Consider the following 57,671-nt stretch of genomic DNA (forward strand, 5'->3'; position numbering starts at 1 on the left):
AACATCGAGGAGACGCTGAGCTTCTATCGGCTGCCGCTAGCTCACCACAAGCACATGAAGTCGACGAACATGCTGGAGCGGCTGAACCAGGAGATCAAGCGGCGCACCCTGGTCGTTCGCATCTTCCCCAACCCGCGGAGCTGTCTGCGGCTGGTTCGGGCATTGGCGGTGGAGATCCACGAGAACTGGCTCGAGGCGACCCGCTACCTCAACATGGATCATCTGCGCGAGCACAAGAAGGAGAGCCTGAGGGCCTTGGCCGCCTGAGCACCGTCATGTGTCCGCCGCTCCGCTAAACACGGGGGCTGCGCGGCGGACACGCCGACGTCACCGCAATGCCACGCCATTTTGCAGAACTTGACGCACACAACTCCGTTGAACCCGTTGGGCGGCTTGCTAGTCTGCCAAGCTCCTAACAGGGATAGCAACCTGGAATGAACACAGCACTGCTTTTGATGGCTCAGTATGGTGGCAAGGCCATCATCCCGATCGATGAGGTCTGCCGAGACTATTTCTCCCACCTGACGCCGCCGAAGTTGGTCCGAAAGATTTCCATGTGGGAAATTGCCCTTCCGCTCGTGCGGATCGAGGACAGTCAGAAGTGTGCCAAGGGCGTCCATCTCGCCGATTTGGCCAAATACCTTGAGTTCCGGACTGAGGCTGCGAGAAAGGAAATGAGGGGTCTCACGGAGTAGCGAGGGAGCGTGAATGAGGTTTCGTTCAGCCCTGCCGTACACAGCCGCCCGCGGCTTATGGCCTGATGAGCGACGAACTGGATCAACCGTTTCAAGGCCGGTACTGCATTTGGTACAGCACCACTTCAACAAAGACGCGTAATCGACTGTCTGAACTGCATGTTTGCTGGGACTGCGTCCCATCTGATGTTGGACACGATGGTACAACTTTGCAGTATCAAACGAGGCTTTTCGCGAAATGATCCTACAGAACACGCACGTGTCCCTGCGACGAGCCGAAGCAGCGCACCGGCTGCGTGGAACACGCTGACGGGAGGGGCCTGAAAAAGAAGATTATTAGTCGGCTGCCGAGGTCATTATGAATTCAAATGCCGTCAGCTATTTGTACAGTTCTGGCTTACTCATTGCGCCAATAACTGCCTTTCGCCCTTCTGATAGTGATTGCAGACCCGCCTCGGCAGCGATTGCAGCCCGGTATCCGTCCAGCAGCTTGCTCCGGCCGGAATTCCGCTGAGTATTGAATGGATCCAGGCCTGGGCCTGCAGGCGATAGGCATCGGTGAAGCGAGGACGCCAGTCCGCGGGATAGGCCGTTCCTCGCGACAGACCCGAATTGATCTCGGTGCGCAGGGGCGAAAGCAGCGAGACCGTTGCGGTGGAAGCGTAAGCGCCTCGCGGATCGCCTATGGATTTGGGCTTGACGTTTTCCGGAATCGCCAGGGCATGAGTTCCTCGATCTGGGTTTGCGGATGGCCGTTGATGATGGCGTCGAGGGTTTCGGCGAGGTAGGCGACCGGGTTGACGTCGTTGAGCCTGCAGGTGGCCACGATGGAGGCGAGCAGCGCCCAGTTGTCGAACGTAGTGCTGTGCTGCGATTGTCGACAGTGTCCCAGGAGCCTCTTAGGGACTATTGCCTCCAACGATCCGTTGCTTTCCCCACCCCAACTTTCAAAATTGTGGTAAAGTCTCGACGTTGTTATTGGCTTTGAGCGAGCGGTGTGAGGGCGCTGGAGGCTACCATGCACTTCATTAAGCTCCTGGTTGGCTCAGCAATATTGACAGCATCGGGGGCAGCGTTTGCGGCAGAGGAGGTGTCTGTCGAGAGAGGACGGCTGGTTTCCATCATCGGCAGCTGTCACGACTGCCATACTGACGGCTACAGGGAAGCCGAAGGCGCACTCGACCCCACCAAGGCATTGAGAGGGAAAGTAATAGGTTGGCGGGGGCCGTGGGGCACAACGTATGCAAGCAATCTGAGATGGAGCGCGCAAGACCTTAGCGAAGACGGGTATGTAACCTACATCAAGACACTTCGCACATTGCCGCCGATGCCTTGGTACAACGTTCGCGTCATGCCGGAGAGCGACATTCGGTCATTCTATCGATATGTGAAGTCGCTCGGTGATCCCGGCGCCTTCCTCCCGAGAACGGCGAGACCGGGGGAAGAGCCGAGGACGCCCTTCGTCACGCTGGAGCCACCGCAAATGCCGACACCTTGTTCACGCGACCTGGACTGCGGCGTGGGCGAAGTTTGCTCGGCCGCACCAGTCCGCCAATGCGTTAAGAAGTAGGCACCGTGGGCAGCGGCCCTCTTAAGACAGCCGACCCCAATTACGCGGTAGGGCGAAACCTTAAGTTTCGGAATAGTAGCGAACGCCGCCCTCGGGCCAGACGTCAAGTCAGACCGTCAATGATAAAACTTAGGGTGAGCGCCTCGCGGATCGCCTGTGGATTTGGGCTTGACGTTTTTCGGAATCGCCAGGGCATGAGTTCCTCGATCTGGGTCTGCGGATGGCCGTTGATGATGGCGTCGAGGGTTTCGGCGAGGTAGGCGACCGGGTTGACGTCGTTGAGCCTGCAGGTGGCGATGGAGGCGAGCAGCGCCCAATTTTCGGCCCCGACTTCGTGACCTGCAAACAGGGCATTTTTTTCTGGTCAGGCATACTGGCCTGATCGCGTTTTCAACCGGGTTGGTGTCGAGTTCCAGGCGGCCATCGTCCAGGAAGCGGGTCAGGCCTTGCCAGTGGCCGAGCCCATGCCGGATGTCTTCGGCCAGGCCAGAGCCGGAGGAGATCATCGATAGCTGCTTTTCGAACCATGGTTTCAGGGCAGCGATGATGGGCGCGGAATGCTCCCGTCGGGCGGCAAGCCGGGCTTGAGGTGATGCGAGCATCCGCGCGTGATCCGCACCCATTACCCTACGCCGATAATTCCAACGCGTATACTCAAGTTGACCTCCGTATTATTCCAATGCGTTCAGTCAAGCCAGCCGGTTGTCCGGGCTTTTCCGGCCTCGTGCGAGTCGGCGGCCGCCTGGATGAATTTCACCCAGCGCAGCCCGTCGAGCACGTTCGGAAACAAGATCGTGACTGCCTCCGCATGAACGGTTGCACGGTACAACGCGGTACGCGATGCCGTTTCGTGAGAGGCTTCTCGCAATGAATCCTGGCCGGCTCCGCGGGCGAAAGCGCGTCAGAGAAGCAGCCGCTGGTCCGTTGTAGGCAAGATGCGGATCATATCCGCAGTAGGATGAACCTGCCGTGCCGGCGTGTCTATCTTCTGAGGCTGACCGGTGCTGGCGGCGCGCTCAATGGCAAGCAGGGCGCGCACGTCGGCAAATCCTTCTCCACCGTCGGCTTCAGGCGGTTGTGCATTCAGGATGCAGTCGGAGAAATACGCGGTCTGTCCGGCGAAATGGTCTGTCTGCGGGAACGTCTTTTCGGTTCTGATGTCGCCATGCCGAAGCTTCATTTGCACGGCAGTCTCGAAACGGAAGCCAGGGTCGGCCGTTACGCTCCCCTTCGTTCCGGCCACGTGGTAAAAATCCGAATTGTCCGCGCCGAAGCTGGCAATGAACTGTGCAAGCCGGCCCTCGGGGAAGCGCAACGTCACGGCAATGCTTTCCTCTACCTCCCCGACTGAGGCGCTGCCGAAACTCCTTACCGCGACTGCCTCGATCGGCTCAGTGGCAAAGATATGGCGCGCGGCATTCAGGCAGTAGACGCCGATGTCCTGCAAGGGACCGCCCCAATAGGCGGCCTTGAGGCGGTGATTGTCGGACGACGCTACGAAGGAGAAGACCGCGGCAAAGATGCGGGGATCGCCGATCTCACCGCTGCGGATGCGCTCCAGCACCTCGACAGTGCCGGGCTCGTTGTGCAGCCGATACGCCGTCATCAGGTACGCTCCGCTCTCATTGGCGGCGGCGATCATCGCCTCGCATTCCGCCTCGGTCGTGGCCAGCGGCTTCTCAACGAGCGCGTGCTTGCCGGCTCTCAGGGCTCGGATCGCATAGTCGGCATGCATGGAGTTCGGCAATGCCACGTAAACTGCATCGGCGACGTCCGATGCGAGCATCTGGTCGTACTGCTCATAGCTGAAGACGTGTTCCACGCCGTAGAATTCGGCGAGCTTGGCGGCGTTTTTGGCCGAGCCGCTGACGATCGCCGTGATTGTCGAGTTTCCGGTCTGGGACACACCGGGCATAAAGGCTTCCTGTGTGATCCAGCCCGCGCCCACCACGGCATATCGTATCTTTCTCAATTGCTCCTCCCGAATGGGATCACTCCCGGCACTCGTCTAAAAATGGTCACGCCGTGGCCAGCGGAGCGTCTCTGAGGCCTGACGGCAGCGGTCGATTTGAGCCAGTCGCTCGATGGGTCTGTTGTCGCCTCTCAGGGGCAAAGGCGGGCAAGAGTCATCCCTCGCCCGCCGCAGAGTTGCGCCCCCCGCCTACTTTCCGATGCAGGTGTCGGCGGTTTCGGGGGTGCAGACGTCGAGACCGGTGTAGGTCGGGTCGGCCGGCGCGGGCTTGCCGTCCTTGATGTCCTTCAGCGCCAGCATGGTCTTGTAGCCCATTTCGAACGGCCGCTGTCCGACCTGGCCGAGCGACAGGCCTTCCTTCATCTGGTCCATCTGCACCGGCAGCGTGTCGGCGACGACCAGAGCCAGCTCCTTCTTGGCGATCTTATCCTTGTACGGCTCGACCGCAGCGCGATTCGCATCCGGTATGAATTGCGGAAAGCCGCCTGTCGGCACGAAGGCGTCGAGGTTTGGCGTCTTCGCCATGAAGTCCTGGAACTGCTGAACCGACAGAGGGAAGTCGTCGTTGGTATAGAGAGGGCAGCCCGGTGCTTCCGTCCAGCCGTTCTGGCCGGTCAGGGCATCACCTGGCGAGGCGGCCGACTCCTTGCCGGCCAGCGTATCGCGTATACCCTTCATGCGCTCATTGTGGTTGGCCGCGGCAGCTCCGCCCGACTGGATACAGATGGTGCCGCCTTTCGGCTTGATGGTCTGCACGATCTTGGCGAGGTTGACGCCAATTTCGTAATTGTGCGTGCCGATATAGGCGACACGCAGGTCCTTGTTCTCCGGTAGCACATCCGAGTCCCAGGTAAGCACGGGAATGCCCGCTTCCTTGGCGGCCTGAAGCGCGACGGCCATTGCCGCGGCGTTCGACGGGGCGACGGCGATGCCGTCGACCTTCTTGGCCACCAGGTCCTGCACGATCTGCACCTGCTCCTCGCCGCCGCCATGCTCGCCGGGGCCGATATACATGCATTCGATCGCGCCGCTGGATTCGGCTTCGGCCTTCTTGCAGCCGTCACGAGCCTGGTCGAAGAAAGGATTGTTCATGTTCTTCGGCACAAGGGCGAAGACGTATTTCTGCTGGGCATAGGCCTGCCCTGCCATCAGCGCGGAAAACGCCACGGCCGCCGTCAGAATGTATTTTTTCACCTGTTCCTCCACTTTGTTTTGACGTCCACTATCCCCGACGGCTTGCGGCCGCCGGATTCTATTTGCGCTTCCAGGTAAACATACCCTCCAGCGTCGCCCGCAGCGACTTGCCCGAGGTCTGCATGCCGAGAAGCACGGCAAGAATGATGAAGGCCCCGACAAAGGCGCCCTGCCAGTTCGAATCGATCCCGGCCATCAGCAGCGCGTTGCGGATGACCTCGAGGAAGGCCGAACCGATCACAGCGCCAAACGCGGTTCCGTAGCCGCCCATCAGGCTGGCCCCCCCGATGACGGTGCCGGCGATCACCCTCAACTCGTAGCCGGTTCCCATCGCGTTGATGGCCGAGCCGCTGTAGCCGAGCAGCAGCAGGGACGCGATCGATGCGGTAAATGCGCAGAAGACATAGGCCTGGAATTTGATCCAGTCGACGGGGACGCCGGTCATCCGCGAGGCGTTCTCGTTGCCGCCGATCGCGAAGAGGTGGCGCGCCCAGGCGGTGAAAATGAAGACGGAGCCGACGATGAGCGCGAGGATCACCATCACCCAGAACTGCGAGGACAGTTCCGGGATCCAATGAGGCACCCAGCCGTCAGGCGTGTGCCTCGGCCATTTGGCCTGGCCGATGGCCTTGACGATCGGCGCATCGGGTCCGAACTGGTAAAGCATCTGGTTGCCGGACAGCACGACCGCCAGCGAGCGCGCGATCGACAGCATGCCTAGCGTCACCACGAAGGACGGCATGCCGATATAGGCCACGAAGAAACCGTTAAAGGCTCCGCAGGCGATGCCTGCGAGCAGACCCGCGCCAAACGCCACATACCAAGGCTGGTGCCAAGTGAGCAGCAGGCCGGCGACGATCGCGACCAGCCCCATCACCGAGCCGACCGACAGATCGATGCCGCCGGTGATCAGCACCACCGTCATGCCCAGCCCCATGATGGCGATAGGTGCAAAATTGCGGGTGGTGTTGGTAACGTTGTCGACCGTGCCGAAGCTGGGCTCCAGCCACGTCATGAAGACCACCAACACGAAAAGCGCGATCGCGACCCAGAAGGCCTGGCTGGCGATCATCTTCTGGAAAACGCTCTGCTCTATTATGCCGACCACATCACCGATGGACGCATGGCCTTCCTTCAGCATGTCGCTCTGGCTATGCATCACGGATCGCTCCCGTAATTAGGCCGGTGATCTCCTCCGGCGATGTCTTCTCCGTCGCCTTGTCGGCCACTTTCGAGCCGCGTCTCAGCACGATGATGCGGTCGCAGACCGCGAACACATCGGGCATGCGGTGGCTGATCAGCATTACCGACACATTTTGCGATTTGAGCCGCCGGATCAGCTCCAGCACCTCGGCTACCTGGCGGACCGAAATCGCCGCGGTCGGCTCATCCATCAGCACGAGCTTGGAGTTGGATAGCCGGGTGCGGGCAATGGCGACCGCCTGCCGCTGGCCGCCTGACATTTTTTTGACCAGATCGCGCGGCCGCGTCTCCGACTTCAGCTCCGCGAACAGTTTTGCCGAGCGGTTGATCATCGCCTGCTTGTCGAGCACTCGGAGCGGCCAAAACCCCTTCTTCATCTCGCGGCCGAGAAAGACATTTTGGGCGGCCGTCAGATTGTCGGCCAAGGCCAGATCTTGATAGACGACCTCGATCCCTTCGCCCCGTGCCTCGATCGGCTTGTGGAAATGGCAGACCTTGCCGTCCACCGCGATTTCGCCGTCGGAGGGTGGGAAGTTCCCCGCAATCAGCTTCACCATGGTCGATTTCCCGGCACCGTTGTCGCCCATCAGGCCAACCACCTCGCCGGCAGCAACCGCGAAGCTAACATCTGACAAGGCACGGATAGCACCAAAGCTTTTCGAGACGCTTCGTACGTCCAGCACAGACACATTCTCCTCCCTGTGCGACGTCGACTTGAGCACTCAGCCGACGTACCTCTCTCCGGCTGCAATCTATATTGCAAAATGTACAAACATGCAACGTTTATTTCAGACGCATGCGGGGCGGCGACCAACTCTCCCTCGCATCAGTCTGTTCGCTGCCACTTGCTCTCCCGGGCCGAGCCCTGAATTGCCTCCACGAGTTCCTGGATGCGTTGGCCGGCCCGGAAGCCGAAAGACTCGTCTCGCTTCCCGGCGATCGCATCGACGAACCGCGCAATCTCGATAGCCTTCAGATCGTTGAAGCCGAGCTGATGGCCTGGTGCGACGCAGAAGAGTCCATAGGGATCGTGATCCGGACCGGCCTCGATGCGCCGAAAGCCACGCCGGCCGCCGGGATCGGCCGTGCTGTAGAAATGCAGCTCGTTGAAGCGCTCCTGGCTGAAGACGAGCGCCCCCTTGGTGCCATAAACCTCGAAATCGTGCTGCATCTTGCGGCCGGTGGCGACCCAGCTCGCTTCGATGCTGCCGGATGCACCATTGGCAAAACGCAGAAATGCGCGACCGATGTCGTCGACCTCGATGGTCCGGCGCCCGCCTCGGCCATCCGGACGGCTCGCTATGACGGTGACGGAATCGCCGAGGACCCGTTCCACCGAGCCAAGCAGAAACTCCGCCGTGGCCAGAGCATGGCTGCCCAGATCCGCCAATGCGCCACCGCCGACAGGATCGTGCCGGAAGGTAAATGGGCTTTCCGCATCCGCCATGTAGTCCTCGGCGTGAATGCCGCGATAGCTGCGGATCTCGCCCAACTCGCCCGCGCGGATCATCTGCCGCGCCAGCGCGAGCAGCGGGTTGCAGAGATAATTGAACCCGACCTGCGTCCTGACGCCGGCCGCTTCCGCCGCCTCGGCCATCCGTCGGGCATCCGCCGCAAGGGGCGCCAGCGGCTTCTCGCAATAGACGTGCTTGCCGGCGGCAATGGCGGCGAGCGCCATCTCCTTGTGGAAGCCGTTCGGCGCCGTGATATCGATCATATCGATCTCCGGGTCCTCGACCAGACGCCTCCAGTCCCCGCTCGCCCGCGCGAACCCCAAGGCCTGCGCCGCCTGCGCGGCGAGGTCCTCGGTTCTGTCCGCAACCGTGTGGAGCACCAGTTCGTAGGGAAGATCGAAGACACGTTGTGCGGCAGCAAAGCCGAACACATGGGTCTTGCCCATGAAGCCGGTGCCGATCAGGCCGATTCTGAGTTGAGGTTTTTCACCGGCCATTCAACTCGGCTCCGTTTACCACCAGCGCTGAGTCGATCCGCCCGGCGAAAAAATCGAGCACGTTCTGCACGGACGAGATTGCCATGCGCTCGCCGCACTCGGCGGTGAGCCCGGCAATGTGCGGCGTCAGAATCACCTGGTCGAAGCCGAAGAGCGGATGGTCCGCGGCGGGTGGTTCATCGTCGAAGACGTCGATACCGGCCGCTGCGATGCGCCCCGCTCGCAGCGCCGCAATCAGCGCCGCCTCGTCGACGATGCCGCCCCGCGCTGTGTTGATGAGAACAGCAGTCGGTTTTATCGCCGAGAGTTCCACGGGGCCGATCACCGGGCGCTCGGCCTTGGGTACGTTGACGGAGATCGCATCGGCCCAGGCGAGTCCCGTTTGCAAATCGCTCACCGGCGCGACCGGCCCCTCCGGCCAGCCTTGCCTCTCAAGGAATGGATCATAGGCACGCACGTCCATGCCGAATGCCGCCGCCATGTGCGCCAGGTGGCGGCCGATCCGGCCGAACCCGAGGATCAGAAGCCGCTTGCCCGAGAGTTCGCTTGGCTCCAGCCGGTTGCGCCAACCCCATTCGTTACCGCGCACCGAACGATCCGCTCGGATCAGCCGCTTGGTTGCCGCCAGCAACAGCATCATGGCGTGCTCGGCCACCGACACCGAGTTCACATCGCCGACGATCGCGAGAGCGATCCCGCGCCGATTGAGGGAGGATAGATCCACAGCGTCGTAGCCGACGCCATGGCGCGAGACGATCTTCAACCTCTCGGCGCGTGCGACGGTCGGAGCCGACAAGGGCTGGGTGCGAATGACGAGGCCATCGGCCTTGCCGATCAGAGGTGCGTAGCTTGGTTCGGAGACATCTTCGACATAGTCGTAGGTGACGCCGGGCGACGCATCGAGAAGTTCGATGCCGCTCGGATGAAGTTTTCCGGCGACCAGAACGTGCGGCATCAATAGCCTCCCTTGCCGGCTTCAAGAGAGGCGGGCTTCGCGCCGGTCAATTCGCGAAAGCGGGCAACACACGCCTGGGCCGCTGCTGCGAGCAGGCGGGAGTCGCCTGACACGGTGGTCATGTCGAAGCCCCATTGGATGGCGCGCGCGGCGTAGTCGGCCGTGCCGCAATGGAGCGCGGCGCGTTTGCCATGCCTCTTGCAGGCCGCGACTATGGTCCGCAGCGCCTCGATCATGTCAGGCTCCTCGCGGTCGAAAGCCGGTGCGAGACGTCCCTGGTGCAAGCTGAAGGTCAAGTCGGCGGGACCGACGTAGATGCCGTCAAGCCCGGGAGTCGCGGCGATCGCATCGAGATTGCGCATCGCCTCGGCGGTCTCGACCATGGCGAAGGCCAGGATTTCGTCATTGGCCTCGGCCGCATAATTGGCGCCCGCCGAAAAGTTGGCGCGTGTCGGCCCGAAACTGCGCTGGCCAGCCGGCGGATAGCGCAGGTAGCTGACGAACTCAGCCGCCTGCTCCGAGGTGTTGACCATGGGACAGATCACGCCATAAGCGCCGGCATCCAGCACCTTCATGATGATGCCCGGCTCCAGCCACGGCACGCGCGCCATGGGCACCACCCTGGATGCACGCATCGCCTGGAACATGGGAAGCAGCATCGAATAGTCGAGCGCGCCGTGCTGGACATCGATGCTCACGCTGTCATAGCCCTGCGCGGCCATGATCTCGGCGGTGAATGGACTGCCGATCGAAAGCCAGCCATTGATCGTGGGCCGCCCTTCGGCCCAGATCTGCTTGAGCTCGTTCTTGATCAAGGCGGCCTCCTCAGAACACGATCTGCGCAAGCTTGGTGTCGAGGTAGTCACCGATACCTTCGCTGCCGCCTTCGCGACCCATTCCGGAATATTTCGTGCCGCCGAACGGCGCTTCCGATGCGGCGAGAGCGAAGCTGTTGATGCCCACCATGCCTGCCTTCAGCTCGGCTACCGTGCGGCGCGCACGCTTCGGGCTCGACGTGAAGGCATAGGCCGACAATCCCATTGGCGAAGCATTCGCCCGCTCGAGCGCCTCCTCATCCGAGGAAAACCGGGTGATCGCCGCGATCGGCCCGAAATTCTCCTCGGCAAAGACCCTCATGTCGTCGGCAACATCGGTCAGGACCGTGGGCTCATGAAAATGGCCGGCATTGAACGCCGCAACCCGATGGCCACCCGCGACGAGCTTCGCACCGGCTTTCATAGCGTCGGACACGATGTCTTCGATCTCGGAAAGCCGGCCGGCATTGATGAGCGGGCCCATCTGCACGGATGGGTCGAGCCCGTCGCCCAGTTTCAACGCTTTGGCGCGTTGCACAAAGCCCTCGACGAAGGCGTCGTGCAGGCTTTCGTGGACGAAGAAACGATCCGGTGTGACGCAGACCTGGCCGGAATTGGCGTATTTGGTCGGCACGGAGACGTTGAGCGCGGCATCCAGATCGGCGTCGTCGAAGACGATCAGGGGCGCGTTGCCGCCAAGCTCCATAGACACCTTCTTCACCGTGTCGGCAGCATCGCGGATCATCTGCTGGCCGACGCGGGTCGAGCCGGTGAGGGACACCTTGCGCACCGCCGGCGAAGCCATGATCGGCGCATAGGTCGTGCTCGTGGGCCCAACGACCAGGCTGACGGTGCCGGCAGGAAGATTGCAGGCGCGGATGCAGTCGACCATCAGCATCGCCGTCCCGGGCGTCTGACTTGACGGCCGGACGATGGTCGAGCAGCCAGCGCCAAGCGCCGGCGCCACCTTGCGGGCGACCAGTGCCGCCGGAAAGTTCCAGGCGGTGAAGGCGGCTGCGATCCCGACAGGCTCGTGCAGAACTTCGAAACGACCGCCGGGCACGCGCGATTCGATGACGCGCCCATAGATCCGGCGGGCCTCCTCGGCGTACCAGCGGAACTGATCGACCGCCAGCCCCCATTCGCGCTCGGACTGGGCAATAGGTTTGCCGGTCTCGCTGGAGATCATCCGCGCGGCTTCGTCCTTGCGGCGGATCATCTCGTCCGCGATAGCATGCAGGGCGGACGCGCGCTCAAAACCACCCTTGGATTTCCATGCGGAAAACCCACGGGCGGCGCTAACCAGCGCCTCTTCCGTGTCCGCGCGGGTGGCGACCGGAGCCTCGCCCAGCGGCTTTTCCGTCACCGGGCTCGTCACCGGCGCCGTCCCGCCGTCGGATGCCTTGCGCCACTTCCCGTCGATGAACAGTCCGTAATTCGCGTACATGGCTTATCCGATCTCGCTGACCTTCACGAAGCGGCCTTCGACCGCCGATTTCATCGCCGCCTCAGCCAGGATCAGGGCGCGGCGCCCGTCCTCAAAACCGACCAGCGGCGGCTCGCCCTTCTCGACGCAGGTGACGAAGGCGTCGATCTCGGCATCGAACGCTTCGCGGTATCGCTCGATGAAGAAGTCGAGATAAGGCGCGGCGGCTTCGGTTTGCGCGACCGAGTAGCGGCGCAGTTCGTGAGGCTTCCTGTTGCCGCTGATCACCATGCCGGTGCTGCCCAGCAACTCGACGCGCTGGTCGTAGCCATAAGTGGAGGTTCGGGAGTTGTTGATGTGGCACTGCTTGCCGCTTTTGGTCCGCATCACGACCATGACGCTGTCGTAGTCGTTCAGCTCCGCCATCATGGCCGGGTCGATCAGCCGGCCACCGATGGCGAACACCTCCTCCGGCTCCTCTCCCAGCATGAAGCGGGCCAGGTCGAAATCGTGGATCGTCATGTCGCGAAAAAGCCCGCCCGCGACCTCGTAGTAGGAACGGGGCGGCATGCCCGGATCACGCGAGGTGATAATAACCTGGTGCAGGTCGCCGATCTCGCCGGATCGTACGGCGTTCCACGCCGCACGATGACCGGGGTCGAAACGTCGGTTGAAGCCGATCTGGACCGGCACGCCCTTGGACAAAATTGCTTCGGCGCAACGGTTCACCCTTTCCAGGCTAAGATCGATCGGCTTCTCGCAGAGCACGGGTTTGCCAGCGGCCACCGCCTTTTCGATGTAGTCGGCATGCGTGTCAGTCACCGTCGCGACAAGGACCGCATCTACATCTGCCGAGGCAAATACCTCGTCCGCGGATCCCGAAGCGCGAACGCCGTGCCGCGCCGCGACAGTCTCCGCGGACGATTCGTCGATGTCATAGACGGTGGCTAGTTCCGCACGAGGATGTGCGGCGATGTTTGCCGCATGCATCCTGCCAATCCGACCGCAGCCGAGCACAGCTATCCTGAGCAAGAAGTCCTCCCGGTTTGAATTTTTGCAATGATCGTTGCAAACATATTGATTTGTCAATGGGCATTCCGTATAGATTTGGAAAGACCGTCGTTAGGGAGGAGACAAAGATGACCAGGGCCACCGTCCGTCTGACCATGGCACAGGCGCTCGTGCGCTATCTGTGCAACCAGTTCACGGTCGTCGACGGCGAGAAAGTTCCGCTTTTTCCGGGAGTCTTCGCCATCTTCGGGCACGGCAACGTGACGTGCCTTTCTGAAGCACTCGAGGCGGTGAAGCACGTGCTGCCGACCTGGCGCGGCCAGAATGAGCAGTCGATGGCGCTTGCAGCGATCGGCTTTGCAAAGGCGAAGCGCCGGCGCCAGATCATGGTTGCGGCGACCTCGATCGGTCCGGGTGCGCTGAACATGGTGACGGCGGCGGGTGTCGCCCATTCGAACCGGCTGCCGGTGCTGATGCTCTCAGGCGACACCTTCGTCAGTCGCCGGCCCGATCCGGTCATGCAGCAGGTCGAGCACTTCGGCGACCCGACCATCAACGTCAATGACGCCTTTAAGGCGGTCACGCGCTACTGGGACCGCATCGTCCATCCCGAGCAGATCATCTCGTCGTTGCCGCAGGCGGTTGCGGTGCTGCTTGATCCGGCCGATTGCGGGCCTGCCTTCATCGCTTTGCCGCAGGATGTGCAGGAGATCGCCTGGGATTATCCCGAAGCCTTCTTCGAACAGACGGTGAATGAGGTGCCGCGCCCCCGGCCCGATCGCAGCCGGCTCGCCGAAGCGACGCGCCTCCTCAAAGGCGCAAAGCGGCCGCTGATCATCTCGGGTGGTGGCGTGCGTTATTCGGGTGCCGAGAAGGTTCTTGGCGATTTCGCCAAAAGGCATGGGATCCCGCTCGCGGAGACGATTGCCGGCAAAGGCACGGTTACGCACGACCACCCCGCGCATGTCGGACCGATCGGCATCGTCGGCTCAACCTCCGCCAACGCGCTGGCGGCGGAAGCCGACGTGATCATCGCCGTCGGCACACGGCTCATGGACTTCACCACCGGATCCTGGAGCGCCTTCTCGGCCGACGCAAAGTTCGTCTCGATCAATGCCGCACGCTGGGATGCCACCAAGCACCGGGCGCTCGCCGTCGTCGGCGACGCGCTGGAGACGGTGAGCGAACTCGAAGGTGCCCTCGGCGACTGGAAAGCGGAGAGGGCCTGGACAGACAAGGGTCGCATCGAGTTCGCCAAGTGGAACACGATGCTTGACGGCTTCCAGAAGCCGACCAACGAGCCGGTCCCGACCTATGCGCAGGTCGTAGGCGTGGTGAACGCCAAGGCGGGCGAGCGTGACCTGCTGATCACCGCGGCCGGCGGACTGCCCGGCGAGGTGATGAAGAACTGGCGGGTGAAGGAACCCAACACTTTCGACTGCGAGTTCGGCTTCTCCTGCATGGGTTATGAAATCTCTGCCGGCTGGGGCGCGGCCATGGCCGACCCTACCCGCACGCCGATCGTCATGATCGGCGACGGCACCTACATGATGATGAACTCCGACATCTATTCGTCGGTGCTCGCCGGCCACAAGATGATTCTCGTGGTATGCGACAATGGCGGCTATGCGGTGATCAATCGGCTGCAGAACGCCAAGGGCGGCGCCTCCTTCAATAACCTTATCAAGGACTGCCGGGTCAAGGAGCCGTTCTCGGTCGACTTCGCCAAGCACGCGGAAGCCATGGGCGCGCTGGCGCGGCGTGTCGAAAGCCTTGCCGATCTCGGCCAAGCGATCGAATGGGCGAAGACCACCGACCGAACCACCGTCATTGCCATCGTCTCCGACGCCTTCAGCTGGACGCCCGGGGATGCATGGTGGGACGTCGGCGTGCCCGAGATCAGCGGGCGCCAGCAGGTCCGCGACGCGCATGCCGCGCAAACCGAAGGTCGCAAGAAGCAGCGCGTGGGTGTCTGAACCGTTCGGGCGCGCGGGGGCGTCCCCTGCCGGAACGATGCAAAACTCCCTGAGCATTGTTCCGGCAGTTTTTTGTCGCTGCGCAGGCAGCCAGCAGCATTCGAAAATCATGATTGGAGATGACGATGAGAGCCAAGCTTGGCATCGCGCCGATCGCCTGGTGGAACGACGACCTTCCCGAACTGAGCGACGACGTCTCGCTGGAGGAGTGCCTGCGGCAGGCCCGTGAGGCCGGCTTCACCGGCATGGAGACTGGCCGCCGCTTCCCGATGGACGCGGCGGTGCTTGAGCCCATCCTGAGGCAGCATGCCATGAGCGTCTGTGGCGGCTGGTTCTCCGGCCGCTTGCTGGTCGGCAATATCGATGAAGAGAAGGACCGCATCGCCGCGCAGATGGAGTTGTTCAAGGCGACCAACGCACCCTGCATCGTCTATGGCGAGACGGGTCGCACCATTCAGGGCGACCGCGGAACGCCGCTGGCTATGCGCCCGCGTCTCGACGACGATCAGATCAAGGCCTACGGCCGTAAGCTCACCACTTTCGGCGAATGGTGCGCGGGTCAGGGGATGCCGATTTGCTACCACCACCACATGGCCGCGCCGATCGAAAGCGAACAGGACGTCGATCTGCTGATGAAGCATTCCGGCGAGGGTCTGCCCCTGCTCTACGATGCCGGCCATATGGCCTTTGCCGGCGGCGACGTGCTGCGGGTGGTGGACAAGCACCACGCCCGCATTTCGCATGTACACACCAAGGACATCCGCCAAGCGGTCGTGGACGGGCTCGACCGCAGCCGGGAAAGTTTTCTCGACGCAGTGGTAAAGGGGGCCTTCACCGTACCCGGTGACGGCTCGCTCGACTTCGAGGCGATCGTGAAGCGGCTGGCCTCCTACGGTTACGAAGGCTGGTTCGTCGTTGAAGCCGAGCAGGATCCCGTCAAAAGTCCGCCACTCGAAATGGCGAAGATCGGGCATAAGGAATTGCGGCGCGTCATGGCCGCGGCTGGCTACACTGTGGAGAGCTGAAGTATGAATCGCATGGATGGAAAGGTCTGCGTTGTCACGGGTTCAACGCAGGGGTTGGGAGCGGCCATTGCGCGCCGGCTGGCGGAAGCCGGCGCTGCCGGTCTTGTCACTCTCGGCCGCAACGAGGCGAAGGGCCGTGCCGCGGCCGAGGCGATCACGCACGACACCGGCGTGCCTGTCCACTTTGTCAAGGCCGATCTCGGCAAAGTCGAGGATTGCCGAAGCGTGATGGCGGAGGCCGAGCGCGTTTATGGCAAGATACATGTGCTGGTGAACGCCGGTGCCCGCACGGACCGTGGCACCATCCTCGATACCTCGCCCGAACTTTTCGACGCCCTGTTCGCCGTCAACGTGCGCGGACCCTACTTCCTGATGCAGGAGGCCATCCGCCGCATGATCCGCGACGGCATTGAAGGCGCCATCTGCAACATCGGCTCGATCTCGGAACATGCCGGCCAGCCTTTCATCAACGTTTACTGTGCCACTAAGGCGGCGCTGGCGACGCTGACCCGCAACACGGCGTTTTCCGTCATGAAGAACCGCATCCGCGTCAACCAGCTGGATGTCGGCTGGATGGCGTCTGATAACGAGCGAGAATTGCAGGCGAGTGAGACGGGCGATCCCAATTGGGAAGCGAAAGCCGTTGCGAACCTGCCTTTCGGCCGGCTGGTCGATCCGGCCGAGGCCGCCCGCACCGTCAACTTCCTCGTTTCGGACGATGCCGGGCTCATGACAGGTGCGGTGGTGGATTACGACCAGACAGTCCTCGGTGCCGCATCCGGCCCCATGGCCGTGCCTGAAAAGGCGATGGCGCTCTCGCCTTCCGACACTGATTGAGAATCGACGGCCGGCGGTCCGAAAATGCTGCAATGAGGCCAGGTTTCGCGGTTCGCAGTCCCTACCGCTCGGTAACCGTTGGAATGCGGGGATCGACTGCGTTGTTCTGAAGCCTGGCCGCCAAGGCCACGGTCAAAGCCTGCGCAAGACACATAGGAGCCGCCAGCGAGCGCGAGAAAGTGTATTCGTGCTCCGGTACGGCGAACAGAACGCGCGCGCTCTTGGCCAATGGAGACAGCGTGCTGTCCGAGATCGCCACGATGGGTACACCTCTCCCCACGGCTTCTTCCACAACATTGACGACCTCGTTCGCATAGAAGCGGAACGACACCGCAAACAGCAGGTCCGTCTTCCGCATCGCGCGGGCCATATGCGTGGCCAGTCCGCCGCCCGGATCCAGGAGCACGCAGCGCTTACCTAGCATGGTCAGTATATAGCGAAGGAGTTCGACGACCGGTGCCGAGCGAAGTTGTCCCATCAGATAGATGACGTCGGCCTTCTCGAGCAGGCTAACGGCTTCTGCCAGATCCTCGGGTTGAAGATCGGTGAGCATCTCTTTCAGGGACGCGATGTCACGGACGACCAGGTCGTGCATCAATCCCATCTCGCTGCGATCTGTCCGCTCCCCCAGTTCCTTCTCCAACGCCTTGACGCGGGCTTCGAAGCCGGGAGCCGCGGTGGACAATCGTTTCTGGAAGAGGCTCTGCAGGTCCTTGAACCCTTCATACCCCAATGCTTGGGCAAATCGGACGAAGCTGGACGCGTGAACGCCGCTGCCTTCCCCGATCGAGTTCACCGATCGCACCGCGACGTCATTCGGATTTTGGGTGAGGTACAACGCAATCTTCTGGTACGACTTGCTCATCCCATCATACCGGTCGTGTATCACGCGGATGAGATCCTCATAGTCCTTGGGAGCCTCGACCTTCTCGTCCACGATGCACATCCTTGCAATTTTTGTTGCATGATGGCGTCTTTGAAGGTTTTTGACCAGCAGAGAGTTGTCAACTCTGTTATCGGGTCTGTTATCGGGCCACAAGTTGTGTGCGCACCGCGCGTCCGCGCACCAAGAGGGCTGCGACAGCTCCGTGCGAAGGAGAAGCGTCAGAGGAGCAGCGGTTTCGGACCCTTGAGCAGCTTTACGGCGATGTTCTCGAAGTTTGGCGACCGTGGACGGCGGCGAGACAGCAGGGGAAGGCCCTGGACTGTGGTCACCACATGGCTGAGGAAGCACCGGATGCGCTCGCGGCCGAAATCCTGCGATTCTTGGGACCCTGCTAGGCTCTGCCTGCCGTGGCACGTATCGAAGCATTGACGCCCGGCAAGCCATGTTGTCCGCTTCGCCCGCAATGCGGACCCAATGTGAGGGCTTCGGAACTTCGACTTTGGGTCAAATGCCGAATTTGGTCCGCTGTAACATAGCTCCGACTTCCTTGCGCGCCGAGCACGAAATACCACCGATCCTGCCGACATCATGGCACACCTCGAGTAAAGCCTTCGTCTCGAGCCCCTCGCCCCGATTTTGTTCGCGCGATAGAAGCGGCGGTTGGCGATTAAGCAGCATGGAATCGCCGAATTCATGCGCGCGGTAGCGGTAGGCGGCAAAGGCTGTGGAGGCCTTGGCGAGCAGAGCATCGTCGGCAAAGGCGCGCAGGAGCTCGAAATGGCTTTCGCCGGGCTGGTGGACGCCTGTGAGAATCGCATCGACCACGCGAAGCCGCGTGCCCCGCGCGATGCGCCCTGTCGCAATGCCATTTCCGGCACGCACATTGCCGCCGGGATTGGCGGCTGCCTCAAGTGCGCGCACTACGCTCGTGCCGATCGCAATGATGCGGCTGCCGCGGAGCTTCGCCCGCGCGACCTGCGCCGCGGTGCGCCCAGGGATGCGGTATGGCTCGTCGAAGGGAAGGCGCGAGTCGAGCGCGGGATCGCCGGTGGAAGAGACGCCCGCAGCATGCGTGAGGGTTGCAAAGCCAACGTCGTGCCGACGCCAGGCTTGGAGCGTGCGCCAGTCGAGCGCGAAGCCTGCCGACGGCGCCTCGAACGCGACCGGCCCGGCGGCAATCTTCGTCCAAACATCCCACAGTGCCAACGGCTCGGGAACATGCGCGTATTGGATCGGCCGGCCGTAGTGCGCCAGTCCTGCAAGCACCGCTGCGCGGTTGCCTGGGAAGTGCAACTCGAGAAGGCGTGGATGGTCGAGAAGGCGCTCGACGACGGCGTCAAGCGAGCCGAGCCGGAGGCGATCGCCTGGTGACAGCGGAGGCGGAGGCAGCCGGTCTTCCGTGCGCGTGCGGTGATCGCCCGAGCCGAAGGCAATCGCCACGAAACGGGTTGGATCGGGAAGTGACAGCCAGCCCGCCAGGCGGATCTCGATCGCCTCACCGCTTGGGACATGCGTGCCGTGCAAGCTGGCAGGCAAGGTCGCGGCGTCATTGGCGACGACCAGATCGCCGGGGTTGAACAGCGTCGCGAGTCCAACTCGCGGCAGGTCGCGCATCGTGCCGTCCGCCTCGACGACGAACAGCCTGGCGGAGCGCCGATCGGGACGATCGGCGGCAATCATCCATGTGCTCCGGCGAGAAGCGTAGAGCGGACCGGCAACGCGTCGAGCATCTTTTCGATGATCTCGGCAGCTGCCTGCTCGGGGCGCTTCAAGGTCGCCGGATCAGCATCAGGGATCGCGAGCGCGTGCAGTGGGGTGTCCATATCGCCGGGGTCAGGCGCGAGGAGCCGGATGCCGTCTGCTTTCGCCTCCTCGTCCCAAATCGCCGTCACATGGGCAAGAGCGGCCTTGCTCGCGCCGTATGCTCCCCAGCCGGGATAGGCGTTCACCGCGGCGTCGCTGGAAATGTTGATGACCAGCGCGCCGCGGCCCTCGCGTGCGGACGCGGCAAGCGCACCGAACAGGGCTTTCGTCAGCCGGAACGCGCCGACGAGATTGACCGCGAGCGCCATTTCCAGCTCCTCGCACTCGGTATCGGCAAGGAGCGCCAGAGGGACAGGGCCGAGGCTCGACGCATTGTTGATCAGGACGTCGAGCCCGCCGAGGCTGGCAGTGACCTGCAACGCGATCGGGTAGATGTCCTCCTTCTTGCCGACGTCGCCGACAATACCGTGCGCGCCCGTCTCGTCGGCGATGCGTTCGACATTCGCGGCGGTGCGGGCGACGAAGGCGACGCACGCATTCATCGCGGCAAGCTGCCGCACAAGCGCCATTCCGAGCCCGGAGGTGCCGCCCGTAACCGCCACGCGAAGTCCCTGAAGATCAATATTCGACTGCATTGCCGGTGCTCCTTCAAGCTTTATGGCGCCTTCTACAAGTTCAAGTTAACTTGAAGTCAAGCGGGAATCGTGCTTTCGTTCATGCATGGATTCCATGCTGACCATCACCGACGTGGCGCGGCGCAGCGGCGTCGCATCATCGGCCCTGCGCTTCTACGAGGAGCGCGGGCTGATCGCGTCCGAGCGGGCCGGCTCGGGACACAGACGCTACCCGCGATCCGTGCTGCGCCGGATCGCCTTCATCGTCTTCGCGCAGCGAATTGGGCTGACGCTTGAGGAGATCGGCGGCGAGCTGGCCAAGTTGCCAGCCGATCGCGTGCCGTCGCGTCGGGATTGGTCGCGGTTATCGGGCCAGTGGACCAAGCGCATCGACCAGCGCATCGCCGAGTTGCAGCGCCTGAGGTCGGGGCTTACCGAGTGCATCGGTTGCGGCTGCCTGTCGATCGACCGGTGTAGCCTTGCGAACCCTGCCGATATGGCAGGACGCAAGGGGCCGGGGCCGAGGTATTGGCTGGGGTGAGTTGGCAGCCAAGTGCGAGACGCTGCGGACCGGTAACGTTCAGCGGCGGTATTGTTTGTCACTGACTTTCTCCATCCACTCGACGGCGTTGCCATCAATTGCTTGCGCCGTCCTGCCAGACGGTTCGTTCCTTCTAAAGATGCGGCTGCATTTCAGCGGGCCAAGCAAAATAAGGAATACGTCGAACTGCTCCGGGTGCGGCAGTCATCGACCTCTTCAGCCCCGCCCGAAACGCTGAGCGTTGGAGCCGTTGCGCGTTGCCACAGGCTGATCGGATTGATCCGGCAGTTGGCGATACCTTTCTTGCGGCAACGAAGGACGAAAACGGTGTCTAGGCCATCGGTAATGGTAGCCTGTTCAAAATTTCGCCAATCGTTGGCTGATCGCCCGCACAGTACTGCATTCGGACAGCATGACCCAAGACTTTACATTAAGTATTCGAATTTGTTCGCTTTCGGCGCAGTTGGTCCCGCCCATCATTGAACCGACACGAATCTCATAACCGATTTCCTGCCAAGCGATCGCCGTGTGAAGCTTGTCAAACTCACCCCAAAGGTGCCGCAATATCGAGGAATGCTAATGATAAGGTAATCATAAGCGACCTCCCGAGATACTCGCGCTCCCACGCACTGATCCGGATCAGCTGATTGCCTCTCCTCAGGTAATTATAGCCCACCAAATCCGGCATTGCCTGCGTCCTCCGATCGGTTTGGTCGGATCGGATGAGGCATTCCGGCCCGCCGACAGCCTGTGGATCGATTCGGTCTCGTGTCCGGTTCAAGGGCATCGACCCGTCTGAGTCCGCTCAGCAATTCATGTGGCCGGATGTGGCTAGCTGCATCTGACAGTGCAGAGTTGCCGCAAGCGTGTTTTCCGATTTCTACGTCGAAGTATCGCCGCTGCACGATGCGAGAGGCAAACCGCTTTTCTCACCTGCGCCTGCTGCCATTATCTCGTCTGTGTCATCGCCGAACAGGAAACAGACGGGACAGACAATGACCTGTGTTCTGCCACAGGTAAGCACTGTTCCTGAGCCCGTGACCTTAGACAGAATTGACCGCGCTCTGGATACGCTCGCCCTAGCTATCCACAAGGCTGGCAACAAAGGACGAGCGTATCTCCCGATTTACGAGCGTCTTGAACGGGAGAAGAAGAAATTGATTGCAGAGATGGGCGCAATGCTGCGCGTCCAGGAACGGCTCAAACGATCTCGGGATCGAAAGGCAAAGCAATTTTTTTGAGTTCGTCTCGTCGCCATTGCAACGATCCGCCCGTACCATACTCTACACGCTCTATCGTATGGCCCATCAAGATTTTGCGAAGCTCGCTATCGATACCTGCCTCCTTCATACGATCCTCGAAACTGTGCCGGAGGGAATAAATCTTGTGCTTCGGTGTCGGGAAAAGTTTGTGTGTTTTAAAGAATTTATTGAGGTTTGCAGAAAGCGCCTCTTCACGATTGCGGTAGCGCGGAAAGCCCTGCGGATTTTTCTTAAAAACTTCCAGCGCGACGCCTACCAGCGGTACATCTCGCACTGACCATTCGGTCTTCATCTCGCGCGGATCATCGGCGTCCTCTCGTGGGGTAATGCGAATATACGGAACCGGCGTGTCAAGGAAGATCACGGTCTCATCAAGATTGCATATCTCGCTTGGGCGTGTGCCTGTCTCGATCAGCGCCAGAACGCAGCGACGCGCTTGAGCATCCAGGGATGCTAAAGCGCCCGGCCTCATGATCTGATCGGTTATCCATTTGGGTTCGAATGACGGCCGTTTACGACGGCGCTTGCCACGCTCCGAAAAGCGGAGGTCATCGAATGGGGTGCCTTTTTGTTCCTCGCCCAAATGAGCGAAATAACGCCTGTAGAGATCCCGCATGTTGCCGAGGTCTCGATTGCCGGCAGACGCCGAATGTGTCGCGGCTCCGATGTCTGGCGGCGGCGCGATGCGCTTGAGCCAGAACCGGTAGAAGGTCAGTCCGTCTTCACGCGTGACGTCGCCGATCGGCTTGTCACCAACCAGGGCAACGAAATTGTTTACGGCTCTCTGCTTTACCTTCTTCCACATTCGGCGCTGCGACTGGCTCTTACCCGCGACTTCATGGGCCATGATCTCATCGGCGTAGAGATCAAAAGCTTTGGAGACTTTGACCGGCGGCACCTGCACCCCGCCGACGAGAGCGTCGGCGACCGCGGGGGCCGCTTGAACGCGCTCCAGCGCCTCGACACGCTTTAAAATTGAATCGACATTCTGAAAGCCTGCCACCTGTCCATTTGAAAGGTAGGAAACGCCCATGGCTTCAGCCCGGCGAACGGCGTCGCGATACTGATCGAGTGCTGACCTTGTCTCGCCGCCGCAAAGAAGCACCGCCCACAGGGTCTTGTCCGCGTCTTCGAGCTTGTCGCGCATGGCACGTGCGAGGCGGCGTTCGTCCGTTCCCAGGGACTTGCGAATGAACCTGCCGCGATCGTCGATGCCGACCATCTTGGCGGGCATTCGCCGATGATAATAGAAAATTCCGTCGCGCTGGACGAGGTAGCGATCCGGGTCTCTGGCGGGCTCTGCGACGGCCTCTTTTCGCATGGGCCAAACTCGCGATGTATCTCAGTTTGTATCCCAGATTGTATCGCATTTCGGCAAGAACGCCAAGCGCCCTCATCAACGGGTGCTCTGCCGGACTGGAGTTTCAATGGCTTAGAGGGCCAAGTTCACGAATTTGATGGTGCGGTCGAGAAGACTCGAACTTCCACGGGTTGCCCCACAGCGACCTCAACGCTGCGCGTCTACCAATTCCGCCACGACCGCACGTGGTAGGAGCCGGAACCAACCGGCCCGCGGCGTGTAGCAAATCGTTTCCGGTGAAACAAGTGCGCGGCCAGCAATAATCGGCCGGACATCGGCATAACTGTTCAAGGGCCGAACGTGCCGGAACTGGACGTTTGTACCGATTGCCGCCATATGAGTGGCGAGACGAGATATCATGACAGAACGCAGCCAGATCGCCACGTCGTTCCTGCCCTTGCCCGGCTCGGCGCCGGTCGAATGGCGCATCGAGCCCGGGCTCACCGCCTATCCCGATGCGCTCGCCGTGATGGAGGCGCGCGCCGAGGCAATCCGCAGCGGCGCCGCCGGCGAGATGGTCTGGCTGGTCGAGCACCCGCCGCTCTACACCGCCGGCACCAGCGCCCGCATCGAGGACCTGATCGAGCCGGACCGTTTCCCGGTCTTTGCCGCCGGGCGTGGCGGCGAATACACCTATCATGGGCCGGGCCAGCGAGTCGCCTACGTCATGCTCGACCTGAAGCGGCGGCGCGAGGATGTCCGCGCCTTCGTCGCCGCACTCGAACAATGGATCATCGGCTCGCTGGCCGCCTTCAACGTACGCGGCGAACGCCGCGAGGACCGCGTCGGCGTCTGGGTGGTTCGGCCGGACCGCCCCGCTTTGCCCGACGGCTCGGCGGCCGAGGACAAGATCGCCGCCATCGGCATCAGGCTGAGGCGCTGGGTGAGCTTTCACGGCATCGCCATCAATGTCGAGCCGGACCTTAGCCATTTCAGCGGCATCGTGCCGTGCGGCGTCCAGCATCACGGCGTCACCAGCCTTGTCGACCTCGGCCTTCCCGTGACCATGGCCGACCTCGACCTGGCGCTGAAATCCGCTTTCGAGGACGTGTTCGGGCCCGCCGCGGTGTCGCCTGTCGAAGTGTCCCGCAAGGCCGGCTGAAACACTCGCCCAATGCCTGCGCCAATATGCGAAGGCGGCCCTCGCTCATCAGCATCGAGCCCGCCCTTGAGCTCAATCCTCACATCGCGCCGATCCAGATTGCCATGGAAATGAGGAACGTGCTCATGCACACCAGCGAGACGACATCCTGAACAAGATCGGTCATAACTCTCTCCTGTTGTTAGTATGTTCGTATTTTGTTCTAATTTTGTTCGAATGTCAACGATCGCAGTCCGGGCGTCACCCGAATTGCGCTCGGTCATTTCGACAGGGTTAAGAAAGGGTTGAGAAGGAGATGCCGAGCGTTTCGGGGCCGACAGGCGCGCGAAAGCGGCGGGACGGCGCACGGCAGCTCGCGGGCCGTCATCGCCTCAATTGCAGCGCACCCTAAAGCGGCACAACCTTGCCGTCGGACAGCGTCACGCGGCGGTCCATGCGCGAGGCGAGCTCGTGATTGTGGGTGGCGATGAGCGCCGCCAGGCCCGATTGCCGGACCAGTGCTGCCAGCGCCTCGAACACATAGGAAGCGGTCACCGGGTCGAGATTGCCGGTCGGCTCGTCGGCCAAAAGCACCAGCGGCGCATTGGCGACGGCACGCGCAATGGCGACCCGCTGCTGCTCGCCGCCGGAGAGCTCGGAGGGGCGATGCTGTGCCCGCTTGCCGATCTGCATATAGTCGAGCAATTGCGCCGCCCGCTCGGCCGCCTCCTTGCGCGGCAGCCCTTTTATCAGCTGCGGCATCATGATGTTTTCCAGCGCAGAAAACTCAGGCAACAAATGATGGAACTGGTAGACGAAGCCGACATCGTTGCGGCGGATCGCCGTGCGCTCGTCGTCGGAAAGCCGGCCGCAGGCGCGCCCCGCCAGGATCACGTCGCCGGCGTCCGGTCGCTCCAGCAGCCCGGCCGTGTGGAGCAGCGTCGACTTGCCGGTGCCCGACGGCGCCACAAGCGCCACCATCTCGCCACGCTTCAGCGAAAAATCGGCGCCGTTCAGGATGGTCAGCTTGCGCGGCCCCTGTACATAATGGCGTTCGACGCTCTTCAGCTCGATAATGGCCTCGGCCATCATTCGTACCTCAGCGCTTCGACCGGATCGAGCCTGGCAGCGCGCCACGCCGGAAACAGTGTCGCCAGGAACGACAGCGCCAAAGCCATGAGAACGACCGAGATCGTCTCGCTGGCATCCATGCGCGCCGGCAGCTGGCTCAGGAAATAAAGCTCGGGATTGAACAGCCGCTCGTTGGCCAGCCAGGAGAAGAACTGGCGGATGCGCTCGACGTTGAGGCAGATCACGATGCCGAGCAGCACGCCGGCGATGGTGCCGACAACGCCGATCGCAGCCCCGGTCATCAGGAAGATGCGCAGGATCGCGCCGCGCGTGGCGCCCATGGTGCGCAGGATGGCGATGTCGTGGCCCTTGTCCTTCACCAGCATGATCAGGCCCGAAATGATGTTGAGCGCCGCCACCAGCACGATCAGCGTCAGGATCATGAACATGACGTTGCGCTCGACCTGCAGCGCGTCGAAAAACGTCTTGTTACGCTCCCGCCAATCGACGAGGGTGATCGGCCGTTGCGCCGCCTCTTCGACCTTCGGCTTCAGCGCGTCGATATTGTCGGGATTGTCGGCGTAGATCTCGATCGTCTGCGCCCTGCCGTCCATGTTGAAATAAAGCTGCGCTTCCGAAAACGGCATGTAGACGATGGAGCTGTCATATTCCGACATGCCGACCTCGAAGATCGCGGTTATCGGATAGCCTTTCATGCGCGGCGTCGTGCCGAGCGGCGTGACGTCGCCCTCGGGCGAGATCAGCGTGATGGTATCGCCGAGCACAAGGCCGAGATTCTCGGCCATGCGGCTGCCGATGGCGACTCCCTCGCCGGTGTCGAAGCCGACGATCGAGCCCGCCTTGATGTTGTTGGCGACGATCGTGATCTTGCCGAGATCCTCGCCGCGTATACCGCGCACCAGCGCGCCGGTGCCGCCGCCGACATTGCCTTGCGCCAGCACCTGCCCGTCGATCAGCGGAATGGCATATTTGACGCCGGGCACGCCGTTGATGCGGCCGGCGACCTGGTCATAGTCCTCCAGCGGCATGTCGAGCGGCTGCACGATCAGGTGCCCGTTGACGCCAAGGATGCGCGTCAGCAGTTCGGCGCGAAAGCCGTTCATGACCGCCATGACGACGATCAGCGTGGCAACGCCCAGCATGATGCCGAGGAAGGAGATCGAGGCGATCACCGAGATCACCGTCTCCTTGCGGCGCGAGCGCAGATAGCGCCACGCCACCATGCGCTCGAAGCCGGAAAAGGGTCCTGCCGCCGAAGGTTTGGCTGCTGCCGCTTCACTCATACGGCGGCACCGAAACGCTTTTTCACGTCGCCGATCGGCAGCGTCTCGCGCTCGCCGGTCCTGCGGTTCTTGATTTCGACCTCGCCGGCGGCGACACCACGCGGCCCGACGATCACCTGCCACGGGAGCCCGATCAGGTCGGCGGTGGCGAACTTGCCGCCCGGCCGCTGGTCGGTGTCGTCGTAGAGCACCTCCTTGCCGGCGGCGGCAAAGGCGGCATTCAGCTCGCGGCAGACGCGGTCGCATTCGGCATCGCCAGCCTTCATGTTGATCAGGCCGACATCGAACGGTGCCACCGCCTCCGGCCAGATGATGCCGTTATCGTCATGGCTGGCCTCGATGATCGCCGCGACCAGCCTGGACGGGCCGATGCCGTAGGAACCGCCAGAAACGAAATGATCCTTGCCGTCCGGCCCGGTCACCTTGGCGCCCATCGGCTTGGAATATTTGTCGCCGAAATGGAAGATATGCCCAACCTCGATGCCGCGCGCCGAGACCCTGTCGCCTTCGGAGAGCTTTTCCCATGCCGCCTCGTCATGCATTTCGTCGGTGGCGGCATAGGGCGTCGTCCACGTCTTGACGATGCCGCCGATCTCGGCGTCGTTCGAAAAATCGGTATCCGCCCCCGGCACCTCAAGCGAGAGATAGTCGCGATGGCAAAACACCTGGCTCTCGCCGGTGTCGGCCAGGATGATGAACTCATGGCTGAGGTCGCCGCCGATCGGCCCGGTGTCGGCGCGCATCGGAATGGCCTGCAGCCCCAGGCGCGTAAACGTCCTGAGATAGGACACGAACATGCGGTTATAAGCGGCCTTGGCGCCTTCATAATCGAGGTCGAAGGAATAGGCGTCCTTCATCAGGAACTCGCGCGAACGCATGACGCCGAAGCGCGGGCGCACCTCGTCGCGAAACTTCCACTGGATATGATAGAGGTTGAGCGGCAGGTCCTTGTAGGACTTGACATAGGAGCGGAATATCTCGGTGACCATCTCCTCGTTGGTCGGCCCGTAGAGCATATCGCGGTCTTGCCGGTCCTTGATGCGCAGCATCTCCTTGCCGTAGTCTTCATAGCGGCCGCTTTCGCGCCACAGCTCGGCCGATTGGATGGTCGGCATCAGGATTTCGAGTGCGCCGGCGCGATTCTGCTCCTCGCGAATGATCCGGCAGACCTTGTCCAGCACCCGCTTGCCGAGCGGCAGCCAGGAAAAGCTGCCCTGCCCCTGCTGGCGGATCATGCCGGCGCGCAGCATCAGCCGATGCGAGACGATCTCGGCCTCGCGCGGATTTTCTTTGAGAATGGGCAGGAAATAGCGCGACAAACGCATGGACTGGTCCGTGAGAGAGGATGGCGGCGCCGGAATCGGCGCAGCGCAGGCTTGCTTGCCCCGGCTTCATAGCCATTTCATGGCGGAATGGAAACCCGGCCCAAGCGCTGCACAGGCGCCGCAATTGCCGCACGCGGCTTGCTGGGCGTTTCGCAAGCAACGCCTGCCGTACTATTGTGCACTGCAGCAAGAGATTGCCTGTTTCCGGGCAAAATTCTTCGTGACATTTTCACCCGCCTTAGGCTAGTGTGCCCCCATAACCGAGAGGGTAGAGAAAAATCTGCCCTCCTACGCGGTCAAAGTCTTGGGAGGATGCGATCTAGGCGCGGTAACTCGCTGCCGCCGGACACCGGAAACAGATCGGACGCGTTTAAATTGCAAGGCCTCGCGCCTTGCATTTTTTTTGTGCAATCATCTGGTTAGCACGACAGATTACCAAACTACATGACGTTGCGTCAGCCCAAACCCGCCCCGGCCTTTACTTTGGATTGACCTTGCTGGCTCAGCTTGATTTCAGAGCCTCGGCTAGGCTGGGATAGTCGGACACGGTAGGTAGCCGGCTAATGCGCTGGGCTCTGGTTGAAATCCGGCACGATGTGCGGGATGTCGTCGATACCGAGGCCAAGCCCTCTCGTGATGCCGTAGAAGATACCCATGAGGACCAGCGTGACGATCGTCGTGCGCAGCGCCGCGCGCAGCATGTGCGGTCCGCGCGGTGCGCTCGGAACCGTGCCAAGCGTCACGTCCCGATCCTCGTCCTGCGTCCGCATGCTGAACGGCAGGACGGCGAACAACACCACCCACCATGTGGCGAAGAACAGGGCGACAAACGAAACCCAACTCATGCTTGCTCCAGTTCGACCAGCGTGCCGAAGAAATCCTTGGGGTGCAGAAACAATACCGGCTTGCCATGTGCGCCGATCTTCGGATTGCCGTCGCCCAGCACGCGCGCGCCGCTGGCCTTGAGACGGTCGTGCGCCGCAACAATGTCGTCCACCTCATAGCAGACATGGTGCATGCCGCCGGACGGATTCTTCGCGAGGAATGCGGCGATCGGCGAGGCTTCGCCGAGAGGCTCGAGCAACTCGATCCTGGTGTTGCCGACGTCGACGAACACCACCGTAACGCCATGCTCCGGCAGCGCCTGCGGCGCGGTCACGCGAGCGCCAAGCGTATCGCGATAGACCGCCGCAGCCGCGGCCAGATCCGGCACCGCAAGCGCGACATGGTTGAGGCGTCCGAGCATAGCGTACTCCCGGGTTAGGGGAGTAGGGGAGTAAGGCAGTAGGGGAGTAGGGAAAAAAGGATCTAGAAGTGCATCTGTTTGCGCTCCTACCTCCTACTTCCCTACTCCCTTACTGCCCTACTCCCCTACTCCCTTGTTCGTCACCTCGTGACGAACACCGTCACCAGCGGCTTCTTGCCCCAGGCTTCGTTGGCCGCGCCGCGCACCGCGCGCCGCACTGCCTCCTGGACCAGGTCGAGGTCTTTTCGGCGCTGGCGGGGGATGGAGTCCACGGCGCCGATTGCCGCATCGATCATCAGGTCTTCCAGGCTCTCGCCGCTGCCGTCGGCCTCGGCGACGCCGATGGCGACGAGATCGGGATCGCCGGCAAGCTCGTATTTGTCGTCGAGCACGACATTGACGGCGACATGGCCGGCAAAGGACAGCTTGCGGCGGTCGCGAATGCCCATCGCCTGGTCGGTGCCGATCAGCCTTCCGTCCTTGTAGATGCGGCCGAACGGCACCTGGTCGATGATGGCGGCGGCACCCGGATACAGCCTGAGCATGTCGCCGTCGCGCACCTGCGCGACCTGGCCGATGCCGGACGTCGACATCAGCGAGCCCTGCGCCACCAGATGCGCCGCTTCGCCATGCACGGGAACGCCGATCTGCGGCCGCACCCATTCATACATCTTGCGCAATTCGCTGCGGCGTGGATGGCCGGAGACATGCACCAGCGCATCGCCGTCCTCGATGATCTTGATGCCGAGATCGATCAGGCGGTTCTTGATTTCGAGGATCGCCTTCTCGTTGCCGGGAATGGTGCGCGAGGAAAACACCACCGTGTCGCCGGCCGTCAGCGCCACCGACTTCATCTCGTCGCGCGACAGCTTGGCAAGTGCGGCAAGCGGCTCGCCCTGGCTGCCGGTGCAGATGATGACGAGGTTTTCGCGCGGGATGAAGCCGTAATCCTCCTCGGCGATGAATTCCGGCAACCCGTCCATATAGCCGAGTTCATCAGCCACATCGATGACGCGCTTCATCGAGCGGCCAATCACCAGGCACTGGCGGCCGGCATCCCGCGCCGCCTTGGCGATGGAGACGATACGCCCGACATTGGAGGAGAAGCTGGTGACGGCGACCCGGCCCTTGGCGTTCTGGATGACGCTCTTGAGGCCCTCGCCCACCGCCACTTCGGACGGCGATTCCCCTTCCCGCATCGCATTGGTGGAATCGCAGACCAGCGCCAGCACACCCTTGTCGCCATAGGCTCGGAAGCGCGCCTCGTCGGTCATCGGCCCGACCGTCGGCGCCGGATCGATCTTCCAGTCGCCGGTATGGATGACGACGCCGGCCGGCGTCGTGATCGCCAGCGACATCGGTTCGGGAATGGAGTGCGCAACAGGGATGGCCTCGATCTCGAACGGGCCGACGGTGAATTTCTCGCCGGCCCGGTAGATCGTCACCGGGATCTTCGGCGCCCCTTGCTCGCCCTGCCGCTTGGCTTCCAGCAGGCCGGCGCTGAACGGCGTCATCCACACCGGCGCCTTGAGCTTCGGCCAGATGTCGTGGAGCGCGCCGTAATGGTCCTCATGCGCATGGGTGATGACGATGCCGCGCAGATTGGCGACATTCTCCTCGATGAAACGCGTGTCGGGCAGAACCAGGTCGACGCCGGGCAGGGTTGCATCGGGAAAAGTGACGCCGACGTCGACCACGATCCATTCGCGCGTATTGGCCGGCCCATAGCCGTAGAGGGCGAAGTTCATGCCGATCTCGCCGACACCGCCGAGCGGCACGAAGACAAGTTCGGCGTTTTCCGCTATCGCCATGGTCTTTCCTTCCTTGCCGGTCAAAATTGTGGGCCGGTCAAAATTGTCGGCCGGTCAAAATTGTCGGCCGGTCAAATTCAAGCTGGTCAAATACCTGGCCAGTCAAACGTATTGGCCAGTCAAACGCCGGCCGAGGCAACCGCGCCGAAATGCACGTCGCCGGCGGCGATCGTCAGAACCGAACCTTGATCGTCGCGGATCACGAAACGGCAGTCCTCGTCAATGGTCTCGAAGGTGCCGCGCACCACATTACCGTCAATTCTGACAGCAACCTGCCCGCCAAGCCCCGCCGCACGCGCCAGCCACCGCCGCCTGACGGCGGCAAGCCCGCGCCCTTCGTTCCACAGCCGCGCATTCTCGCTCCATGTATCCGACAGCGCCAGGAACAGCGTCTCGGCATCGCAAGCAGACCCCAGCGCGCTGAGCGACGTCGCTGGATAAGGCAAATCCTCAGGGTATGCCACCACGTTGACGCCGACACCGACAGCCACCGCGGAACGGCCACCATCCAGCATCGCCGATTCCAGCAGGATGCCGGCGAGCTTGGCGCCCGAGGCAAGCACATCGTTGGGCCATTTCAGTTCGAAACGGTTCTTGCCTTGGCTCGCACCATCGAGGCCGATCGCGATCCTGCCCTTCGGCACGACAGCGTCGAGCGCGTCGGCCAGCGCCAGTCCGGCAACGAAGCCGAGCGTCGCGGCAAGCCGAAGCTCGGTGTTGGTGATCACCAGCAACGTCGCTGCCAGATTGCCCTCGGGCGTCGCCCAGGCGCGGCCACGGCGGCCACGCCCGGCTTCCTGCTTTTTGGAGACGACCCAGAGTTTGCCCGGATCGCCGGCCCGTGCATGCTCCAGCGCCAGCGCGTTGGTGGAGCCGACCGTGTCGTGCGCCTCGAGCCGGAACCCGTCCGAAGCCGCGGTTGGAGCCAGCCTGAAAGTCATTCCGTCAGAAGAAGGTCTTGGCCGCGGCTGCGGCGTAGGTTCCGATCGGGCCGCCGATCAGCACGTAGAACAGCACGAAGGCGCCACAGACACCGAGCACGACGCGCAGTTCGGACGCCATCGGCACGAAGCCGCCGACCGGTTCGTCGAACCACATGATCTTGATGATACGCAGATAATAGTAGGCGCCCACCACAGAGGCGAGCACGCCGATGATCGCCAGCGCGTAGAGGTTGGCATTGATGGCGGCGAGGAACACGTACCATTTCCCCCAGAAGCCGGCGAGCGGCGGGATGCCGGCCAGCGAGAACATCAGGATGGTGAGGATCGTCGCCATGATCGGATTGGTCGCCGACAGGCCGGCGAGATCGCTGATCTGCTCGACATTGCCCTCCTTGCGCCGCATGGCGAGGATGAAGGCGAAGGTGCCGAGCGTCATCACCAGATAGATCAGCATGTAGATGGCGACGCCGCGCACGCCATCCTGGCTGTTCGCGGCAAGGCCGACCAGCGCATAACCCATATGACCGATGGAGGAATAGGCCATCAGCCGTTTGATGTTGGTCTGGCCGATGGCCGCAAAGGCACCAAGCGCCATCGAGGCGATCGAGATGAAGACGATGATCTGCTGCCAGTCGGCGGCGATCGGCTTGAAGGCGCCCATGGTGACGCGCACCATCAGCGCCATCGCCGCCATCTTCGGTGCCGCCGCCAGAAAAGCCGTCACCGGCGTCGGCGCGCCTTCATAGACGTCGGGCGTCCACATATGGAACGGCACCGCCGAGATCTTGAAGGCAAGGCCGGCCAGCACGAAAACCAGGCCGAAGACGAGCCCAAGCTGGCGCTCACCGCCGCTCAGCGCCGTGGCGATCTCCTGGAAGCCGGTGTTGCCGGTGTAGCCGTAGACCAGCGAGATACCGTAAAGCAGCATGCCCGACGACAGGGCGCCAAGGACGAAATACTTCAGCCCGGCCTCGGTCGAGCGCAGATTGTCCCGGTTGATCGCCGCCAGCACGTAGATCGCCAGCGATTGCAGCTCGAGGCCGAGATAGAGCCCGATCATGCCGTTGGCCGAGATCATCAGCATCATGCCGAGCGTGCAGAGCAGGATCAGCACCGGATATTCGAACTTGTCGAAACGCTCCGCCTGGGCAAAGCGGACCGACATGACCAGCGTCACCGCCGAGCCGACGAGCGCCAGCACCTTCATGAAGCGGGCGAACGGATCCTGGATGAAGGCTTCGCTATAGGCGTTGCCCTGTCCCGGCGAAAAGACCAGCCAGGCGCCGGCGATCACCAGCACGGCGACGGCAAGGCCGCTCACCGTGACAGTGGTGTTGGCGCGCGAATAGGCGCCGAGCATCAACAGCGCCAAGGCGCCGATGGCGAGGATCAGCTCTGGCGTCGAGAGCGACAGGCTTGAGAGAAGGTCCGGCGTCATGGTTCGCAAAACCCCCAGTCAGTTCGCCGCCGCGGTCTGCGCGGCGCCGATGGATGCGGTGACATTGGTAACGAGCGCCTTGACCGATTCGGCGGTCGCGTCGAAGATCGGCGCCGGATAGACGCCGAAGAAGATGACCAGCGCGACCAGCGGATAGATGATCACCTTCTCGCGCGTCGACAGGTCGAGCAGGCCTTTCAGGCTTTCCTTGGTCAGCGCGCCAAAGATCACCTTGCGGTAGAGCCAGAGCGCATAGGCCGCCGAAAGGATGACGCCGGTGGCGGCGAAGAACGCTACCCAGGTGTTGACCCGGAACACGCCGAGCATGGTCAGGAACTCGCCGACGAAGCCGCTGGTGCCGGGCAGGCCGACATTGGCCATGGTGAAGATCATGAACACGGTTGCATATTTCGGCATGTTGTTGACCAACCCGCCATAGGCGTCGATGTCACGCGTATGCATGCGGTCGTAGACGACGCCGACGCAGAGGAACAGCGCGCCGGAGACCAGGCCGTGCGACAGCATCTGAAAGATCGAACCCTGGACGCCTTCCTGGTTCATCGCGAAGATGCCCATGGTAACGAAGCCCATGTGAGCGACCGACGAATAGGCGATCAGCTTCTTCATGTCCTCCTGCATCAGCGCCACCAGCGAGGTGTAGATGATGGCGACAACGGAGAGCGTGAAGATCAGCGGCGCGAACATTTCGGATGCGATCGGAAACATCGGCAGCGAAAAGCGCAGGAAGCCGTACCCACCCATCTTGAGCAGGATGGCGGCCAGGATCACCGAGCCGGCCGTCGGCGCCTCGACATGCGCGTCCGGCAGCCAGGTGTGCACCGGCCACATCGGCATCTTCACCGCGAAGGACGCGAAGAAGGCAAGCCATAGCCAAGTCTGCATATTGGCCGGGAAGTTGTGGGTCAGAAGCGTCGGGATGTCGGTGGTGCCGGACTGGAAGAACATCGCCATGATGGCGAGCAGCATCAGCACCGAGCCGGCCAGCGTATAGAGGAAGAACTTGAACGAGGCATAGACGCGCCGCTTGCCGCCCCACACGCCGATGATGATGAACATCGGGATCAGGCCGGCTTCGAAGAAGACATAGAACAAGACGATGTCGAGCGCGCAGAACACGCCGATCATCAGCGTCTCGAGCAGCAGGAAGGCAATCATATAGGCCTTGACGCGCTTCTCGATCGATTCCCACGAGGCGAGGATGCAGAGCGGCATCAGGAAGGTGGTCAGGATGACGAACAGCATGGAGATGCCGTCTACGCCCATATGATAGGAGATGCCGGAATCCAGCCAGGCAAACTTCTCGACGAACTGGAAGCCGGGCTGCGAATTGTCGAAGCCGGTCCAGATGAACAGCGAAATCACAAACGTGAACGCGGTCGTGAACAGTGCTATGGCGCGGATGTTGCGGCGCGCGTTCTCGCTGTCGTCACGCACGAAAAGGATGAGCAGCACACCAACCAGCGGCAGGAAGGTGACCAGCGATAGGATCGGCCAGGCGGTCATCAGAGCATCATCCAGGTGACGAGTGCGGCAACGCCGATCAGCATGGCGAAGGCATAGTGGTAAAGATAGCCGGTCTGCAGCTTGACGACCCGGTTGGTGACGTCGACGACGCGCGCCGAAATGCCGTCCGGCCCGAGCCCGTCGATGACGGTGCCGTCGCCGGTCTTCCACAGGAAGCTGCCGAGGCGCTTTGCCGGCCGCACGAACAGGAAGTCGTAGAGCTCGTCGAAATACCATTTGTTGAGCAGGAAGGCGTAGAGCAGGCGATGGTTGGCGGCGACGCTCCGAGGCATTTCCGGCGCGCGAATATAGAACTGCCAGGCAATCGCAAAGCCGATCAGCATGGCGATGAACGGTGACAGCTCGACCCACAACGGCACTTCGTGGATTTCGTGCAGGATGTGGTTGTCCGGCAGCGTGAACAGCGACGCCTTCCAGAATTCGGCATAGCCCTCGCCGAAGAAGGCGCCGTGGAAGATCACGCCGGCAAACAGCGCGCCCGCCGCCAGGATGAACAGCGGCACCAGCATGACCGGCGGCGATTCATGGACATGGTGCATGACCTCGTGGCTGGCCCGCGGCTCGCCGTGGAAGGTCATGAAGATCAGCCGCCAGGAGTAGAAGGAGGTGAAGCAGGCAGCAATGACCAGCAATATGAAGGCAAACGCGGCGACCGCATTGTGGCCGGCGAAGGCCGCTTCGATGATGGCGTCCTTGGAAAAGAAGCCGGCCGTGCCGATGATCGTTACCGGGATGCCGACACCGGTCAGCGCCAGCGTGCCGATCACCATCATCCAGTACGTTTTCGGAATGAGCGTCCTCAGGCCGCCCATCTTGCGCATGTCCTGCTCGTCGGAGACGGCGTGGATGACCGAGCCCGAGCCGAGGAACAGCAGCGCCTTGAAGAAGGCGTGCGTGAACAGATGGAAGATCGCCGCGCCATAGGCGCCGACGCCGAGCGCCACGAACATGTAGCCGAGCTGCGAACAGGTCGAATAGGCGATGACGCGCTTGATGTCGTTCTGGACGAGACCGACTGTCGCCGCGAAGAAGGCGGTGAAGGCGCCGATGAAAGTGACCACGGTCAATGCCGAATGCGACAGCTCGAACAGCGGCGACAACCGCGCCAGCATGAACACGCCTGCCGTCACCATGGTCGCGGCATGGATCAGTGCCGAGACCGGCGTCGGGCCTTCCATGGCATCCGGCAGCCAGGTGTGAAGCGGCACCTGCGCCGACTTGCCCATGGCGCCCATGAACAGGAGCAGGCAGACAACCGTCATCGCAGCCTGCTTGTCGAGCGCATAGCCGAGGAAGGTCAGCACGGCCGGGCCTTGCGGCGCGCCTTCCGCCGGAATGAACGTCGCCGCATTGGCGAAGATGGTGCCGAGATTGACCGAGCCGAACAGCACGAACACGCCGAATATGCCGAGCGCAAAGCCGAAATCGCCGACGCGGTTGACGACGAAGGCCTTGATCGCAGCCGCATTGGCCGACGGCTTCTTGTACCAGAAGCCGATCAGCAGATAGGAGGCAAGGCCGACGCCTTCCCAGCCGAAGAACATCTGCACGAGGTTGTCGGCCGTCACCAGCATCAGCATGGCGAAGGTAAACAGCGACAGATAGGCGAAGAAGCGCGGCCGGTCCGGATCGTGATGCATGTAGCCGATCGAGTAGATATGGACCAGCGACGACACCGTGTTGACAACTACCAGCATCACCACCGTCAGCGTGTCGATCCTGAGCGCCCAGGACGCCTCCAGCCCGCCCGACTGGATCCAGCGCATCACCGGCACGGTGAACACCTCTCCGCCGCCGAAGCCAACCGAGAAGAAGGCGACCCACGACAGCACGGCCGCGATCACCAGGAAGCCCGAGGTGATGTATTCGGAAGCCTTGGCCCCGAGCGAGGTGCCGAACAGGCCGACGATCAGAAAGCCGAGCAGCGGAAGGAAGACGATGGCCTGATACATGGTGGTTCCGTCAACCCTTCATCATGTTCACGTCTTCGACCGCGATCGAGCCGCGGTTGCGGAAGAAGACGACGAGAATGGCAAGGCCGATCGCCGCTTCGGCCGCCGCGACCGTCAGCACGAACAGTGCGAACACCTGGCCGACCAAATCGCCGAGCGCCGCCGAAAAGGCGACGAAATTGATGTTGACCGCAAGCAGGATCAGCTCGATCGACATCAGGATGACGATGACGTTCCTGCGGTTCAGGAAGATGCCGAACACGCCGAGCGTGAACAGGATCGCCGATACGGTCAGGTAGTGCGCGATGCCGACGACCATCTCAGACTCCTTCGCCCGTCTTGACCTTGCGGATTTCCACTCCGGTTGCCGCCGTGCGGCCGACCTGGGCGGCGATCGACTGCCGCTTGACGCCCGGCTTGTGGCGCAGCGTCAGCACGATGGCGCCGATCATGGCGACCAGCAGCACCAGCCCCGCTACCTGGAAGTAATAGAGGTAATCCGTATAGAGGATGTCGCCGAGCGCTGCCGTGTTCGACCGCGCGGCCAGGTCCGGAATGGGTTTCGCGACCGTCGCCGCCAGTTTCGGCGCGAATGTATAGCCGCCGAGCACCACGATCAGCTCCGCCGCCAGGATCAGCCCGACCAGCGCGCCGATCGGTGCATATTGCAGGGCGCCTTCCTTCATTTCGGCGAAGTCGACGTCGAGCATCATGACGACGAACAGGAACAGCACCAGCACCGCGCCGACATAGACGACGAGCAGGATCATCGCCAGGAACTCGGCGCCGGTCAGCATGAACAGGCCGGCGGCGTTGAAGAAGGTCAGGATCAGGAACAGCACCGAATGCACGGGATTGCGCGCCGAAATGACCATGAACGCCGATGCCACCGCGACAAAGGCGAAGAGGTAGAAAAAGGCCGCCTCTAGTCCACTCAGCATGGGTTCCCCCGGGTTTCCTGTCAGAACAGGACGTTCGTCCTGTTTTTTTGCCACCGCCTCCGGTCGGCAAGTTGCGTGTTCCTTAAACCAGGCCCCTCGCCCCGTCCATGCGTCAAATATCAGCGGTAAGGCGCATCCAGCGAGATGTTGCGCGCCAGCTCACGCTCCCAGCGGTCGCCATTGGCCAGGAGCCTGTCCTTGTCGTAATAAAGCTCCTCGCGCGTTTCCGTCGCGAATTCGAAATTCGGCCCCTCGACAATGGCGTCGACCGGGCAGGCTTCCTGGCAGAAGCCGCAATAAATGCATTTCACCATATCGATGTCGTAGCGCACGGTGCGCCGTGTGCCGTCGTTGCGGCGTGGGCCGGCTTCGATGGTGATGGCCTGTGCCGGGCAGATCGCCTCGCACAGTTTGCAGGCGATGCAGCGTTCCTCGCCGTTCGGATAGCGGCGCAGCGCATGTTCGCCGCGGAAGCGCGGGCTGACCGGCCCCTTTTCATGCGGATAGTTGATCGTCTCCTTCGGCGCGAAGAACTGGCGCATCGACAGGAAGAAAGCGCTGACGAAATCCTGCAAAAGCAGTGACTTGGCGGCCTGGGATAATGCTGACATCAGGCAAACCCGGTGAGTTTGAGAAAGGCGGCGGTGGCGACCACCATGAACAGCGAGATCGGCAGGAAGACCTTCCAGCCGAGCCGCATCAGCTGGTCGTAGCGATAGCGCGGCACGAACGCCTTCACCATGGAGAACATGAAGAACACCAGGCAGACCTTGAGCACGAACCAGATGAGCCCCGGCACCCAGGTGAAGGGTGCGAAGTCGAAGGGCGGCAGCCATCCGCCGAGGAACAATATGGTGGCCAGTGCGCACATCAGGACGACGGCGACATATTCGCCGAGGAAGAACAACAGGAACGGCGTCGAGGAATATTCGACCATATGGCCGGCGACGAGTTCCGATTCGGCTTCCACAAGGTCGAAGGGCGGCCGGTTGGTCTCGGCCAACGCCGAGATGAAGAAGACGATGAACATCGGGAACAGCGACAGCCAATGCCAGTCGAGGAAGGTGTTGGGCAGGCCGAGCCGCGTGCCCAGCCCGTCCTGTTGCGACAAGACGATGTCGGACAGGTTGAGCGAGCCGACGCAAAGCAGCACGGTGACGATGACGAAGCCGATCGAGACCTCGTAGGACACCATCTGCGCCGCCGAGCGCAGTGCGCCGAGGAACGGGTATTTCGAATTGGAGGCCCAGCCGCCCATGATGACGCCATAGACCTCGAGCGAGGAGATGGCGAAGACATAGAGGATGCCGACATTGACGTTGGCGATCGCCCAGCCTTCATTGACCGGTATGACCGCCCAGGCGGAGATCGCCAGCACCGCCGACACCAAAGGCGCCAGCAGGAAAACGCCCTTGTTGGCGCCGGACGGGATGACCGGCTCCTTGAAGACGAATTTCAGCAGATCGGCGAAGGCCTGCAGTGTGCCCCATGGGCCAACGACATTCGGGCCTCGGCGCAATTGCACCGCCGCCCAGATCTTGCGGTCGGCGTAAAGCACATAGGCGACGAAGATCAACAGAACGACGATCAGCACGACCGACTTCAAAAGGATCAGCAGCGCCGGCAGCACGTAGAAGGAGAAGAAGGTGTCCATGTCTACTCCGCCGCCTGCCTGAAGCCGTTCTTCGCCAAAGCCGAGCACTCGGCCATCACCGCGGAAGCCCGCGCGATCGGGTTGGTCAGGTAGAAATCCTTGACCGGCGAGGTGAAGGTGCCCTTGTTCAGCCGCCCGCCGAGCTTGGCAACCCTGGCGATGTCGGCCGGGTCGCCGGCCGCGACATGGTCGATGCGGGCAAGATGCGGGTATTCCGCATAGAGCTTTGCGCGCAATTGCGGCAGCGAATCGAACGGCAGCTTCTTGCCGAGAACATCCGACAGTGCCCGAAGGATCGCCCAGTCCTCGCGTGCTTCGCCGGGCGCGAAGCCGGCACGGTTGGTCTGCTGCACGCGCCCCTCGGTGTTGACGAAGGTGCCCGACTTTTCGGTATAGGCGGCACCCGGCAGGATGACGTTGGCGCGATGCGCGCCCTTGTCGCCATGCGTGCCGATATAGACGACGAAAGCGCCGCCGGTCTTGGCCATGTCGATTTCGTCGGCACCGAGCAGGAACAGCACATCGGTCTCGCCGAGCATGCCGGCGACATTCCTGCCGCCCTCGCCCGGCACGAAGCCGACATCGAGGCCGCCGACGCGTGCCGCGGCGGTGTGCAGTACGGCAAAACCGTTCCAGTCGGCCCTTGCGGCATTGACGGCGACGGCGAGCTTCGCCGCCTGGCCGAGCACGGCCGCCCCGTCCGGACGCGCCAGCGCACCCTGGCCGACGATGATCAGCGGATGCGTCGCCTTCTTCAGCAGCTGGAAGAACTTGCCGTTACCGTCGGCCAGATCCTTCAGCGATTCCGGCCCGGCGCCGACCTGCTCGTAATCATAGCGCGTATCGCCGACATCGCCGATGACGCCGACCGGCAGATTGCCGGCCCGCCAGCGCTTGCGGATGCGGGCGTTGAGCAAGGATGCCTCGAAGCGCGGATTGGCGCCGATGATCAGCACCGCATCGGCCTGTTCGATGCCTTCGATGGTCGGGTTGAAGACATAGCTCGCCCGGCCGAGCGACGGATCGAGTGCGGCGCCGTCCTGGCGGCAGTCGGTGTTCTTCGAGCCGAGCGAAGCCATCAGAAGCTTCAGCGCGTAGATCTCCTCGACGGCTGCGAGATCGCCGGCAATGGCACCGATCTTTTCGGGTGCCGCATTCGACACCGCTTCCTTGATCGCGGCAAAAGCCTCGGCCCAGCTTGCCGGGGCCAGTCTGCCGTCCTTGCGCACATAGGGGCGGTCGAGGCGCTGCGTGCGCAAACCGTCCCAGATGAAGCGGGTCTTGTCGGAAATCCACTCCTCGTTCACCGCCTCGTTGGTACGCGGCAGGATGCGCATCACTTCGCGGCCTCGGCTATCGACTCGGATCGCCGAGCCGACAGCGTCCATCACGTCGATGGATTCGGTCTTGGTCAGTTCCCACGGCCGTGCCTGGAAGGCGTACGGTTTGGAGGTCAGCGCACCAACCGGGCAAAGGTCGATGACATTGCCCTGCAGTTCCGAAGTCATCGCGCTTTCGAGATAGGTGGTGATCTCGGCATCCTCGCCGCGGCCGATCAGGCCGAGCTCGGATATGCCGGCAATCTCGGTGGTGAAGCGGACGCAGCGCGTGCAATGGATGCAGCGGTTCATGATCGTCTTGACCAGCGGCCCAATATACTTGTCTTCGACCGCCCGCTTGTTCTCATGGTAGCGCGAGGAATCGACTCCGAACGCCATCGCCTGGTCCTGCAGGTCGCACTCGCCGCCCTGGTCGCAGATCGGGCAGTCCAGCGGATGGTTGATCAGCAGGAATTCCATCACGCCTTCGCGCGCCTTCTTGACCATCGGCGTGTTGGTGAAGATTTCCGGCGGCTCGCCGTTCGGGCCGGGGCGCAGGTCGCGCACGCCCATGGCGCAGGACGCCTGCGGCTTGGGCGGGCCGCCTTTCACCTCAATCAGGCACATGCGGCAATTGCCGGCGATCGACAGCCGCTCGTGGAAGCAGAAGCGCGGCACTTCTGCGCCGGCGTCCTCGGCCGCCTGCAGCAGCGTGTAATGGTCGGGTACAGTGATCTCTTTCCCGTCGACCTTGAGCTTTGCCATTTCGCCTCAAACCCCTGCGGACGTTCCGCAATCTTTCCTTCCGGGCGCAGCCGAGACCGCGCACGATATTGAATTCACTTTTTGGCCCCGGCCAACGCGGCCGCCTGACCGATCCAGCCGTCACGGCCGATGCGGCCCTTCAACGACAGGTAATCTTCGACCCAGGCGATCTCTTGCGGCGTCCACGCGGCGATCTGGGCGTATGTCCAGATGCCAAGGCCGTTCAGCACCTTTTCCAGTTTCGGCCCGATGCCCGATATCGCCTTGAGGTCGGCGGGCTTGGCTGGCCGATCCATCGGCCTGGGCTGCTTGAAATCTTCCGGCATCAGCCCGGCCGACGCATCCGCTGCAACGGTGCTCGCATTCGCCAAGCTCCGCGCCGCGGTGCTCGTCGCAATGTCGGTCACATCGTTGGCGAAGGACTGCGCCTCGGCAATCAGGGTTTTGGTCGCCGCGCGCGCCTTTATCGATGAGCTTTTGCCGGTCGCGGAAACGCGTTCCGTTCGCGCCTCGAAATCCTCGGCGACCGGCTGCCAAAGCCGCTGCGAGGTTTCGGCCGCGCCCGAAAGCACGCCCATCCAGATGCCAAAGGCGTGGTTGGCAAGACCGATGCCGAGTGCCGTCATCGCCGCCGCGCCCGCGACAGGATGCGCCAGGAGATTGACGGCATTGGCCATCTCCTTCGGCATCATCCTGGTCAGATCCTGGTTCATCTTCAAGAACGGGTCCATATCGGGCGTAAAATCGTCGGGTGTCGAAAACAGCGACATAGGTGGTCTCCTGGTCGTTTCCGTCTGCCCCGCGCTCGTTTCCTCGTTTCGGGCATTCGCCCGCATTTTTGAATTCTTCTATTCCGCCGCCGCCAGCACCGGTTCGGCGCGGTGCGCGTTGCGCGAAAACTCGTCGATGCGCCGCTCCACCTCGCCGCGGAAATGCCGCATCAGGCCCTGGATCGGCCATGCTGCCGCATCGCCCAGCGCACAGATCGTGTGGCCCTCGACCTGCTTCGTCACGTCGAGCAGCATGTCGATCTCGCGCTTCTGCGCTTCGCCGCGCACCAGCCGCTCCATCACCCGCCACATCCAGCCGGTGCCTTCACGGCAGGGCGTGCACTGACCGCAGCTTTCGTGCTTGTAGAAGTAGGAAAGCCGCGCGATCGCTTTCACGATATCGGTCGATTTGTCCATGACGATGACAGCCGCCGTGCCGAGGCCCGATTTCAGATCGCGCAGCGCGTCGAAATCCATCGGCGCGTCGATGATTTGCTCGGCCGGCACCAGCGGCACCGAGGCGCCGCCCGGAATGACCGCCAGCAGATTGTCCCAGCCGCCGCGGATGCCGCCGCAATGCGTCTCGATCAGTTCGCGGAACGGGATCGACATCGCCTCTTCGACGGTGCACGGATTGTTGACGTGGCCGGAGATGCAGAACAGCTTGGTGCCGACATTGTTGGGCCGACCGAAGGACGAGAACCAGGCGGCACCGCGGCGCAGGATGGTCGGCGCGACAGCGATGGACTCGACATTGTTGACCGTCGTCGGGCAGCCATAGAGGCCGACATTGGCCGGAAATGGCGGCTTCAGCCGCGGCTGGCCCTTCTTGCCCTCGAGGCTTTCGAGCAGCGCCGTTTCCTCGCCGCAGATATAGGCGCCGGCGCCATGATGCATGTAGATGTCGAAATCGTAGCCGGAGGTGTTGTTCTTGCCGATCAGCTTGGCCGCATAGGCCTCGTCTATGGCGCGTTGCAGCGCCTCGCGCTCGCGGATGAACTCGCCGCGCACATAGATGTAGGCGGCGACCGCGCCCATGGCGAAGCCGGCAAGCAGGCAGCCTTCGACCAGCGTGTGCGGGTCGTGGCGCAGTATGTCGCGGTCCTTGCAGGTACCGGGCTCGGACTCGTCGGCATTGACGACGAGATAGCTCGGCCGGCCGTCGCTTTGTTTGGGCATGAACGACCATTTCAGCCCGGTCGGGAAACCGGCACCGCCGCGGCCGCGCAGGCCCGATGCCTTCATCTCGTTGACGATCCACTCGCGCCCCTTGGCAACGATGCCGGGCGTGTTGTCCCAGGCGCCGCGCGCCATGGCGCCGGCCAGCGACTTGTCGAAGCGGCCGTAGATGTTGTTGAAGATGCGGTCTCTGTCCTGAAGCATTGCTCGTTCCTCAGACCGGCTTCTTGCCGGTCGGCCGGCTCCTGTTTCCGGGCGACGGCTTGGCCGCCTTGGCGGCAGCCTTCGCCGGTTTGACCTTGGCCTCCGGCGCCTTGAAAGCAGACGCCGGCTCGGCCTTGTTCTTTGGGCCCTTGCGCTGTTTCGAGACGTCCTCGACCTGCGGTTCGGCCTTGTTGGCATTGGCGGCCGAATGCAGAGGCGCTGCGACGCTCGCCGCCCTTTCCGCCGCAGGCGCGACTTTCGTCGCCGACGGCGATTTCAGCGCCGGGCTGGTCTCGACCGCATCGGTTTTCGGCTTGCTGGCATTCGAGGGCGCAACCGGCGCCGGTGCAGGCGCGGCCGAAGCCGCTGGCGGAACTGGTGCTGCGGCGGCAGCCGCCGGCTCTGCATCCTTGGCGGCCTTGGTCGCCGCCCTGGTTTCCCGGTCGCGGGTCGCCTTGAGGATCGCCTTTTCGCTCTTGAGGGTCGTCAGGCCGCTGGCCGGCTCCGAGGTGATGCGGCCGTTTTGCGGTCCTGGCGTCACCGAAGCACCTTTGCCGGCGTCATAGAGGTCGATGATCTCGGCAAGCCGCTCCGGCGTCAAATCCTCATAGGTGTCCTTGAATATCATCACCATCGGTGCGTTGACGCAGGCGCCGAGGCACTCGACCTCCTCCCACGACAGCGTGCCCTTGTCGTTGGTGTGGAATTGGTCGTGATGGATTTTCGAGCGGCACACATCCATCAGCGCTTCCGAGCCGCGCAGCATGCAGGGCGTGGTGCCGCAGACCTGGATATGCGCGCGGGTACCGACCGGATTGAGCTGGTACTGCGTATAGAAGGTCGCGACTTCGAGCCCACGGATACGGGGCATGCCGAGCATGTCGGAGATCGTCTCGATCGCCGCCTTGGTCACCCAGCCTTCCTGTTCCTGCGCCAGCATCAGCAAGGGAATGATCGCGGACTGTTCGCGCCCCTTCGGATATTTCTTGATCCACTGCTTCGCCGCCGCCGCATTCGCCCGGTTGAAGGCGAAGGAGGCTGGCTGGAGGCTGGCTTCTGCGAGACGGCGGACTGACATTTAGCGATCGACCTCACCAAACACGATGTCGAGGGAGCCGAGAACGGCGGTAACGTCGGCCAACATGTGGCCGCGGCAGAGGAAATCCATGGCTTGCAGATGTGCAAAGCCTGGCGCGCGCAGCTTGCAGCGGTAGGGCTTGTTGGTGCCGTCCGAGACCAGATAGACGCCGAACTCGCCTTTCGGCGCCTCGACGGCCGCATAGACCTCGCCGGCCGGCACGCGGTAGCCTTCGGTATAGAGTTTGAAGTGATGGATCAGCGCTTCCATCGAGCGCTTCATCGCCTGGCGCTTTGGCGGCACCACCTTGCCGTCGAGGTTAGACACCGGTCCGCTGCCTTCCTTGCCGAGCAACAGGTCGACGCACTGGCGCATGATTTTTGCCGACTGCCGCATCTCTTCCATGCGCACCAGATAACGGTCGAAACAGTCGCCGTTCTTGCCGATCGGAATGTCGAAATCCAGCTCGGCATAGCATTCGTAAGGCTGCGATTTGCGCAGGTCCCACGGCGCGCCCGAGCCGCGCACCATGACGCCGGAAAAACCCCAGGCCCAGGCGTCCGCCAAGGAGACGGTGGCAATGTCGACATTGCGCTGCTTGAAGATACGGTTGCCGGTCAAAAGCGCGTCGAGATCGTCGACCGATTTCAGGAATGGGTCGATCCACTTGCCGATGTCCTCGATCAGCTTCTGCGGCAGATCCTGATGCACGCCCCCGGGGCGGAAATAGGCAGCATGCATGCGCGAGCCCGAGGCGCGCTCATAGAACACCATTAGCTTTTCGCGCTCGACAAAGCCCCACAGCGGCGGCGTCAGCGCGCCGACATCCATCGCCTGCGTCGTCACATTGAGGATGTGCGACATGATGCGGCCGATCTCGGAGTAGAGAACTCGGATCAACTGCCCCCGCTTCGGCACCTCGATACCGAGCAGCCGCTCCGCGGCAAGCGCGAAGGCATGCTCCTGGTTCATCGGCGCGCAATAGTCGAGCCGGTCGAGATAGGGCACGGCCTGCAGGTAAGTCTTATGCTCGATCAGCTTTTCCGTGCCGCGATGCAACAGCCCGATATGCGGATCGACGCGATCGACGACTTCGCCGTCGAGTTCTAGAACCAACCGCAAAACACCATGGGCAGCAGGGTGCTGAGGCCCAAAGTTGATATTGAAGTTGCGAACGGAAGTCTCAGCCATTTTGGCGTCTCAATTCGTCTTGGCTTTTTCGTCGCCTGGAAGGACGTAATCCGTCCCCTCCCAAGGGCTGAGAAAATCGAAATTGCGGAATTCCTGTTTGAGCTCGACCGGCTCGTAGATGACGCGCTTGGCTTCGTCGTCGTAACGCACCTCGACGAAGCCGGTCAGCGGAAAGTCCTTGCGCAGCGGATGGCCTTCAAAGCCGTAATCGGTCAGAATCCGCCGCAGATCCGGATGGCCTGAAAACAGCACGCCGTAGAGATCGTAGGTCTCGCGCTCGAACCAGTCGGCGCCGGGATAAATCCCGGTGATCGACGGCACGAGCGTCTCTTCGTCGGCCTGGACCTTGATGCGGACGCGGATATTCTGTCTCGGCGACAGCAAATGATAGACCACGTCGAAGCGCTTTGCCCGCGACGGATAATCGGCGCCGCAAACGTCGATGATCGAGATGAACTGGCATTTCGGATCGTCGCGCAGGAAGGTGACCACCTCGATCAGGTCGCGCGGCTCGACTGGGATGGTGAGTTCGCCATAGGCGAATACCGCCTCGCCGATCCGGCCGACCAGTTTCTCGCCGAGATAGGTCGAGAGATCATTCAACGCCTGGGTCATGACAGCCTCGCCAACCAGTCCAGAATCTTGCGTGAGTCTTCCGGATCTTTCTCACCGAACCAACCGCTCTCCGTGGCCGCGTCAATGGTCAAAAAAACCTGGCATTCATCATCGTCACCCAGCTCGCCAAAAAACAGCTTTCCGACAAACTGCCGGGTTTCGAGGTTTGCCGGGTCCCCGTTCAGGGCAACGCACTCCACAAACAACTTTTCGGTAACTGCTCCCTGGCCCGGCGCCGAAGAGGAAAGCTTGGCCGACATTTCAGCAATCAGGTTCTTGGTTCGATCGCCAAGCGAACGCAGTCTCACGTCGCCATGATAAAAGACTATTCGTGGGTCGCTTGTCGGCTCAGCCTCCCAATCATTTAGTCGAATGTCGACACCGAGACCAGCAGCACCAAATTTCGTATCTGCTAAAAGCGCAGAAGAATAAAACGTCGAACCGGCGTCCGTTTTTACAAATCGCTGTTCAGACGTCTTGAACATCAAATCCAGCCAAGGCTCAGGGTTGCCATGAATAATCCCATCTTCATCCACGGCGATTTACCGCTCGATCGTGCCGGTGCGGCGGATCTTCTTCTGCAGCAGAAGGATGCCGTAAAGCAGCGCTTCGGCGCTCGGCGGGCAGCCGGGCACGTAGATGTCGACCGGCACGATGCGGTCGCAGCCGCGCACCACCGAATAGGAATAATGATAATAGCCGCCGCCATTGGCGCATGAGCCCATCGAGATGACGTAGCGCGGCTCCGGCATCTGATCGTAGACCTTGCGCAGCGCGGGCGCCATCTTGTTGGTCAGCGTGCCGGCAACGATCATGATGTCGGACTGACGCGGAGACGCGCGCGGCGCGACACCGAACCTCTCCGAGTCATAGCGCGGCATCGACGTATGGATCATCTCGACGGCGCAGCAAGCGAGACCGAAGGTCATGAACATCAACGAGCCGCTGCGCGCCCAGGTGATCAGCGCCTCGGTCGAGGTGACGAGAAAGCCCTTGTCGGCGAGCTCGTTGTTGATCTCCAGGAAGAATGGATCGTCGGACCCGACCGGCCTGCCGGTGTTGGGATCGATGAGGCCCTTGGGCTTCGGCGCGACGAGCGTGCCGGAACTGTCGTTCAATCCCATTCCAGCGCTCCTTTTTTCCATTCATAGGCAAAGCCGATGGTCAGCACCGCCAAAAACACCATCATCGACCAGAAACCGAGCATGCCGATCTGGCTGAACGACACCGCCCACGGAAACAGGAAGGCCACCTCCAGATCGAAGATGATGAACAGGATCGACACCAGGTAGAAGCGGATGTCGAATTTCATGCGGGCGTCATCGAACGAGTTGAAGCCGCACTCATAGGCCGAAAGCTTTTCCGGATCGGGGTTGCGATAGGCCACCAGGAAGGGTGCGGCGAGCAGCGCCAGCCCGACGATCAGCGCCACGCCGATGAACAGGACGATGGGCAGGTACGAACCTAAAAGTGCGTTCATGCTGCAGTTTCCGTTGGCGGCCAATCCACTCTGATTACAGCACCGGACCCACTTGCGGAAGCGTGACAGTTTAACCACTGAACCGTTTTAAGGAGGCTCTATGCTGCAACGCGGCGAGGGTTAGCGCAGCGCTTTCGGCGAAGCAAGTCAAACCTTGTTCAAATCGCGGTGCTGGACGGCATATCCGGGAAAACTGGTCCGATCCGCTCCTGTTTGATTTCCTTCACTTTTTACTCCACTTTTCTCTCCTGACATGAATGCCGCCAAAACCCTGTTAGCATGGCACGGAATCGCAGGTCATTTTCTCTGTCTAAAATCGTCCGGATGCCGCCTTCATGAAGGAAAAAATCTCGCTTGCCATGGCCCGCCGCATTGCGCTCGCGGCACAGGGATTCAATGACCCGCGCCCCACCGGCACGCCTGACCGCCGGCATCTGGCCCGCGTGCTTGCCCGTACCGGCCTGCTGCAGATCGATTCCGTCAGCGCCGTGGTGCGCGCCCACTATATGCCGCTCTATTCGCGGCTTGGCCCCTACAAGCTGGCGCTGCTCGACGACGCCGCCGTAACGCGCAAGCGCATGGTCTTCGAATATTGGGCGCACGAAGCCTCCTTCTTGCCGGTCGAGACCTATCCGCTGATGCGCTGGCGCATGCAGCGGGCCGAGTGCGGCGACGAAATGTACAGCGGACTGGCCAAATGGGGCCGCGAGCACGCCGCCTATATCGAAGACATCTATCGCGAGGTCGCCGAACGAGGCCCGATCGCGGCGTCGGCTTTCGAAGGCCAGAAGGGTTCGGGCGGCTGGTGGGGCTGGAGCCATGCCAAGCACGCCTTCGAATGGCTGTTCTGGGCCGGCCGCATCACCACGGCGCATCGCCGCGGCTTCGAACGGTTCTACGATCTGCCGGAGCGCGTATTGCCGCCGGCGGTACTCGCGCTACCGGTTCCCCGTCCCGAGGATGCTCACCGCGAATTGCTGCGCATCTCGGCCCGCGCCCACGGCATCGCCACGGCAGGAGACCTGCGCGACTATTTCCGCCTCTCGCCCGCCGACATCAAGGGCCGCATCGAGGAGTTGGTCGAGGCCGGCGACCTGTTGCCGGTGAGCGTCGAAGGCTGGAACAAAACAGCCTATCTCCACAAGGACGCCCGTTTGCCGCGCAAGATCGAGGCGCGCGCCTTGCTCGCGCCGTTCGATCCTGTCGTCTTCGAACGATCGCGCACCGAGCGGTTGTTCGACTTCCACTACCGCATCGAGATCTACACGCCGGCCGAAAAGCGCCAGTATGGCTATTACGTGCTGCCGTTCCTGTTCGGCGACAGCATCGTCGGGCGCGTCGACCTCAGGGCCGACCGCCCGGCCGGCGTCTTGCGCGTCCATGCCGCCTATGCGGAGCCCGGCGCCTCGCTGCAAACCGCAGCCGAGCTTTTCGAAGAATTGAAGCAGATGCAGGGCTGGCTCGGCCTGGAACGCATCGAGGTGACCGCTGCCGGCGACCTCGGCCGGCCGCTCGCGGATATCGCCGCGTCATAGACGTGCGTTGACACGACTGCCTCCACAAGCCTAAATCCGTTCCAGACGGTCCCCTGCCCGCAACGGCAGGGGCCAAGAGGGAATGCGGTGCGAAATCTCGATTTCAAATCCGCGGCTGTCCCCGCAACTGTAAGCGACGAGCCTCGGCCGAAAACCACTGGGATATTCCCGGGAAGGCGGCACCCAGGCGATGACCCGCGAGCCAGGAGACCTGCCGTCTAGGACATAAGAATCCGATCGCCTGGCGGGTTTTCCGGGCAAGGAGCCTGATTTGGAACACGACAGCAGTTTTCCGGCTGAGACAGCGGATTTATTGTCCGGCCATGGTGATTCCCCGGCCGGCGTTACCGTCATCGTCTGCTCGTCCTGCCGTGACGAGACCGGTTCGGACGCTTATCCGCGCGCCGGCGAACTGCTCGCAGAGGACACGCGCCGCGCCGCTTCCAGCGAAAACATCAAAATCCGCACCGTCGAATGCCTCGGCAATTGCAAGCGCCGGCTCAGCGCGGCCATGCTGCGCGACGGCTGCTGGAGTTACGTCTTCGGTGATCTGACCACGACCAGCGGCGCCGATCTCGTCACCGGGGCAAAGCTGTTCGCCACCTCGACGGATGGGCTCATTCCATGGCGCGGCCGTCCCGATTGCCTGAAGCGCGGCCTGGTTGCCCGCATCCCTCCCCTTGACCTTTTGAAGGACCTGACATGACCGCTGCCTCCCTTTCGCGCGTTCCCTGCACCGTGGTCACCGGCTTTCTCGGCGCCGGCAAGACGACGCTGATCCGCCATTTGCTCGAAAACGCCAAAGGCAAGCGCCTAGCCATCATCGTCAACGAGTTCGGCGACATCGGCATTGACGGCGAGATCCTGAAGGGCTGCGCCATCGACACCTGCCCCGAGGAAAACATCGTCGAGCTGGCCAATGGTTGCATCTGCTGCACCGTCGCCGATGATTTCGTCCCGGCGCTGGACCAGATCCTGTCGCTGACGCCGAGGGTCGACCACATCCTGATCGAGACATCCGGCCTCGCTTTACCCAAGCCGCTGGTCCAGGCCTTCCAGTGGCCGTCGGTGAAAAGCCGCGTGACGGTGGACGGCGTCATTGCCGTGGTCGACGGACCGGCGCTGGCTGATGGCCGCGTAGCCAACGACATGGACGCCCTGCAGGCCCAGCGCGCGCAGGACGAGACGCTCGACCATGACGATCCGGTCGAGGAAGTGTTCGAAGACCAGCTCGCCTGCGCCGACCTGATCATCCTGTCGAAGAGCGACCTGATGGACGCAGCCGGCTCGGCCCGTGCCAATGCCGTCATCGGCAAGCACGTTGCGCGGGCGGTGAAGATCGTACCGACTTCGCAAGGCAAGGTCGACCCGTCGGTGCTGCTCGGCCTCGGCCTCGCCGTCGAGGACGACATCGAGAACCGCAAGACCCACCACGACGACGAGCTCGACCACGAACATGACGATTTTGACTCGTTCGTCATCGACATCGCGTCTGTGTCCAACCCGGACGAGCTCGCACAACGGGTCGCCACGGCGGCGGAGGAAGAAAACGTGTTGCGCGTCAAGGGTTTCGTCGAAGTCGGCGGCAAGCCGATGCGGCTCCTGCTGCAGGCCGTCGGTCCGCGCGTCAACCACTATTACGACCGCGCCTGGACCGCTGAAGACGACCGCCGCTCGCGCCTGGTCGTCATCGGCCTGAAAGGGCTGAACCGCCCCGCCATCGAGCGTATCCTCGCCGGCTGACCCCAGGTACGAGCCGCGATGCACATCCTCACCACCACATCCGCCTCGCTCGACGATCTCGCCGAGCCTGTCGATCTCAGGCAAACGCCTGCGGATGTCGTGGCGCTGTCCTTCACCGACAGCGACCTGGCCGGGCTGGCGGCGGCGTGGAAGGCAGATGCGCACCGCCTGCCGTCGATGCGGCTCGCCGCCTTGCGCGACCTGCGCCATCCGATGTCCGTCGACCTGTGGATCGACAGCGTCGCCCGCCACGCCAAGGTCATTCTGGTCCGCATCCTCGGCGGCTATGACTGGTGGCGCTATGGCTGCGACCAGCTCGCCGTTATCGCGCGAAATCGCGGTATCAAGCTGGCGCTCCTACCGGGCGAGAGCCACGACGAGGATTTGCGACTGATCGAAGGCTCGACGCTGCCGCGCGAGGAGTTGGACGCCCTGCTTGGCTATTTCCGCGAGGGCGGGCCGGCAAATATGACGGCGCTGGTGCAGAGGCTGGCAAGTCTCGCTGGATCGGGTGCGGCGGTAGCCGAACCTGTTAGCGTGCCAAAGGCGGGATTTTACGAGCCGGGACTGGGGGTCGTAGAACGCGGCGTCCCCCTCCCCCTCGAGGGGAGGATCCGGCCGCAGGCCGGGGGTGGGGTCCTCTCCGAAGCGCGCCTACACAAAACGTCGCGCACTGCCGTGACGACCCCACCCGGCCCTGCGGGCCACCCTCCCCGCGAGGGGGAGGGGGGCGTGGGGGCAATTGTCTTCTACCGTTCGATGCTGCTCGCCGCCGATGTCGCGCCCATCGACGCGCTTTTCGAAGCCCTGCGCCACCGCGGCATGGCTCCCGTGCCTATGTTCGTCTCCAGCCTCAAGGACCCGGCGTCGCTCGCCTTTGTCGAAACCGCGCTCGCAACCCTGAAGCCTGCCGCCACCATCACCGCCACAGCTTTCGCCTCGGGTGCCGAGCCCGGTGTCGAAACCCTGTTCGACCGCGCCGGCGTGCCGGTGTTCCAGGTCATCGTCGCGACCACCCGCCGCGACATCTGGCAAACCAATCAGCGCGGCCTGGCGCCCGCCGACCTTGCCATGCATGTCGTCCTGCCCGAGCTCGACGGCCGCATCCTGGCCGGCGCCATTTCATTCAAGGGCGAAAGCGAAACCGACCCGGCGCTGGCCTTCCGCGCCTTCGCCAACCGGCCTGAGCCCGACCGCGTGGCGCAAGTGGCGAACCGTGTCGAGGCCTTCGTGCGCCTGCAGCGGACGCCGCGTGCGGAGCGCAAGCTCGCCATCCTGATCCCCGACTATCCGAGCGCCCCCGGTCGCACCGGCTACGCGGTTGGTCTCGACGTGCCGTCCAGCGTGCTGGCAATGCTGCACGACCTGAGCGAACAGGGCTATGCCGTTGAAAGGATTCCGCAAACGCCGCGCGAGTTGCTGGAGACGCTGGAGCGTGGAGGTGAAGGGTTGGGGTTTGAGGACTATCTCGGGTACTCGGCGGAATTGCCTGCTGAAGCGATAGCTGCAGTGACGGCCGCATGGGGGAATGCGGGAGATGAGACAAGTTTGTGCGAGGCACCCCCCTCTGTCCTGCCGGACATCTCCCCCTCAAGGGGGGAGATTGGCAGTTTCGCCGACGGCTCTCGCTCAACATCCTTGGTGATTGGCGAAAGCAGAGACAACAGCGCAATCTCCCCCCTTGCGGGGGAGATGTCCGGCAGGACAGAGGGGGGTGTTCAAGCGCCTGCCGCCGCAAAATTCGCCTTCCGCGCAGCCACCTTCGGCAACGTCACCGTGGCACTCGCACCTGACCGCGGGCGCTCAGCCGACCGCCGCGCCGACTATCACGACCCGACGCTGCCGCCGCGCCATGCGCTGGTCGCCTTTGGCCTCTGGCTGCGCAAGTCGCTCGGCATCCATGCAATTGTCCATGTCGGCGCCCATGGCACGCTGGAGTGGCTGCCCGGCAAGACCGTTGCGCTCAGCGAAAACTGCTTTCCCGAGATAGTCACCGGTCCCCTGCCCGTCATCTATCCCTTCATCGTCTCCAACCCGGGAGAGGCAGCGCAGGCCAAGCGGCGCATTGCCGCCGTCACGCTCGGCCATCTGCCGCCGCCGCTGACCGGCGCCGGGCTGGACGAAAACCAGCACAGGCTTGAACGACTGGTTGACGAATATGCCCAGGCCGACGGGCTCGACCGCCGCCGCCGCGACCGCCTGGCGAAGCTGATCGTCGAGACGGCGGAAAAGACCGGCCTCGCCTCAGAGGCAGGCGTCGCCAGGACCGACGCAGCCGACGAGGCTTTGCGCCGCATCGACGCCTGGCTCTGCGATCTCAAGGATTTCGCCATCAAGGACGGCCTGCACATTTACGGCCGCTCGCCGGAAGGCGAGGCTGATCCGGTACGGCGGCAAAGTGCGGCAGCTGAAAAAACCGCGCTGCTTGCCGCCCTCGATGGCCGCCACGTCGCTGCCGGTCCGGCCGGTGCGCCGGCGCGTGGCCGGAGCGATGTGCTGCCCACCGGCCGCAATTTGTTTACCGCCGCCCCGCGCACCGTGCCGACGCCGACCGCCTATGATCTGGGCAAGGTGGCAGCGGAAGAAGTGGTCCGCAGCTACATGCAATCGCATGGCGACTGGCCGCGCTCGCTGGTCATCGACCTGTGGGGCTCGGCCTCGCTGCGCACCGGCGGTGAGGAGATCGCGCAAGGCCTGGCGCTGATGGGCTGCCGGCCGCAATGGGATTCCGCCACCGGCCGCATCACCGGCATAGATGTGCTGCCGCCGGCAACACTCGGCCGTCCGCGCATCGATGTCACCTGGCGCATATCGGGCCTGTTCCGCGACATGTTCCCGACCCAGATCGCGCTGATCGACGCCGCGGCCAACGCGGTGGCGACCCGCGACGAGGATGATTCGGAAAACCCGCTCGCCGCTAGGACCCGCATCGACGGCAAGATCAGCCCGCGCATTTTCGGCACCTCGCCGGGCACTTACGGCGCGGGCGTCGAGGACTTGTTGTCGAGCGGCGACTGGGCCGCGCGCGAAGAGATCGGCCGCACCTATCTCGCCGCCACCTCGCACGCCTATGGCGGCTCCGAGGGCAAAGGCATTTCGGCGCCCGGCGCGTTCGAGGATCGCCTCGCCGAGGCCGATCTTCTGGTTCATACCGGCGACGACCCCGGCCGCGACATCCTCGAAGGCTCGGCCGACGTCGCCTTCATCGGCGGCTTTTCTGCAGCACTTGCCGCGCTCGGCAAAAACGCCGACGTGATCGTGCTCGACACCACGGACCCGCAAAGACCGAAGCCGCGCTCGGTTGGTGAGGCCGTATCCCGGGTAGTTCGCGCCCGCGCGGTCAACCCGCGCTTCATCGCCGGCCAGATGCGTCATGGCCCGCGCGGCGCCTCGGAATTCGCCGAGACGGTCGACCGGCTTGTCGGCTTTGCTGAGACTACCCATGCCATATCGGGCACGCTGATCGAGGCGATGCACGACGCCTATCTTGGCGACCCCGTGGTGCGCGCCTTCATACTGCGCGAGAACCCGGCGGCGGCGAAGGTGATTGCCGAGCGTTTGCTGTCGGCACGGCGGCGCGGGCTCTGGCATCCGCTGCGCAATTCGATCGATGACGATCTCGCCGCACTGATTGCCGAAGCGCAAGCTCTGGGAGTGGCGGCATGAACGCTTTCTCGCGCCGTGGCGCCTGCCCTGCCTTGTCCGCGCCGATGCAGACCGGCGACGGGCTGCTGGTGCGGCTCAATCCGGTCGCTGGAGGACTGTTGCCGAAATCGTTGATCGGACTCTGCGAATCTGCCTTGCGCCATGGCAACGGTATCATGGAAGTGACCGCCCGCGGCAGCCTGCAGATCCGCGGCCTGACGTCGGCAAGCGCGCGGCTGCTGGCGATGGAGGTCGATGCGCTCGGCATCGCGGTGCGCACCGGCGTGCCCGTCGAGACCGGCCCGCTGGCCGGGCTCGACCAGGAGGAGATAGCCGACCCGCGCCCAATGGCGCAGCGGATTCGGGCGGCAATTGAGGACGCCGGTGTTACGCAACGGCTTGGCCCGAAGGTGTCGGTGATTGTTGACGGCGGCGGGCAGCTGACAATGGATGCGGTTACGGCCGATGTCAGGCTGGTCGGGGTGCGGGCCGCCGACGGAATTAAGTGGCGGGTATCGCTCGCCGGAGATGCGCAGGGTGCCACGCCGCTGGCGATGTCCGAGGAAGATGCGGCTTGTGACATCGCCGTCGCCATTCTCAGGATGGTTGCCGAAAAGGGCCGCGATGCCCATGCGCGGGATTTGACGGCGAGGCAGCTGAGATCTCTCGCAAGTTGGCGATCCGTCGCGCCCCCCTCTGTCCTGCCGGACATCTCCCCCACAAGGGGGGAGATCGGCAGCTTCGCCGGCGGCTTCCCCCCAGCACCTTCGGCGATTGGCGAAATCGGAGACGAAGGCGCAATCTCCCCCCTAGAGGGGGAGATGTCCGGCAGGACAGAGGGGGGCGCGAAGGATCGCCGGCCCATCGGAGTTTTCGATCTGGCAGCCGGCAGTACCTCCCTCGGCATCGGCCTGCCGTTCGGCAGCATACCAGCGCAAAAACTTATCGATCTCACCCAATACGCCCTCATCCTCGGCACCACCGAAATCCGTCTGGCGCCGGGTCGCACGCTGCTTTTGCTTGGCCTCTCCCCAGCCGCATGTCTTTCACTCCAGAAAACCGCCGCAACCCTCGGCTTCGTCACCGACGCAGCCGATCCGCGCACCAGGATCGCCGCCTGCCCGGGTGCTTCCGCCTGTGCCTCGGGCCGCATCGCGACACGCAACATCGCCGAGACCATCGCCGTGGAAGACCGCGATATCCTCGATTCCTCGCTGACGCTGCACATCTCCGGCTGCGCCAAGGGTTGCGCCCATCCCGGTCCGGCGGCGCTGACCCTGGTCGGTGGCGAAAACGGAGCCGGACTTGTCGTGGACGGGACGGCAAAGGCATTGCCCGCCGGATACAGGCCGGGCTACGACGCCGCGCACGGCATCGGCCGCGTTGCAGCGATGATCCGCAGCGCACGACATTCCGGCGAAACCGCTGCCGCCTGCCTGGCAAGGCTCGGCGCGGCCGGCATCACCGAAATCTACCGACAGGAATGAGCATGCCCGCCCAGAACGCCTACGACTACATCCATGACGGCACGGCGATCTACGAGCGCTCCTTCGCCATTATCCGCGCCGAGGCCGACCTGTCGCGCTTTTCCGAAGCCGAGGCCGAAATCGCTATCCGCATGATCCACGCCTGCGGCCAGGTCGATGCTTGCAGGCACTTCGTTTTCTCGAGCGATTTCGTCGCCGCTGCGCGCACGGCGCTGGGGGCCGGCGCGCCGATCTTCTGCGACGCGCAGATGGTCTCGCATGGCGTCACGCGCGCCCGGCTTCCGGCCGGCAACGAGGTGATCTGTACGCTGCGCGATCCGCGGACCGCCGACATCGCGAAAAAGATCGGCAACACCCGCTCGGCCGCGGCGATCGACCTGTGGGGCGAGCGCATGGCCGGTTCGGTCGTCGCCATCGGCAATGCGCCGACAGCCCTTTTCTATCTGCTGGAGAAGCTGCGCGACGGCGCCCCGAAGCCGGCGGCGATCATCGGCATGCCGGTCGGGTTTGTCGGCGCCGCTGAATCGAAGGATGCGCTGGCCGAAAATTCCTATGGCGTGCCTTACGCCATCGTGCGCGGCCGGCTGGGCGGCAGCGCCATGACCGCCGCCGCCCTCAATGCATTGGCGAGGCCGGGCCTATGAATGCGATTGCAAAAGGCAGGCTTGTCGGCGTCGGCACCGGACCCGGCGACCCGGAACTCTTGACGCTGAAGGCAGTGCGCGCGCTGGCCGAGGCCGATGTCGTCGCGCATTTCGCTAAGCGCGGCAACAACAGCAACGCCCGGGCCATCGTCGAAACCCATTTTCGCTCCGATTTGATTGAACTGCCGCTGCTCTATCCGGTGACGACCGAAATCGACAAGGATCACAGCGATTACCGCTCGCAGATCACCGATTTCTACGAGGAATCGGCCGAAAAGGTCGCCGCGCACCTCAGCGCCGGCAGGATGGTCGCTGTGCTTTCGGAAGGCGACCCGCTTTTCTACGGCTCCTACATGCATCTCCATGTCCGGCTGGCGCACCGCTTCCCGACCGAAGTCATTCCCGGCATCACCGCCATGTCCGGCTGCTGGTCGGCGACCGGCCTGCCGATCGTCCAGGGCGACGACGTACTGACCGTATTGCCCGGCACCATGAGCGAATTCGAGCTGATGCGCCGCCTCGCCGACACCGACGCCGCCGTGATCATGAAGGTCGGCCGCAACCTGCCCAAGATCAAGCGCGCGCTGGAGGCAACCGACAAGCTGGCGCGGGCCATCTATGTCGAGCGCGGCACCATGCCGGGCGGT

At 62.9% G+C, this 57,671-nt stretch carries 51 protein-coding genes, 1 tRNA gene, 1 pseudogene and 1 riboswitch (1 of these 54 running past the window's edge); of the genes and pseudogenes, 14 read left to right on the forward strand and 39 right to left on the reverse strand.

The features are described 5' to 3' along the window. Positions 1-267 (forward strand): transposase (locus NKI54_RS16455; protein WP_352579748.1); only part of this gene is annotated, 267 nt, incomplete at its 5' end. 167 nt (positions 268-434) lie between these two features. Further along, positions 435-695 (forward strand): pyocin activator PrtN family protein, encoded by a 261-nt coding sequence (locus tag NKI54_RS16460; protein ID WP_352638478.1) that lies wholly within the window; start codon positions 435-437, stop codon positions 693-695. Positions 696-1,377: 682 nt separating this feature from the next. On the opposite strand, the gene NKI54_RS36500 is transcribed toward NKI54_RS16460, so the two are convergent. From NKI54_RS36500 to iolG, 11 genes and pseudogenes are all read right to left on the reverse strand, one after another. Further along, positions 1,378-1,719 carry a transposase domain-containing protein gene (locus tag NKI54_RS36500; protein ID WP_502894573.1) on the reverse strand — a complete coding sequence of 114 codons (342 nt, stop codon included), beginning with the start codon at positions 1,717-1,719 and terminating at the stop codon, positions 1,378-1,380. 649 nt (positions 1,720-2,368) lie between these two features. Then, positions 2,369-2,855, reverse strand: a pseudogene (locus tag NKI54_RS16470) (IS66 family transposase); the annotation flags it as partial. Positions 2,856-3,166: 311 nt separating this feature from the next. Further along, positions 3,167-4,216 (reverse strand): Gfo/Idh/MocA family protein, encoded by a 1,050-nt coding sequence (locus tag NKI54_RS16475; RefSeq protein ID WP_352449985.1) that lies wholly within the window; start codon positions 4,214-4,216, stop codon positions 3,167-3,169. A gap of 210 nt (positions 4,217-4,426) precedes the next feature. Continuing rightward, positions 4,427-5,431: a substrate-binding domain-containing protein gene (locus tag NKI54_RS16480; RefSeq protein ID WP_023676588.1), complete on the reverse strand. Its 1,005-nt coding sequence runs from the start codon at positions 5,429-5,431 to the stop codon at positions 4,427-4,429. A 58-nt stretch (positions 5,432-5,489) separates the two neighbouring features. Then, positions 5,490-6,590 carry an ABC transporter permease gene (locus tag NKI54_RS16485; RefSeq protein WP_156937342.1) on the reverse strand — a complete coding sequence of 367 codons (1,101 nt, stop codon included), beginning with the start codon at positions 6,588-6,590 and terminating at the stop codon, positions 5,490-5,492. Further along, a complete protein-coding gene (locus tag NKI54_RS16490) occupies positions 6,583-7,323 on the reverse strand; it encodes an ATP-binding cassette domain-containing protein (RefSeq protein WP_023676590.1) in 741 nt (246 codons plus the stop codon). Before NKI54_RS16490 ends, NKI54_RS16485 begins: the two co-directional genes overlap by 8 nt. Before the next feature lie 137 nt (positions 7,324-7,460). Next, complete coding sequence (locus tag NKI54_RS16495) at positions 7,461-8,585, reverse strand: Gfo/Idh/MocA family protein (RefSeq protein ID WP_352691971.1); 1,125 nt, start codon at positions 8,583-8,585, stop codon at positions 7,461-7,463. After that, a complete protein-coding gene (locus NKI54_RS16500; RefSeq protein WP_352579551.1) occupies positions 8,575-9,540 on the reverse strand; it encodes a hydroxyacid dehydrogenase in 966 nt (321 codons plus the stop codon). Before NKI54_RS16500 ends, NKI54_RS16495 begins: the two co-directional genes overlap by 11 nt. Next, complete coding sequence (locus NKI54_RS16505) at positions 9,540-10,355, reverse strand: HpcH/HpaI aldolase family protein (RefSeq protein WP_352579550.1); 816 nt, start codon at positions 10,353-10,355, stop codon at positions 9,540-9,542. Before NKI54_RS16505 ends, NKI54_RS16500 begins: the two co-directional genes overlap by 1 nt. 10 nt (positions 10,356-10,365) lie before the next feature. Continuing rightward, a complete protein-coding gene (locus NKI54_RS16510) occupies positions 10,366-11,802 on the reverse strand; it encodes an NAD-dependent succinate-semialdehyde dehydrogenase (RefSeq protein WP_023676594.1) in 1,437 nt (478 codons plus the stop codon). A gap of 3 nt (positions 11,803-11,805) precedes the next feature. After that, a complete protein-coding gene (gene iolG / locus NKI54_RS16515; RefSeq protein ID WP_352458352.1) occupies positions 11,806-12,813 on the reverse strand; it encodes an inositol 2-dehydrogenase in 1,008 nt (335 codons plus the stop codon). A 107-nt stretch (positions 12,814-12,920) separates the two neighbouring features. Between iolG and iolD the strand changes: the two genes are divergently transcribed. From iolD to NKI54_RS16530, 3 genes are all read left to right on the forward strand, one after another. Then, a complete protein-coding gene (gene iolD, locus NKI54_RS16520; protein WP_352541472.1) occupies positions 12,921-14,768 on the forward strand; it encodes a 3D-(3,5/4)-trihydroxycyclohexane-1,2-dione acylhydrolase (decyclizing) in 1,848 nt (615 codons plus the stop codon). Between the two features lie 125 nt (positions 14,769-14,893). Further along, positions 14,894-15,793: a myo-inosose-2 dehydratase gene (gene iolE, locus NKI54_RS16525; RefSeq protein WP_023676597.1), complete on the forward strand. Its 900-nt coding sequence runs from the start codon at positions 14,894-14,896 to the stop codon at positions 15,791-15,793. 3 nt (positions 15,794-15,796) lie between these two features. Then, positions 15,797-16,630: an SDR family oxidoreductase gene (locus NKI54_RS16530; RefSeq protein ID WP_023676598.1), complete on the forward strand. Its 834-nt coding sequence runs from the start codon at positions 15,797-15,799 to the stop codon at positions 16,628-16,630. Between the two features lie 61 nt (positions 16,631-16,691). On the opposite strand, the gene NKI54_RS16535 is transcribed toward NKI54_RS16530, so the two are convergent. The 3 genes from NKI54_RS16535 to NKI54_RS16545 form a co-directional block, all read right to left on the reverse strand. Continuing rightward, on the reverse strand, positions 16,692-17,567 hold the full coding sequence (locus tag NKI54_RS16535; protein ID WP_245274693.1) for a MurR/RpiR family transcriptional regulator: 876 nt from the start codon (positions 17,565-17,567) through the stop codon (positions 16,692-16,694). Positions 17,568-18,020: 453 nt separating this feature from the next. Beyond that, positions 18,021-19,196 (reverse strand): S-adenosylmethionine:tRNA ribosyltransferase-isomerase, encoded by a 1,176-nt coding sequence (locus NKI54_RS16540; protein ID WP_352691975.1) that lies wholly within the window; start codon positions 19,194-19,196, stop codon positions 18,021-18,023. Further along, on the reverse strand, positions 19,193-19,915 hold the full coding sequence (locus tag NKI54_RS16545) for an SDR family NAD(P)-dependent oxidoreductase (RefSeq protein ID WP_352691977.1): 723 nt from the start codon (positions 19,913-19,915) through the stop codon (positions 19,193-19,195). The genes NKI54_RS16540 and NKI54_RS16545 overlap by 4 nt, the downstream gene beginning before the upstream one ends. Before the next feature lie 85 nt (positions 19,916-20,000). Here NKI54_RS16545 and soxR point away from each other — a divergent pair, with 85 nt between their 5' ends. Continuing rightward, positions 20,001-20,435, forward strand: coding sequence for a redox-sensitive transcriptional activator SoxR (gene soxR, locus NKI54_RS16550; RefSeq protein ID WP_352450000.1), 435 nt, complete (start codon positions 20,001-20,003; stop codon positions 20,433-20,435). 1,200 nt (positions 20,436-21,635) lie between these two features. On the opposite strand, the gene NKI54_RS16555 is transcribed toward soxR, so the two are convergent. Continuing rightward, entirely contained in the window at positions 21,636-23,018 is a 1,383-nt protein-coding gene (locus NKI54_RS16555; protein ID WP_352636687.1) for a DUF6538 domain-containing protein, read from the reverse strand. Positions 23,019-23,155: 137 nt separating this feature from the next. Then, positions 23,156-23,240: transfer RNA gene (locus tag NKI54_RS16560), tRNA-Leu, on the reverse strand. A gap of 175 nt (positions 23,241-23,415) precedes the next feature. Here NKI54_RS16560 and lipB point away from each other — a divergent pair. Continuing rightward, positions 23,416-24,159 carry a lipoyl(octanoyl) transferase LipB gene (gene lipB, locus NKI54_RS16565; protein WP_023676608.1) on the forward strand — a complete coding sequence of 248 codons (744 nt, stop codon included), beginning with the start codon at positions 23,416-23,418 and terminating at the stop codon, positions 24,157-24,159. 387 nt (positions 24,160-24,546) lie between these two features. Here lipB and NKI54_RS16570 read toward each other — a convergent pair whose 3' ends face one another. From NKI54_RS16570 to NKI54_RS16680, 23 genes are all read right to left on the reverse strand, one after another. Next, complete coding sequence (locus tag NKI54_RS16570; RefSeq protein WP_023676610.1) at positions 24,547-25,230, reverse strand: ABC transporter ATP-binding protein; 684 nt, start codon at positions 25,228-25,230, stop codon at positions 24,547-24,549. Next, positions 25,227-26,513, reverse strand: a complete 1,287-nt coding sequence (locus NKI54_RS16575) for a lipoprotein-releasing ABC transporter permease subunit (protein ID WP_352458234.1) — start codon at positions 26,511-26,513, stop codon at positions 25,227-25,229. Before NKI54_RS16575 ends, NKI54_RS16570 begins: the two co-directional genes overlap by 4 nt. Beyond that, a complete protein-coding gene (gene proS, locus NKI54_RS16580) occupies positions 26,510-27,838 on the reverse strand; it encodes a proline--tRNA ligase (protein WP_352570374.1) in 1,329 nt (442 codons plus the stop codon). Before proS ends, NKI54_RS16575 begins: the two co-directional genes overlap by 4 nt. Positions 27,839-28,398: 560 nt before the next feature. Then, positions 28,399-28,683 (reverse strand): DUF1467 family protein, encoded by a 285-nt coding sequence (locus NKI54_RS16585; protein ID WP_023676613.1) that lies wholly within the window; start codon positions 28,681-28,683, stop codon positions 28,399-28,401. Beyond that, positions 28,680-29,084: a methylmalonyl-CoA epimerase gene (mce, locus tag NKI54_RS16590; RefSeq protein WP_023676614.1), complete on the reverse strand. Its 405-nt coding sequence runs from the start codon at positions 29,082-29,084 to the stop codon at positions 28,680-28,682. Before mce ends, NKI54_RS16585 begins: the two co-directional genes overlap by 4 nt. A gap of 140 nt (positions 29,085-29,224) precedes the next feature. Further along, the gene (locus tag NKI54_RS16595; RefSeq protein WP_352691979.1) at positions 29,225-30,895 is read right to left on the reverse strand and encodes a ribonuclease J; all 1,671 of its coding nucleotides are present in this window, start codon (positions 30,893-30,895) and stop codon (positions 29,225-29,227) included. 119 nt (positions 30,896-31,014) lie between these two features. Beyond that, positions 31,015-31,836, reverse strand: coding sequence for a biotin--[acetyl-CoA-carboxylase] ligase (locus tag NKI54_RS16600; protein ID WP_352589715.1), 822 nt, complete (start codon positions 31,834-31,836; stop codon positions 31,015-31,017). Positions 31,837-31,840: 4 nt separating this feature from the next. After that, positions 31,841-33,277, reverse strand: coding sequence for an NADH-quinone oxidoreductase subunit NuoN (gene nuoN / locus NKI54_RS16605; RefSeq protein WP_352589712.1), 1,437 nt, complete (start codon positions 33,275-33,277; stop codon positions 31,841-31,843). Positions 33,278-33,295: 18 nt separating this feature from the next. Continuing rightward, positions 33,296-34,801, reverse strand: a complete 1,506-nt coding sequence (locus NKI54_RS16610; protein ID WP_352450009.1) for an NADH-quinone oxidoreductase subunit M — start codon at positions 34,799-34,801, stop codon at positions 33,296-33,298. Next, a complete protein-coding gene (gene nuoL, locus NKI54_RS16615; protein ID WP_023676619.1) occupies positions 34,801-36,774 on the reverse strand; it encodes an NADH-quinone oxidoreductase subunit L in 1,974 nt (657 codons plus the stop codon). The genes NKI54_RS16610 and nuoL overlap by 1 nt, the downstream gene beginning before the upstream one ends. 10 nt (positions 36,775-36,784) lie before the next feature. Then, positions 36,785-37,093, reverse strand: coding sequence for an NADH-quinone oxidoreductase subunit NuoK (gene nuoK, locus NKI54_RS16620; RefSeq protein ID WP_023676620.1), 309 nt, complete (start codon positions 37,091-37,093; stop codon positions 36,785-36,787). A gap of 1 nt (position 37,094) precedes the next feature. Continuing rightward, a complete protein-coding gene (locus tag NKI54_RS16625; protein ID WP_023676621.1) occupies positions 37,095-37,715 on the reverse strand; it encodes an NADH-quinone oxidoreductase subunit J in 621 nt (206 codons plus the stop codon). 119 nt (positions 37,716-37,834) lie between these two features. Next, entirely contained in the window at positions 37,835-38,326 is a 492-nt protein-coding gene (nuoI, locus tag NKI54_RS16630) for an NADH-quinone oxidoreductase subunit NuoI (protein WP_023676622.1), read from the reverse strand. Then, complete coding sequence (gene nuoH / locus NKI54_RS16635) at positions 38,326-39,369, reverse strand: NADH-quinone oxidoreductase subunit NuoH (RefSeq protein ID WP_023676623.1); 1,044 nt, start codon at positions 39,367-39,369, stop codon at positions 38,326-38,328. The genes nuoI and nuoH overlap by 1 nt, the downstream gene beginning before the upstream one ends. Before the next feature lie 2 nt (positions 39,370-39,371). Next, positions 39,372-41,453, reverse strand: coding sequence for an NADH-quinone oxidoreductase subunit NuoG (gene nuoG, locus NKI54_RS16640; protein WP_352450012.1), 2,082 nt, complete (start codon positions 41,451-41,453; stop codon positions 39,372-39,374). 74 nt (positions 41,454-41,527) lie between these two features. Then, on the reverse strand, positions 41,528-42,223 hold the full coding sequence (locus NKI54_RS16645) for a helix-hairpin-helix domain-containing protein (protein WP_352636686.1): 696 nt from the start codon (positions 42,221-42,223) through the stop codon (positions 41,528-41,530). Positions 42,224-42,301: 78 nt separating this feature from the next. After that, on the reverse strand, positions 42,302-43,606 hold the full coding sequence (gene nuoF, locus NKI54_RS16650) for an NADH-quinone oxidoreductase subunit NuoF (protein WP_023676626.1): 1,305 nt from the start codon (positions 43,604-43,606) through the stop codon (positions 42,302-42,304). 10 nt (positions 43,607-43,616) lie between these two features. Further along, positions 43,617-44,684 (reverse strand): NADH-quinone oxidoreductase subunit NuoE, encoded by a 1,068-nt coding sequence (gene nuoE, locus NKI54_RS16655; RefSeq protein WP_352570383.1) that lies wholly within the window; start codon positions 44,682-44,684, stop codon positions 43,617-43,619. Further along, positions 44,685-45,875, reverse strand: a complete 1,191-nt coding sequence (locus tag NKI54_RS16660) for an NADH-quinone oxidoreductase subunit D (RefSeq protein WP_352570384.1) — start codon at positions 45,873-45,875, stop codon at positions 44,685-44,687. It lies immediately after the preceding gene. A gap of 9 nt (positions 45,876-45,884) precedes the next feature. Continuing rightward, the gene (locus NKI54_RS16665) at positions 45,885-46,490 is read right to left on the reverse strand and encodes an NADH-quinone oxidoreductase subunit C (RefSeq protein ID WP_352570385.1); all 606 of its coding nucleotides are present in this window, start codon (positions 46,488-46,490) and stop codon (positions 45,885-45,887) included. Next, positions 46,487-47,026, reverse strand: coding sequence for a hypothetical protein (locus NKI54_RS16670; protein WP_352636685.1), 540 nt, complete (start codon positions 47,024-47,026; stop codon positions 46,487-46,489). Before NKI54_RS16670 ends, NKI54_RS16665 begins: the two co-directional genes overlap by 4 nt. Before the next feature lie 6 nt (positions 47,027-47,032). Next, positions 47,033-47,614: a NuoB/complex I 20 kDa subunit family protein gene (locus NKI54_RS16675; RefSeq protein ID WP_023670824.1), complete on the reverse strand. Its 582-nt coding sequence runs from the start codon at positions 47,612-47,614 to the stop codon at positions 47,033-47,035. Then, positions 47,605-47,970 (reverse strand): NADH-quinone oxidoreductase subunit A, encoded by a 366-nt coding sequence (locus NKI54_RS16680; RefSeq protein ID WP_023676631.1) that lies wholly within the window; start codon positions 47,968-47,970, stop codon positions 47,605-47,607. The genes NKI54_RS16675 and NKI54_RS16680 overlap by 10 nt, the downstream gene beginning before the upstream one ends. A 335-nt stretch (positions 47,971-48,305) precedes the next feature. On the opposite strand from NKI54_RS16680, the gene NKI54_RS16685 reads away from it, so the two are divergent. The 7 genes from NKI54_RS16685 to NKI54_RS16715 all read left to right on the forward strand — a co-directional run. Then, positions 48,306-49,505 (forward strand): winged helix-turn-helix domain-containing protein, encoded by a 1,200-nt coding sequence (locus NKI54_RS16685; protein WP_352636684.1) that lies wholly within the window; start codon positions 48,306-48,308, stop codon positions 49,503-49,505. A gap of 29 nt (positions 49,506-49,534) precedes the next feature. Then, positions 49,535-49,738, forward strand: a riboswitch (cobalamin riboswitch). Positions 49,739-49,776: 38 nt separating this feature from the next. Further along, positions 49,777-50,211, forward strand: coding sequence for a DUF1636 family protein (locus tag NKI54_RS16690; protein ID WP_352636683.1), 435 nt, complete (start codon positions 49,777-49,779; stop codon positions 50,209-50,211). Further along, on the forward strand, positions 50,208-51,248 hold the full coding sequence (cobW, locus tag NKI54_RS16695; RefSeq protein WP_352617406.1) for a cobalamin biosynthesis protein CobW: 1,041 nt from the start codon (positions 50,208-50,210) through the stop codon (positions 51,246-51,248). The genes NKI54_RS16690 and cobW overlap by 4 nt, the downstream gene beginning before the upstream one ends. An 18-nt stretch (positions 51,249-51,266) precedes the next feature. Further along, entirely contained in the window at positions 51,267-54,914 is a 3,648-nt protein-coding gene (locus NKI54_RS16700) for a cobaltochelatase subunit CobN (RefSeq protein ID WP_352691982.1), read from the forward strand. Then, positions 54,911-56,380 (forward strand): precorrin-3B synthase, encoded by a 1,470-nt coding sequence (gene cobG / locus NKI54_RS16705; RefSeq protein ID WP_352570390.1) that lies wholly within the window; start codon positions 54,911-54,913, stop codon positions 56,378-56,380. Before NKI54_RS16700 ends, cobG begins: the two co-directional genes overlap by 4 nt. Next, a complete protein-coding gene (locus tag NKI54_RS16710; RefSeq protein ID WP_502896706.1) occupies positions 56,377-57,024 on the forward strand; it encodes a precorrin-8X methylmutase in 648 nt (215 codons plus the stop codon). Before cobG ends, NKI54_RS16710 begins: the two co-directional genes overlap by 4 nt. Further along, on the forward strand, positions 57,021-57,671 hold the 5' portion of the coding sequence (locus tag NKI54_RS16715) for a precorrin-2 C(20)-methyltransferase (RefSeq protein ID WP_352570392.1). The gene runs 108 nt beyond the window's last position; 651 of the gene's 759 nt are visible here — the first part of the coding sequence; the start codon lies at positions 57,021-57,023; its stop codon lies beyond the right edge, outside the window. Before NKI54_RS16710 ends, NKI54_RS16715 begins: the two co-directional genes overlap by 4 nt.

The sequence above is a fragment of the Mesorhizobium sp. M0663 genome (assembly GCF_040320585.1).
Taxonomy (GTDB): Bacteria; Pseudomonadota; Alphaproteobacteria; order Rhizobiales; family Rhizobiaceae; genus Mesorhizobium.

Excerpts from the sequence above, each read along its gene's own strand:
- NKI54_RS16460 (WP_352638478.1), top strand. The coding sequence starts at position 435 with ATGAACACAGCACTGCTTTTGATGGCTCAGTATGGTGGCAAGGCCATC.
- NKI54_RS16485 (WP_156937342.1), bottom strand. The coding sequence starts at position 6,590 with ATGCATAGCCAGAGCGACATGCTGAAGGAAGGCCATGCGTCCATCGGT.
- NKI54_RS16495 (WP_352691971.1), bottom strand. The coding sequence starts at position 8,585 with ATGGCCGGTGAAAAACCTCAACTCAGAATCGGCCTGATCGGCACCGGC.
- NKI54_RS16500 (WP_352579551.1), bottom strand. The coding sequence starts at position 9,540 with ATGCCGCACGTTCTGGTCGCCGGAAAACTTCATCCGAGCGGCATCGAA.
- NKI54_RS16510 (WP_023676594.1), bottom strand. The coding sequence starts at position 11,802 with ATGTACGCGAATTACGGACTGTTCATCGACGGGAAGTGGCGCAAGGCA.
- iolD (WP_352541472.1), top strand. The coding sequence starts at position 12,921 with ATGACCAGGGCCACCGTCCGTCTGACCATGGCACAGGCGCTCGTGCGC.
- iolE (WP_023676597.1), top strand. The coding sequence starts at position 14,894 with ATGAGAGCCAAGCTTGGCATCGCGCCGATCGCCTGGTGGAACGACGAC.
- NKI54_RS16530 (WP_023676598.1), top strand. The coding sequence starts at position 15,797 with ATGAATCGCATGGATGGAAAGGTCTGCGTTGTCACGGGTTCAACGCAG.
- NKI54_RS16540 (WP_352691975.1), bottom strand. The coding sequence starts at position 19,196 with ATGATTGCCGCCGATCGTCCCGATCGGCGCTCCGCCAGGCTGTTCGTC.
- NKI54_RS16545 (WP_352691977.1), bottom strand. The coding sequence starts at position 19,915 with ATGCAGTCGAATATTGATCTTCAGGGACTTCGCGTGGCGGTTACGGGC.
- soxR (WP_352450000.1), top strand. The coding sequence starts at position 20,001 with ATGGATTCCATGCTGACCATCACCGACGTGGCGCGGCGCAGCGGCGTC.
- NKI54_RS16555 (WP_352636687.1), bottom strand. The coding sequence starts at position 23,018 with ATGCGAAAAGAGGCCGTCGCAGAGCCCGCCAGAGACCCGGATCGCTAC.
- lipB (WP_023676608.1), top strand. The coding sequence starts at position 23,416 with ATGACAGAACGCAGCCAGATCGCCACGTCGTTCCTGCCCTTGCCCGGC.
- NKI54_RS16570 (WP_023676610.1), bottom strand. The coding sequence starts at position 25,230 with ATGATGGCCGAGGCCATTATCGAGCTGAAGAGCGTCGAACGCCATTAT.
- NKI54_RS16575 (WP_352458234.1), bottom strand. The coding sequence starts at position 26,513 with ATGAGTGAAGCGGCAGCAGCCAAACCTTCGGCGGCAGGACCCTTTTCC.
- proS (WP_352570374.1), bottom strand. The coding sequence starts at position 27,838 with ATGCGTTTGTCGCGCTATTTCCTGCCCATTCTCAAAGAAAATCCGCGC.
- NKI54_RS16585 (WP_023676613.1), bottom strand. The coding sequence starts at position 28,683 with ATGAGTTGGGTTTCGTTTGTCGCCCTGTTCTTCGCCACATGGTGGGTG.
- mce (WP_023676614.1), bottom strand. The coding sequence starts at position 29,084 with ATGCTCGGACGCCTCAACCATGTCGCGCTTGCGGTGCCGGATCTGGCC.
- NKI54_RS16595 (WP_352691979.1), bottom strand. The coding sequence starts at position 30,895 with ATGGCGATAGCGGAAAACGCCGAACTTGTCTTCGTGCCGCTCGGCGGT.
- NKI54_RS16600 (WP_352589715.1), bottom strand. The coding sequence starts at position 31,836 with ATGACTTTCAGGCTGGCTCCAACCGCGGCTTCGGACGGGTTCCGGCTC.
- nuoN (WP_352589712.1), bottom strand. The coding sequence starts at position 33,277 with ATGACGCCGGACCTTCTCTCAAGCCTGTCGCTCTCGACGCCAGAGCTG.
- NKI54_RS16610 (WP_352450009.1), bottom strand. The coding sequence starts at position 34,801 with ATGACCGCCTGGCCGATCCTATCGCTGGTCACCTTCCTGCCGCTGGTT.
- nuoL (WP_023676619.1), bottom strand. The coding sequence starts at position 36,774 with ATGTATCAGGCCATCGTCTTCCTTCCGCTGCTCGGCTTTCTGATCGTC.
- nuoK (WP_023676620.1), bottom strand. The coding sequence starts at position 37,093 with ATGGTCGTCGGCATCGCGCACTACCTGACCGTATCGGCGATCCTGTTC.
- NKI54_RS16625 (WP_023676621.1), bottom strand. The coding sequence starts at position 37,715 with ATGCTGAGTGGACTAGAGGCGGCCTTTTTCTACCTCTTCGCCTTTGTC.
- nuoI (WP_023676622.1), bottom strand. The coding sequence starts at position 38,326 with ATGTCAGCATTATCCCAGGCCGCCAAGTCACTGCTTTTGCAGGATTTC.
- nuoH (WP_023676623.1), bottom strand. The coding sequence starts at position 39,369 with ATGGACACCTTCTTCTCCTTCTACGTGCTGCCGGCGCTGCTGATCCTT.
- nuoG (WP_352450012.1), bottom strand. The coding sequence starts at position 41,453 with ATGGCAAAGCTCAAGGTCGACGGGAAAGAGATCACTGTACCCGACCAT.
- NKI54_RS16645 (WP_352636686.1), bottom strand. The coding sequence starts at position 42,223 with ATGTCGCTGTTTTCGACACCCGACGATTTTACGCCCGATATGGACCCG.
- nuoF (WP_023676626.1), bottom strand. The coding sequence starts at position 43,606 with ATGCTTCAGGACAGAGACCGCATCTTCAACAACATCTACGGCCGCTTC.
- nuoE (WP_352570383.1), bottom strand. The coding sequence starts at position 44,684 with ATGTCAGTCCGCCGTCTCGCAGAAGCCAGCCTCCAGCCAGCCTCCTTC.
- NKI54_RS16660 (WP_352570384.1), bottom strand. The coding sequence starts at position 45,875 with ATGGCTGAGACTTCCGTTCGCAACTTCAATATCAACTTTGGGCCTCAG.
- NKI54_RS16665 (WP_352570385.1), bottom strand. The coding sequence starts at position 46,490 with ATGACCCAGGCGTTGAATGATCTCTCGACCTATCTCGGCGAGAAACTG.
- NKI54_RS16675 (WP_023670824.1), bottom strand. The coding sequence starts at position 47,614 with ATGGGATTGAACGACAGTTCCGGCACGCTCGTCGCGCCGAAGCCCAAG.
- NKI54_RS16680 (WP_023676631.1), bottom strand. The coding sequence starts at position 47,970 with ATGAACGCACTTTTAGGTTCGTACCTGCCCATCGTCCTGTTCATCGGC.
- NKI54_RS16685 (WP_352636684.1), top strand. The coding sequence starts at position 48,306 with ATGAAGGAAAAAATCTCGCTTGCCATGGCCCGCCGCATTGCGCTCGCG.
- cobW (WP_352617406.1), top strand. The coding sequence starts at position 50,208 with ATGACCGCTGCCTCCCTTTCGCGCGTTCCCTGCACCGTGGTCACCGGC.
- NKI54_RS16700 (WP_352691982.1), top strand. The coding sequence starts at position 51,267 with ATGCACATCCTCACCACCACATCCGCCTCGCTCGACGATCTCGCCGAG.
- cobG (WP_352570390.1), top strand. The coding sequence starts at position 54,911 with ATGAACGCTTTCTCGCGCCGTGGCGCCTGCCCTGCCTTGTCCGCGCCG.
- NKI54_RS16710 (WP_502896706.1), top strand. The coding sequence starts at position 56,377 with ATGAGCATGCCCGCCCAGAACGCCTACGACTACATCCATGACGGCACG.